This window comes from Halalkalibacter oceani (assembly GCF_023715705.1).
GTDB lineage: Bacteria > Bacillota > Bacilli > Bacillales > Bacillaceae_D > Halalkalibacter > Halalkalibacter oceani_A.
The window spans coordinates 56,312-103,099 of the sequence record NZ_JAMBOS010000012.1 but is presented as its reverse complement, the minus strand read 5'-3'; the positions used below and the strand labels follow the sequence as shown (position 1 = coordinate 103,099).

Below are 46,788 nucleotides of genomic sequence, written 5' to 3'. Positions count from 1 at the left end.
ACAGAACATAAAGAAGATTGCCAACCACCTCACCAGAGGGTGAGATGGCTGGCAATCTTCTTTTATGAGTAATTTCTTAAATCCTAGAGAAAAAAGCAAAGGCAAAATAGAAACCCCACTTTTCAGAAGTGGGGTTTCTCGACAATCTGAACGCCCATACCGAATCCGTTTCGGTATGGGCGTTTACATGTTTTATGCCCGGACGAAGGGAGAAGGAGCCTCACTGTTGCAGCTTCTGTTTTTAACAGAAAATGGCTTGTCTAATAGCAATAAATATGATACGTTGGGAAAGCGGTGCTTGCTTTGAGGCTGCTGGAAAATGTATATTGACACTAAGGTAAAGAAATGTTATTATCATTCTTGTCTTTAATCATTGAATGTCAACATCAGAGGAAGAGACAGGTACCACAAGCGTACAAAGAAACAACATCAAAGAATATTCCACAGTAGCGCAGTGACGAGCCTAAGCATCGATGAAAAGCAACGAGTTGTCTCGACGCAGCCGTCATCGGAGTGAAGCTGGTAAGAGGAAGAGACAGGTACTACAAGCGTACGAATGAATAACATCAAAGAATATTCCACAGTAGCGCAGTGACGAGCCTAAGCATCGATGAAAAGCAACGAGTTGTCTCGACGCAGCCGTCATCGGAGTGAAGCTGGTAAGAGGAAGAGACAGGTACCACAAGCGTACGAATGAATAACATCAAAGAATATTCCACAGTAGCGCAGTGACGAGCCTAAGCATCGATGAAAAGCAACGAGTTGTCTCGACGCAGCCGTCATCGGAGCGAAGCTGGTAAGAGGAAGAGACAGGTACCACAAGCGTACGAATGAATAACATCAAAGAATATTCCACAGTAGCTCAGTGGTAGAGCAATCGGCTGTTAACCGATCGGTCGTAGGTTCGAGTCCTACCTGTGGAGCCAACATGGCGGTGTAGCTCAGCTGGCTAGAGCGTACGGTTCATACCCGTGAGGTCGGGGGTTCGATTCCCTCCGCCGCTATCTTTTTTTACATATTCGTGGCAATCTTGTGGCGGTTGTGGCGAAGTGGTTAACGCATCGGATTGTGGTTCCGACATTCGTGGGTTCGATTCCCATCAGCCGCCCCATGTAAGGACCCTTAGCTCAGTTGGTCAGAGCAGTCGGCTCATAACCGATCGGTCGTAGGTTCGAGTCCTACAGGGTCCACCAATAACATTTGATGGAGGAATACCCAAGTCCGGCTGAAGGGATCGGTCTTGAAAACCGACAGGCGGGTTAAACCGCGCGGGGGTTCGAATCCCTCTTCCTCCGCCATATCACGAAATTTACACTACCAAGTCTGGTAGTGTTTTTTTGTGTTACAGTATAGGAGGAAAATAAAGGGATCGACAAGGATGACTGAGGGGGCAAAACATATGAAAAAAGGGTCCATCGGTGTTGTGATCGCATGTAGTCTGTTTCTGCTAATAGGGTGTATGTACGGTGATGGCGAGGGAGAAACACCGGAGGAGGCGATAGAAAATTTGCCGGAAGCCTCGATCTCTCGTATTTATGAGCCGGTTCTGAAGGAGGAAGCACACGCCTTGTATGTCGTTCGTGGCCAATTCGGAGAGGGACTGGAACCAGAAAGCTATCCTTTCTTCATCGCGTATCTTCAGCAGAAAGGAAAGAAATGGGCTGTCGTCGAAGCTGTTGGCCTGCAAGAGCCGTCAGCTGAGCGATTAAACGCCGCAACGGGTGGAAATTTACTGCTGGCCGGGTATAAGCGTGGAAATGAAACATATCCACAGCAACATGATGTCCGGTATGTATTTGAGCTTGACGATAGTGAATTTGAGATCTGGATTGAATTAAAAGAGGAGTCGTACGAGGTCGACCATTCTTAAAATCAAACGAAGGAGAAGCGTAATGAAACGAAGGATCTATATAGCCGCGGCTGTTTTTATTGCTCTCATTGCTGTGGTCATTATAGCAAACAAGCCTTGGGAACACAGTGCGGATAAGCTTGAGATCACCGAGGATGGCAGGCATCAGATTGACAGCTACCAAATGGATATAGCAACAGCGGTCACACTCGCTTTAGATGATTTTGCTCAGCTTTATCCATCCCAAAAGATTGAGGCATTATATGAATACAAGCCCATTCACAAAGAAAGAATGCTATTCCGGTCCCTGCTTAATAACCATTTATTCGGTACGAACCGCCCAATGGCCGACATAATCCAATCAACAAACGAACGGAAGCGGGAGATTGAAAAACTGGTAACGGAAGCACAGGATGAATATGACATAACCGTTACGGAAGAAGAGGTCACGGCTTATATTGAAGAGATGGTTGATCCGCACTATTTCGAAGAGCAAGAGGCATATGCGGCAGCATTGGGGATTGGCGTTGCCGAGTTAAATCATCAATTTGACCGGGACTTGTATTATTTCGATGTCTTAGCAGATAAACTGTTATTTGCCCGAGCCGCCGAAGGTCAATTCGATTGAAAGGCAAAAATGAGGTGGAGACAAAGTCGACAGGCTTATTTTGTTTCATCATCAAGGTTCGGCTCTTCGCCCTCGTTACCGGGATGGGGGCACGCCTTCCGCAGTCGATGCTTGTTTTTGCTGCCATGAATCTGAAAAAAACTGGCGACATCGCACTGGAGGAATAGCAACCCGGCAGGGACTCCTCCGAAAAACCATACGAAAATGCAAAAACGGCTTTGAGCGTCCTAGCGCAAAGCCGTTTGAAGTTAGCCGAATACTTTCGGCTAACTTATTTTGTCCGCCGCCATTTCAGCAATGACGCTTCAAGCAGACGGATCAGGAGAAAGAGCGCGATGCCGATCAGCGACAGCCAGACGATCGGGGCAAAGACCCCGGCGCCGTCAAATTGCGTCATCATTCTCCGGCTGAAATAGCCTAAGCCGGCCTGGGCGCCGAGCCATTCACCGATCGCCGCACCGATGACGCTGAGGGTAACAGCGACCTTCATTCCCGAGAGAAACGAAGGGAGAGCGGACGGCACCTCGACCTTGCAAAATAGCTGCCACTTGCTCGCTCCCATCGTTTTCATCAACTCAAGATAGTCTTTCTTCGTCGTGCGAAAGCCATCGAACGTGCTGACGGTAATCGGGAAGAAGGTAATCAACACAGTGACGACAACCTTGCTCGTCAGCCCGTAGCCGAACCAGAGGACGAACAACGGGGCAAGGGCGATAATCGGAATCGTTTGAGAAGCGATTAAAACGGGATAAAAAGCCCGTTCGACGAGCGGCAGCTTGTACATCGCCACCGCAAGCCCGACGCCGAGTACGAGGGAAATCGACAGGCCGGTTATAATGATTGCGAGAGTGGCTGGCAAATGGGTAAAGAGCAGAGTGTCATTTAATTCAATCATTTTTGACAGCACCTGAGTCGGCGCCGGAAAAAGAAACGGCTGACCAACAGCGAGAGCGCTTATTTGCCAGACAATCAACAACGTTAAAAGCAGCAGCCACGAATAGAACCAATTTGAAATCCACTTCACGATGTCGTCACCTCTTTTGTCAGATGACGAAGAATCTCTCTTTTTAAGGAAGCGCCCTCGGCTTCAAGAAGCTGCTCATGTGAACGCGGCCGGGAAAAAGGAACGGTAAAAAGGGTATAGTCCGATAAAGGCGAGTCCGAAAAGACGGCGATCCGGTCCGATAAATACAGCGCTTCATCGATGTCATGGCTAATAAAGAGCAGCGTCGGCCGCTCGGTCGCTTCTTCCCATTGCCTGAGCAGCCAGGTCTGCATCGACAGACGGGTCATCGCATCGAGCGAGCTGAATGGCTCATCAAGTAAAAGCAGTCGCTCACCGGAAAGCGTCGCCCGCAGGAAATTGGCGCGCTGCCTCATACCGCCCGAGAGCTGGTGAGGGTAAGAATGCTCTGTCCCGGCGAGGCCGAACGTCTTCATCCGTTCTTTGGCCCGCTCATATCGCTCTTTGCGCCCGATTCCTTGTAATTCGAGCGGGAGAGTTACATTATCCAAAATGGTGCGCCATTCAAATAAAAGATCCTGCTGCGGCATGTAGCCAATTTCGCGCCGGGCTGAGCTTTCCTGCTGAAGCAGTTCAATCGAGCCGGCGTTTGGCGCGGCCAGTCCAGTAATTAATTTGAAAAGCGTGCTTTTCCCTGTTCCACTCGGGGCCATAATGGTGAGGATTTCCCCGCTGTAAATCGATAAAGTCAAGTCTTTGATGACGGGAGCGGAATGAGCGGAATAGTGAAAGGTCAGCTGGTTTAAACGTAATAGTTCCTGTGGATCCTTGGTCATTTTCTTTGCCTCCGAAATCATGCACAACTAAAAACGCCACCATTCGACAGAAAGGTGGCGCCATGACAGATTGCGATCGATAATCATTTGTCAGAACAGCCACTTTCCTCCGCTAGCATTATCTAGGTCAGGTGCAATAAGGGTTGAGGTGGAACCTCTCTCAGCTAAAAAGCGCCCCTAGTGGTGTTTTCGATTCAATTGCTTTTGGTTTACGATAGCATACTCTCCAAGTAAGATCAATGATTTCCTAGGCAAGAAAAATCCATGAAAACAGGCCGAGACCAATGCAATAGCAGGCGAAGTATGTCAATTTACTGTTTTGCACCATCGCAATCAGCCATTTAATGCTGAGTAAAGCAAAAAAGAATGACGAGAGGAAAGCGATCAGCAGGGACGGCCATTGATTACTGTACGATCCCTGAGTCAGTTCCGGCAGCTTCAGGATGCTGATCCCGAGAATAATCGGAATCGAGAGCAGAAAGGAATAGCGGAGGGCGACTTCCTTGCTGAGTCCACACCAAAGAGCGGCAATTAATGTACTGCCTGAACGGGATATGCCGGGAATGACAGCGAGGGCCTGCCCAAGGCCGATCAGCACGCCATCGCGCCAGGTCAGCTCCTTTCGCTTTCCTCGGTCGACTCCGTGCTCAATCAACACGAGAAAAATCCCGGTAATGATTAAAGAAGCACCGATCAGGGCGACTGTCGTCAGCTGCTCACCCAGAATAGATTCGAGCCCTTTTCCCGCCACCATCGTGACAAAGGTCGTCAATAGTAACAAACAGCCAAAGCGGTAATGGTTGTAATGCTTCTCATGCTTATATAGGAGATAGAGCGTAAAATCCTTTACAATCCGCAGCAGCTCACGCGCAAAATAAAGAATAACCGCCAGCAGGGAGGCAGCATGTAAAAAAACTTCAAGCACGAGCTCACTGTCTGCCGGCGTATCAAAAGCAAAAATCTGCTTGGCAAGCAGCAGGTGAGCGGTACTGGAAATAGGCAAAAATTCAGAAATCCCCTGGATAAAGCCGATAAGCAACGCTTCCCACCAGTTCATGTTCTCCCTCCTTTGATAGTTTGTACATATGTATGGAAAAAAAGGAGCCAATATGCTGAAGATGAGGTTTGAATAGCGGGACGGTGGGGTACATTAAATTTTGGAGCCAACTTGAAAAAGAGCAAGCTTCTTTATTGCAACCTTGAGTAAATTTTGGTAATGTAGGTATTGGCGGACTTACTAAACATTTCTGTTGGTAAAGTCGTCTGCAATTCAAATTAGGAGGAGATTGAAGATGGCATACGAATTACCGCAATTACCTTACGCAGCGAACGCACTAGAACCTCATATTGACGAGCAAACAATGAATATTCACCATGGTAAACATCACAACACGTATGTGACAAAGCTGAATGCAGCTCTTGAAGGCCATGATGAGCTTGCAAGTAAGAGCATTGAAGATCTTGTTTCTAATTTAGACGCTGTTCCTGAGAACATTCGTGGCGCGGTTCGCAACAATGGTGGTGGACATGCTAACCACACATTGTTCTGGCAAATTCTTAGCCCAAATGGCGGCGGAACGCCAACGGGAGAATTAGCGGACAAGATTAACGAAGCATTTGGCAGCTTCGACAAGTTCCAGGAAGAGTTTGCAAATGCGGCAGCTAACCGTTTCGGTTCAGGCTGGGCTTGGCTTATCGTTGATGGCGGCAAGCTGGCAATCACAAGCACTCCAAATCAGGATACTCCTTTAATGGAAGGCAAGACGCCAATTCTTGGTCTTGATGTATGGGAGCATGCATATTACTTAAATTACCAAAATCGTCGCCCTGATTATATTAGCGCATTTTGGAATGTAGTTAATTGGGATGAAGTAGCAAAGCGTTACGATGCAGCAAAATAAGAACTGAGGAAAAGAGTGGCAAGAGGAGTCAGTATCCTTCGCCGCTCTTTTTTTGTTGTCTTCGGACAGCAAGCGGAGCTGTTCCTTTCTGCAAGTATGATCCGAATTAATTTGAATAACGATATTTTCAAGAGACACACTACTGATGAGGGTGGTGGAGTCGGTGAAAAAATCGCTTATTTCAAAAGTCATTGGAGATGTGGAATTAACAAGAGATTTGACAATCTTATTATTAATCGGCGGACTCTATGCATTGAGTGTCGCCTTATCAAATACATTTGTAAATGTTTACCTTTGGAAGCAATCAGGTCAATTTATTGATTTGGCTCTTTACAATTTGGCTGCGGTTATTTTGCAGCCAATTACTTTTATTCTCGCCGGGAGATGGGCGAAACGGATTGATCGCGTGATCGTGTTAAGGCTTGGGGTTATTTCTTTATCCAGCTTTTATTGCACGGTGCTGTTTTTGGGGGATAACGCGAACCGCTTTCTGCTTGTGCTCGGTGCCATATTGGGCATCGGCTTTGGATGCTACTGGCTGGCGTTTAATGTGCTGACCTTCGAAATCACAGAACCGGATACAAGAGACTTCTTTAACGGTTTTCTCGGATTGTTGACTTCATTTGCCGGCATGATCGGCCCAATCGTATCCGGACTGGTGATCACAAGGATGGAGAAGTTTGCCGGCTACACGGTCATGTTTTCAATTTCACTCTCGCTTTTTGTCGTCGCTGTGCTGCTGAGTTTTATGCTGCAACGGCGATCAGCCGAGGGGAGGTTCTACTTTCGCCGGATTCTCAAGGAACGAAAAAGCAATATTAATTGGCGGCGAATTCTACATGCCCATTTTTTTCAGGGGCTGCGTGAAGGGACGTTTGTTTTTGTGATCGTTGTTTGGGTATACATAGCAACAGGCAGTGAGCTGGCGATCGGAACATATGGACTTGTCGCTTCCGCTGTCCAGTTTGTCGGCTATTATACAGTGACACGATTGGTCAAATCCCATTTTCGTAAAACCTCGATTCTGATTGGCGGAACGATTTTGTATGCCGCGATTTTCTTGATTGTTTTCGATCTTTCGTTTGCCAAATTAATCATGTACGGAATTGTCATCTCAATCGCTTATCCGATGCTGCTCGTGCCATATGTCTCCCTGACCTATGATGTGATCGGGAAAAGCTGGCGGGCGGCCGAGATGCGAATTGAATATATCGTCGTCCGCGAATTGTTTCTAAATTGTGGCCGAGTGCTCTCGGTGCTGACCTTTATCTTCACGATTACCTTCTTTCCCGAAGATAAAGCGATTCCAATTCTTCTGATGCTGCTCGGCGGCGGTCACTTTCTGATTTACTTTTTCGTGAAGGGAATTCGCTTCCAGGAAGAAAAGGGAGGGGAAAGCTACAGCTTTGCCAGACAGGAAAAAGGTGAGGGAGACACAGGTGAGACATCCGTATAGGGAAAAAGGTCCGGCTTTGACAAAGATCGCTGATATGATATAATAAGTTTACAAATAAGCGAAGCTTTGCCTGCCGTGTTAGTCAGCTTCACCTTGTTTCGAACCTTGCATTTTTTCAGGGAGTTCTATATTGAATCTCTGCCAACATGCCAGCATTGTACTGGACGTTGAACGGGAGTCTGCGAACACCCACCTACGAGAGTAGGTTCATGAAACAATTGAAGCAACGGCATACGCGGGTTATGAATGCGAATGTTTCTAGGCACCTCTTGTAGGTGCCTATTCTAATGTGTTTTACATGTAAAAACGTAGATGAAAAGAGAGGGGGAGAGGCTGTGAGCAAAGTACGACCAAGGAAGAAGCATCATTTGCCGGCGCGGCTGAATGTGTTGTTTTTCGCAGTTTTCATTCTTTTTTCAGCCTTGATTTTAAGGCTCGGGATGGTGCAAATTGTCCAGGGGGAAGAATTTGTGAAGGAGCTTGAACGGACAAGCAACACGACGGCGCGAATTGACGCGCCGAGAGGATTGATGTATGACCGTTATGGAAATGTCGTCGTCGATAATGAGCTTGAATTATCCGTTACCTATACGAATCCGTCTAGGGCGACAAGCAGCGCCCACATGCTTGAAATTGCCACGGAGCTTGAAAAGTTAATTGATGTTGAGACGGACAGCATTACCGAACGTGATAAGCAGGACTATATTCTTCTGACAATGACGGAGGAAGAACGCTATGACATTATGTCAAAGGAAGAGCGTAGTCAGTTCGACGATCCTTCCGAGGAATACCGGGCCGAGGTGGAGCGCGTGCCGGAGTCGGCGATTAACAGCCTTTCTGAGCAGGATTTGCGAATTTTGGCGATTTATCGTGAAATGGCGCGTGGATATGCCAATTCTCCGCAGCGGATTAAGCGTGGTATCACCGATGAAGAGGCGCACCGCCTCAGTGAAAACCTTGACCGTCTTCCCGGGGTCGACATTTTACGTGACTCACGGCGGTCCTATGTCTACGGTGATTCGTTCCGCAGCCTTTTCGGCTCGACCGGTCCGATTCCGCGCGAGCGTTTGGACTATTATTTATCACGCGGATATGAGCGCTCCGATTATGTCGGCACGAGCTTTTTAGAAGCGCAATATGAGGATGTGCTCCGTGGACAAAAGGCGGTAATGGAAAGCATCACGACCTCACATGGCAGCCAGACTGTTGAGCGCTCGGTGAATGAGAAGCTTGGCCAGCGCGGAAATGACCTTGTGCTCGCGCTTGATATGGAACTCCAGCAAAAAGTCGAGGAAAGCATTGAAGAAGAAATGCGCCTTGCTGGTAACTCCTTTATTCGTGACCGTTCAGCCTATGCCGTCATGATGGATCCGCGCACGGGGGATATTCTGGCAATGGCCGGTTTTAATGATCCTGCCGGACAGGACAGCAGTAATTATTCCGACCATATCGGCAATGTCAATAAGGCTTTTCCGATGGGTTCAGCGGTTAAGGCGGCCTCGGTTTTAACCGGTTTTCAAACCGGTGTTACATGGCCGGGAAATTCGTTCTATGATCGACCGATCGATCTTCCAGGAACGCCGATTAAGAGATCATACGTCCCGGGCGGCTTCGGCTGGGTTGATGACAGAAAAGCGCTGGAGGTGTCCTCAAACGTTTATATGTTTGAAATCGCGATGCTGATGGCCGGCTGTCATTACCCGAATAATTGTAACTGGAACAGAAATTCGATCAACGCCGCGTATGATGAGGCCCGCTTTAATTTCAGCCAGTTCGGGCTAGGAACAGAGACAGGCATTGATCTGCCTTCGACCGCGCTCGGAGTGGACGGAGGCTATCAGGCGGGGGGGAACCTGCTTGACTTGATGATCGGTCAGTTTGACACGTATACGCCGTTGCAGCTTGCTCAATATATTTCGACGATTGCCAATGACGGCTACCGGATGAAGCCGAGACTCGTCCGAGAAATTCGCGAGCCTGTCTCCGATAAGGATGAACAGGGGGCGGTCGTGCAAAAATTTGAGCCAACTGTCCTGAACCGGATTGATATGAGCGATGCCCATATTCAGCGTGTCCAGCAGGGCTTGCGCGATGTCGTGACCGGAACGCGCGGCACGGCGCGTTCACGCTTTGTAGACCGGCCGTATCAGCTTGCTGCTAAGACAGGGACGGCTCAGGTCAAGGTGGGCGAGGTCGAGGGAAATAATCAGACGTTCGTTGGCTATGCCCCATATGACAATCCGGAGGTGGCGTTTGCCGTTGTCGTTCCTAACGTCAAGCTTGAGACACGTGGGGGAAGACAAGGTATGGCACAAAATATTGCCCAGCGGATGCTCGATGCTTATTTTGATATGAAGGAAGAGCGGAATGGGCCGGAAATGGTTGACAGCCCTGTACTCGAAGATCCGGATACGGAAGAAAACTAAGCATAGTGCGGATTGGTTTTAAAGGTGAGCGCAGAGGGATGTCTTTCTTCCTGCTTAACTCAATCCGCTTCAAGCAAAAGGCCTGTCTCCAGGAAAACGATCCTTGCGAGACAGGCCTTTTTATGCGGTTGAAATCAGCGGAGAAGCGACCGGCCGCATTATGTAATCACGGCGATGATTTCTTCCACTGTCATCTCACTTGTGATGAGAAATTGCCCGGTCCGAATCGATTGTGTCAAACCATTTGCTCGGAGATAGTCAAGAAAAGGTTCAACTTCGTCGATAATTTGCCCGGTTACGAGCTGATCGGCTACTTGATAGCTCGTCATTCCGGATGAAATCGTGAGCACCATTTGATAGATAATTTGCTGTTTTTCCTGCTCTCCCTCCTGCTGGCCGGAGGAGGCTTCGTCACGTACGGCTTCAAGTTCAGCCTCTGTCAGTACAGTATAGCCTGCCGCTGTTAGCCGGCTCATCATGTCTTCTGCCGACAGCTCGATCCTCTCCGGCTCCGCTTCCTCATTCATACTATGTGTATAGTAGTAGGTCCCACCGAGGATTGCCGTAGCTAAAAATAGCCCGCCCGCAAAGCTTTGAAGCCCTTTGTGGCTCATCGCTGTCCACCTTCCTTCTCCGCCTGCAAATAAGGGATAAGGAGCCGTTCGACTTCATCAGATGTCAGTCCGGTCGCTGTGGCGATTTCTTCACTCGACATTTCTTGTTCATAAAGAGCGACGACTTCCTGCATCAGCTGATGAGAGCGCGACTTCTGTTGGAACGGGGAGCGCTGCTGGCTGATCAGCAATTCGTCTTCAAGCACGCCAAGCCGTTTTTTGATCTGGTACATGTCCTGCAGATGGGTAAGCGATAACGTCTCAAGCTCCTGTTCAAGCTTCTTGGTGCTGTCTTTTCGAAAAAACGACAGTAAGAATAAAAGAATCGCCAGTGATAATAAAATGATAATCGCGGTCTCCATAACAACAACCTCTCTTTCGACAAAACTCATGCCATTCATTATACATCCACACCAGACTTCTTTACTAGACTTTTCAGCAATGAAGCTTCTGCGATTTAGATCTTCATCGTTCGACAGCATGTTACCGACAAGAAAGCTTAGCGAAAAAAGACGAACGATTTTTTTCACTGGATAACAGGAGCAGTGATGCATCTTTGACAAAAAGAGACAAAAACGTCTGCTTGTTCCAAATGTTGGCTGAATGTATGATAAAACCAAAGCAACAGCAGGGAGGGAATGTGAAGATGATGTCAGAGATCGTCAAGCTGCGACGGCACGGATATTCATTTCGTAGAATCGCGATGGAACTGAATACGACAGCCGAACACGTCCACTCGTGCTGCCAAAACGGGCTGGACCAGCATCCTGACCCAGCGTCTTCCCCTTTTCGTATTGATGAGGAGAGAGACGAAATTACGCTTCTTGCTGAAGGACCGCATGTGATCTATGCCTATTGGGAAATAAGTGAAGCGCTGCGAAACATGAGCGAACAGCATACCGGTCAACCGTGGTCAAAGCAACAGAAGCATTTGCGCGTATATGATTGTACCGACTTACTTTTTGATGGACATAACGCCCACTCTGAACAAACTGTTGCGCTGCCGGAAATGACGGATAACTGGTTTTTTCGCGGTATGAAAGAAAACCGTTCCTATGTTGTCGATTTTGCCATTCGGACGAGAGAGGGGACATTCTTCACCTTGCTTCGTTCCAATGCGATAAATACACCACGCTGTCAGCCGGTTGCTGCCGGGCAATCTTCGGAAGCTGTCGAGCGGTGGAAGAAGGGCAGCGACGAGTCACCGGGCTGGCTTGAACATTTTTGCACGTATTCTTATTACGAGGTTATCCGATAGGAGGGAGTTTGTGAAAGAAGGGTATTACGCACTCGTTTTACACGCCCACTTGCCTTATGTGCGCCACCGGGAGCCTGATCGTCTGGAAGAGCGCTGGCTATATGAAGCGATGACCGAATCGTACATTCCCCTGCTTTGGGAGCTTGAAGCGGCACAGGTTCCAGAGGCGCTGACCATTTCGATTTCTCCGCCGGTAATGGAAATGCTCGCCGATCCGTTGCTGCAAGCGCGCTATGAGCAGTACATAAAGCGAACAGAGCAGCTTCTGGCAATGGAAGCGCAGCGGAAATCTGCCACGAAGGAAGAACGGGATCTGACGGCTTTCTATCAGGAACGATTTCAGAAGATTACGAGTTTTTATCTCCGCTGGGATAAAAACCTTCTCCATGCTTTTCGTGCCTTACAGGATCAGGGGATCATCCGCTGTATCACGAGCGCGGCAACGCATGCCTTCCTGCCATATGTCAAAACAAAAGCTGCCATCCGCTCGCAAATTGTTGAGGCGCTCACCTGCTTTGAGCGCCACTTCGGCCATCGCCCTACCGGTTTCTGGCTGCCGGAATGCGCTTTTGCACCGGGGATTGACCGGATCCTTGTCGAGGAAGGTGTGCGCTATACATTCGTTGATGAGCATGCCCTGCTCTATGCTGATCCGAAGCCGGATAAAGGCAGCGGGGCACCGGTCTATTCGCCGCACGGACTTGTACTTTTTCCCCGTCATACGCGACTGTCGGGCAAAGTATGGAGCTCAACGCTTGGCTATCCCGGGGATGTTGATTACCGCGAATTTTACCGCGATATTGCTTATGAGCGGGACGAAAGCTATATTCTGCCCTACATTCATCCGGCGGGGATACGCGTCGATACAGGCATTAAGCACAGGCGGGTTACTGGAATGGAGGAAGAGAAGGCGACCTATGTCCGCGAATGGGCGGAAGGGAAGGTCCGCCGCCATGCAGCCGATTTTGTCGGGGAGATTCAGGCTGAGGTCGCCCGGCACGGCGGCCAGTCCTATCCTCCTTATATGATGGTAACGCCGTTTGATGCCGAGTTATTTGGTCACTGGTGGTTTGAAGGTCCGGAATGGCTCGGCGCGGTGCTGCGGACAGAACAGAACGGCTATAGATTACTGACCGCCGAAACGTATGTCCATCGCCATTATCGCGATTTGGAAACCGTTCATGTTGCTTTTTCAACCTGGGGGAGAGAAGGCTATGGCTCGGTCTGGTTAAATGAAAAAAATGAAATGCTGTATCGCACTCATCACCGAATGGAACGCGATCTTGCCTCGCTCAGCGCGATTTATCGAAAGCAGGACGCCCTTACAGAACGGGCGCGCAAACAGCTGGTGCGCGAATGGATGCTGGCGGTAAGCAGTGATTGGGCCTTTATCCTTGACGGTGAAACGGCTTCTCAATACGCCGAAGAGCGCTTCCTGACCCATTTGCGGCGCTTCGATGACATTAAGAGCCGGCTTCAGCAGCAAAATTTGGAGGAGTCATGGCTGACGGAGATCGAGGAGGATTTTCCATTTCTTGCTGATGTGAATGCTGATTTGTTCTATTCACCCCATGATGCCTACATTGAGAAGCAGTACGGGGAGCAACAGCCGCACCGGAAGCAGACGATCATGATGCTCAGCTGGGAATTCCCGCCACTGATTGTCGGCGGTCTTGCCAGGCATGTATTTGATCTTTCGAGAGTGCTGCATCAGGCGGGCAATGATGTTCATGTGATTACCGCTGATCTTCCCGGCTATCCTGCCTATGAGATCAATCAGGGTGTCCATGTCCACCGGGTGAAGGGGGCTCAGCCAAAGGCCGATAGCTTCTATGACTGGGTCGGCAGTTTAAATATCGCGATGTATGAGTACGCGCGAAAGCTCGCCCGCAGCCATTGCTTTACGCTCATCCATGCCCATGATTGGCTTGTCGGCATAAGTGCAACAGCGTTAAAAGACCGCCTCTCTCTACCACTGCTGGTGACAATTCATGCGACCGAGCATGGACGGAACAACGGCATTCACACTGAATTGCAGCAGCGGATTAACGAGCAGGAACGGGAGCTGACAGGCAGGGCCGATCGCGTAATCGTCTGCAGCGAGTATATGAAGCAGGAGCTTCAGATGATTTTCGAGCTGCCGGCAGACAAGTTGAGCGTGATTCCAAATGGAGTCGACCCGGCGCTGATCTGCACGGAAAGCGTCCAAGCCTCCACTGGCGACGGGCAGCCGTTTACGCTTTTCTCCATCGGGCGGATGGTGAAAGAGAAAGGATTTCTGACCTTGGTTGAAACGGCAGCGCTCGTAAAGGAACGGCAGCTTGCCATCCGGTTTGTGATCGCCGGGAAAGGCCCGCTGCTGCATGAGTATGAACAGCAGGTGCTGGCGAATAACCTGGAGGAGTATATCTGCTTTCTCGGCTTTATTAGCGATGACGAACGAAATGACTGGTTCCAGCGCTGTGATGCGGCCGTATTTCCAAGCTTGTATGAGCCTTTTGGCATCGTCGCTCTTGAGGCGATGGCGGCCGGCGTGGCAACGATTGTCGCGGAGACAGGAGGGCTTGCGACAATTGTTACCGATCAAAAGAACGGGCTGACGTTTTGCCCAGGAGACGCCAAAGGTCTGTTGACAAAAGTACTTGACCTCTACAGTCATCCGGATAAAAGAAAGAGGCTGGCCATGCAGGGCAGACAGGATGTGGAAACGAGATACAGCTGGCCGGCGATCGCCAGACAGACGGAAGAGGAATATGAGCGTTGTGTGAGAAAGAATGAGCGACTGATGATCGAAAGGGAGGCTTGATTGAATGAAGGCAGTGATTATGGCAGGAGGAAAAGGGACAAGGCTTTACCCTTTAACGGCGCAGCAGCCAAAAGCGATGGTTCCGCTGGCGGAAAAGCCGGCAATGCAATACAGCATTGAACTGCTGAAAAAGCACGGCATAACCGAGATCGCGGTGACGGTTCATTACATGGCGGAAAAAATTGAAGCTTATTTCGGTGATGGGAGCGATCTCGGTGTCAGTCTGACCTATTTTAAAGAAAGCAGCCCGCTTGGCACGGCTGGAAGTGTGAAACAGGCAGAAGCATTTTTAGATGAACCTTTTCTTGTCATGAGTGCCGATGTGCTGACCGATTTTGATTTGCAGAAAGGCATTGCTGCCCATAAAAAGATGGGCGGACTCGCGACGATTTTTGTAAAGGAGGTTGAGTCTCCGCTTGACTACGCCGTCGTGCAGACGAATTGTGCGGGGCGTGTTACGAACTTTCTCGAAAAACCGCAAGAAGAGGATGCCTATAGTCGAACGGTGAACAGCGGAATATATGTAATGGAGCCGGAGATCTTTGCTTATCTTGAAAAAGAAGCAGTCTCTGATTTTGGACATGACCTCTTTCCGCAGCTGCTTCGTCTCGGTGGGCAGCTCAACGGCTATCCGGCAAATGGCTACTGGACGGATATTGGCACACTGCCCCGTTATTATCAGGCCCAGCTTGATCTGCTGAACCGGGATGTGAAAGCTGAGATAAGCGGGGGAGAGGTCGCCCCGGGTATCTGGCTTGGGGAGGATGTCGTGATTGAAGCCGGTGTCAGCTTGAAAGCCCCTGTTGTGATCGGCGCCGGGGCGGTTGTACAGCGTGGCGCTTCGCTTGGACCTTGCGCGGTTATCGGCGCCGGCTCTACCGTGGCCGGTAAGGCGTCAGTCGAAAGCACGGTTGCCTGGCCGCAGACGGTGCTTAAGGAGGGAAGCGTGCTAAAAGGAGCGGTACTGGCAGATGGAGTCATTGTCAAAGAGCGGATGACTATTCAGGAGCAGCTTGTGATTGGCAGCGGGGCGGTGGTGGAAGAGACGGTTCCTCAACCAGGACAGCCGCCTGCGGCAGCCAAAACATTTGGACAACCAATTGATCACGGTCCTGCCTTAAAGGGCCATCGTGCTCGGCTTTCGACAGCCCTGGCGAAGGCGGAGGAGCAGACCGCCGCGCTCGCCGCGGCGTTTGGCAGCTTACTTCGGCCTCAGGAGATGGTTTATCTGTCCAGTGATCATCAGCCCCGCTCGGTCACCATGAAGAAAATCGCGCTTCAAAGTCTGCGGGCAACAGGTGTGAATGTTGTGGAAATCGAGTCAACCTTGCTGCCGGTTTTCCGCTACAGCCTGGAGGCGAATGACACGGCAGGCGGCTTATACTTTCGCCAGTCAGAGCGAAATGGCGAGAAAAAGCTGATCGTCGAGCTTTTTGATCAGGACGGGCTGCCGATTAATAGAGAGTGGCAGCAGCGGCTGCAACAGTTTCTTTCAACTCGCTGCCGGCGCTTTGTCCAGCGATCGCAGACCGGTGCGCACCGGATGAGGAACGATCTGGAATCGTCCTATCTTTCTGAGCTTCTTGCCCGGATTGATGTTGCGCTGATTCGTCAGCGGAAATGGAAGATTGCGCTTTACGACGAAACACAGGGGCAGTTTCCACTGCTTTCCTTCCTCTTTGATTATTTACAATGTGAATGGATGGAAGTTCGGGAGCTTCAGGATATTGAACAGATGGAAAGCTTTGTCCGCAGTCGGCAGGCCGACCTTGGCATCTTAATAGGAGAAAGCGGAGAATTTGTCAGCTGGATGACCGAAGAGGGCCTTCTTTTGTCAGATGAAGAGCAACTTCTGCAGACGGCGCAGGTGCAGCTGGCGTTAAAGCAAAAGCCGAGGCTCGCCGCCCCTTTATTCGGCGGTGCCCAGCTGGAGGAGCTTGCCGCCCGCTTTGGCGGGACGATTGTGCGGACGAAGCCGTCGACGCGGGCGATGATGGAAGCGGAAGCCACGGTCCAGGTTATGGCCTACGATGCCCCGTTCGCGATTCTTTCGACGCTGTATTATTTGAGCACATCCGGTTATTCTCTGACTGATTTGACGCGGACGCTTCAGGAGGAGCTCGATTTTCCGCTGACAGCCGGGAAATTCGTTATGTAGCTGAATCATAAAATAAGACAATCATGAAGGAGGCGTAATGCCAGTGTATTCAATCACCAATCAACAGCCTGGCAGTAAAGAAAAAGGGGAGCAGCGCACGTTAACCGAGCATGCATCCAAAAGACTTCAGAGCGAGCAGACAAAAGGCTTATTATTGGGCTTGCCGTATCGCTTTGCTATTTGGAGGGAGGGAGAGTGCATCTGGCTTCATGAAGAGGGATGGGAGGTGTTTATGTTACCGTGTGAAGCGCTGAAGTCCCTTCATATAATGGCGTATCATCCGCGTTGGGAATTGCAGATTACCTTGCTTTACTCCGAAGAGTCCGCTGCTTTCTCGACGATTTCCTTGAAAAATCAATCACATGAAATAAGGGAGCTGCGTTTTTTGATTCATCTGCCGGATCAGGCCGGAGCGGCACCCGAGCTCAGCTTCGTGTCTCCGTCCCAGCAAGTGGTTCTACAATATAGCAGGGAGGCTGTTCATTTAGTTGGGGCTCGCTTTTTTCAACAGGCGGCGCCGCAGGTTTCCGTCGGCATAAAGGATGATATTTGGGAAGGGGAAAGCGGGAAACTGGCGATTTCTCCGCTTTCGAAGACGAGTGGCGAATGCATGATTCTGATGCCGCTTGTCATGACAGGCTATGAGGAAGCATGCGGTCAGCTTTGGAACCTGGAAGCGGAGTCGGAAGAGGGTGTCTGGGCATCGTATCAGCAGCAAATTGTTGCTAATTCATACTGTAAAGAAAAAACACTTGATCACTGAGAGAAGATTTGCTATCATAATCAAGTATGAAGAAAGCACAGTTTGGAGGGATAACAAATGCGCGTACAAGTCACTCTTGCTTGCACTGAGACAGGCGACCGTAACTATATTACAACAAAAAACAAGCGCACAAATCCTGAGCGTATTGAATTAAAGAAATACAGCCCAAGATTGAAGCGTCACACGCTTCACCGCGAAACAAAGTAAGCAGATGGATTTTTTCCACTGCTTCTTTTTTCTTTGACAGATTGCCATGACACATCCGGGACGTTCAGGGAAGGGAGAGAGTGTTGTGAATCAGAAGAGCCTTATTCGAGCAAAGACGAAAGAAGCGCTGGAAGCGATGTCCGATCAGGACTATATTGACGATTCTCAGCAAATTGCCAAACAGCTTGTCAGCTCCGCGTTTTGGCAGGCTTCACATACAGTTGCCATCACGATTTCGCGCCATAGAGAGGTCGATACATATCAGATTATTGATCAGGCATGGAAGGAAAAGAAGAGAGTAGCCGTGCCACGGACGGATCTCAAAGAGAAATCAATGCAATTTTACGAGCTTAGCAGTTTTACACAACTTGAAAAAAGATACAGTGACTTGATGGAGCCGTTGCCTGAAGTGTGCACGCCGGTTGCCGAGGATCAGCTTGACTTGATTATCGTTCCTGGTCTGGCATTTGACGGGAGCGGATCGCGCCTCGGATTTGGCGGCGGCTTTTATGACAGGCTGCTGGCAAGGGTTGAAAAGAAATCTGTTGCCCTCGCTTTTTCGTGTCAGCTCTACCCCGGGCTGCCGACAGAAGCCCATGATCAGCCGGTTGACCATGTGATTACAGTGGACGGGTTCATCCGATGATCGCCGTGCTGTTACTAGGGGTATTGCTGATTGCTTTCTATGCGGTTAAGGCAAAGGCGCTGACGGTCTCAGGCGGGGTCGCAGCTGTCTTTGTCGGCGGCTTCATCGCGCTCGGCTTCGGTCTGCCGGGGCTTCTGCTTTTGTCGTTGTTCTTCTTCAGCTCGACATTACTAGGGAAATTCAAGCAAAAGCAGGGGCGTGAGGAAGAGCAAATTGTGGAAAAAGGCAACTGCCGTGACGCAATGCAGGTGATCGCCAACGGCGGGATTCCGGCGCTGCTGGCCGCGATCTACTTTTTCGTGCCAAGTGAACTGCTGATTTGCAGCTTTGTGGCGAGCATTGCGGCTGCGACAGCCGATACATGGGCGACGGAGATCGGCTCGCTCAGTAAGCAGCACCCGTTCCACGTCGTAAAATGGAATCGTGTCGCGCCCGGAACTTCTGGAGCGGTGACCTTGCTCGGATTGGCGGCAGCCTTTGCCGGAAGCTTCCTCATTGTTGTGCTGGCGATTTTCTTATGGTGGGGCAGCTACTATAACAGCCATCTGCTTCTTTTTGCCCTGATTGTTTCCGGCTTTGTCGGCAACTTTTTTGATACGTTAACGGGAGCGAGCTGTCAGGTCATTTACCATTGTCCGGTATGCGGCAGAGAAACAGAGCGGACGACCCATTGTGACAGGCCGACAGAGCATAAGTATGGCGTGAAATGGCTTAATAATGATAGTGTTAATATAATCTGTACCTTTACAGGGGCTCTTCTAGGTTTTATTTCCGGCTTGCTGCTTCTTTGAGCCGGAAATAAAAGGGGAGGATTAAAAAAGGTTTGAAGGTGGCTCAAGATGGAGAAACATTCTTTAGAACGCTATTCAAGACAAATGCGCTTCGCTCCAATCGGGGAGGAAGGGCAGAAGAGGCTGGCAAAAAAGGTCGTGCTTATTGTCGGGGTCGGGGCGCTTGGAACCGTGCTGGCCAACCACTTAGTGCGGGCTGGTGTCGGACGGGTAAAAATTGTTGATCGTGATTATGTCGAAATGAGCAATTTGCAAAGGCAGATGCTTTTTGATGAAAGCGATGTCAAAGAGAGCCTGCCGAAGGCGATCGCCGCCGAACGAAAGCTGCGGGCGATTAATTCTGCTGTCCAGGTCGAAGCGACAGTCGCCGATGTGACGGCTTCCACTTTGCCGGCCCTCATGGAAGATGTTGATATCGTTCTTGATGGAACCGATAATTTTCGCACCCGTTTTTTATTAAATGATATGTGTTTTCAAAAAGGAATTCCGTTTGCCTATGGCGGCGCGGTCAGTGCACGGGGGATGTCCGCGCTGTTTATTCCGGGAAAAACGCCATGTCTCCGTTGCTTAATTAACGAGGGGAGCGGCAGTGGGGAAACATGCGATACGGTTGGCGTGATCAGTCCAGTTGTCGATATTGTCGCCTCCTATCAGGTTGTCGAAGTCATCAAATATTTAGTCGGACAAACTGAGGCGTTGCGCGGCACATTGCGCAGCTTTGATCTGTGGGGCAATCATCAATTCGATTTGAAAATGGCAAAAGCGAAAGCCGATTGTCCAACTTGTCAACAGCGCCTTTTTCCGGCGTTAACAGCTGATGAGACGGAAGTGACGACGCTGTGCGGCCGGGAAACGGTGCAGATTAACCGGCAAAAGCCGTTTGATCTGGCGCTTTGGAAAAACAGACTGACCGGCAGCGCCAACGTGAAAGCGACGCCGTTTCTCTTACGAATTGAGCTTGAGGAAGGAGAACGGATCGTTTTGTTTCCTGATGGCAGAGCGCTCGTGCAGGGAACGGAAGACTTGACGAGAGCAAGGACGTTGTACAGCAAATATATCGGAGATTAATGTTCATTGAAGGGGAGGGCATGGATCTTTGTTTAGGGGAAAGAAGCGATTATACATTGGCTTGGCTTTCATAGTCATATTAGTAGCGCTGATTGGATTTCGAGAAATTCGAACACCCGAGCAAGGAATGATGGCAGCAGAGATGGAGAGGGAGACAAAAGAAGCTGTAGCCGTGCAGGAAGATCCCGTTGTCAATGACGGTCTGTCTGAGCAGGCTGTTGAAAGAGAGCTTCCGGATTTTGAAGAGATATTTGCAGAGGAATCGTTAAGTGAATTAAGAGAGAAAATGAAAGCGCGCATCGGGGAGCAGCGCACCTACCTGGAAACGATTGTGCAGCAGACGGACAGCGATCATTGGCTCGAATTATTGGAAACAAGCGAATGGCGCTTGTTTCAAAGGTCGGTCAATGAGCTTTTTTATAGAAAGCAGGTGCCATTTGAGCTGATGAATGATATGGAGAAAATTGTCGTTCTCAGCCGCATCACATACGTCTTTCAGGAAAAAACTGCGCTAACGTATTTATATCAACTCGTTCACGATTTGGATGTCCATGTGAACCGGCTGACGGATCCGCCCTATGGCGTCACGGAGGCCTATGGAAGCAAGCAGAAGTATATGGAGATCGATCAATACTTGCAAGTATTGGCAAGATCAGATTCTTTCGGATAAATTCTTCTCACTGACGTATAGTAAGAAAAAGGAGGGATACGATGTTACAGCGTTTCGTTACGATGGTATCGTTCGTTTTTTCTTGCTATTTGTTGTATAAGTACCGCTATCGAGTCATAAACGCTTTTTTAGGAAAGCGTTGGCTGAGAAAGGTTGCGATCAGTATGGCGATGCAGATTCCGACTGTCCGTGATAAAGTGTTGGGATCTGTGCTGTCAAACCGTCAACCACAGCACCAATAGCCACAGTAATGAGAGGAGTCTGACCAGGCCAAAAACAAGCTTGTTTTTACTGGTTCAGGCTTCTTTTTAAAAGATAAGAAAGTATAAAAATTTCGGGATGATTAGGGGCGGAGCGTTGGCTTCGACGTTACGCGGATGTCTGAAAGAACCCCGTTTTCAGCCATCTTTAAACGATGGTAACGGCTCCGCACGCCGCTTCTAAGAAAGGACGCTACGCGTTTTTTTATTGAATGAGAAACGCCGGCCGGAGGGAGGAGTATCGTGGAGGCGGAACAGCACGATGCATATTACTGGAAAGTGATCCACTATTTAATGATCAATCAAGGCTACCGTCTGCTGCAACAGGAGGGAAATGAAGCATGGCTCGAGGATGAGGAGTCTAAGCCGCGGCGGATTTTGCGAATTGTCAGAGCGGATGTCGATTGGGCGAACTGGTTAAAACGCGATATCGTCGACTCTGTAAGCCGGTTTGAACAACTGCGTCGTCAGCTCCGGCTACATGAGCTGATCGGCGAGAATCTCTATATTAGCGTTTATCCTCCGGTTGACTCCTGGGAGGAGCTGCAAAAGCCTCTGGCAGCGAATAAACAAAAGAAAACAACCGTTTATACCTCACTTGTCACAAGGGAGGCGGCTTCCGGTGGCGAGGTGTCCGTCCGCGGGCAGATGCTGCCGCAAGCGACGGATATGAATTCGGTTGAGGAAATCGAATTGACGACAAGGCGGCTGCAACGGGAGGTTGCCGAAAGGGCACAAAAGCGTGAGCGCGAGGAGCGGCAGCTATTTTTATTCGCGAAGCCGCGGATGATCTACGTGCTGCTCGCTTTGATCGCTGTCATGTACTGGACGCTGGAACAGAACGGGGGCAGTACATCCGTCTTGACATTAATTGAATTCGGAGCGAAATATAATCCGGCGATTATGCAAGGAGAATGGTGGCGCCTCGTCTCGGCGATGTTTCTCCATATTGGCTTCCTGCATCTTTTTATGAATTCACTAGCCTTGTTCTACTTAGGCGGGGCAGTAGAGCGGATGTATGGGACGGGGCGCTTTCTCGTGATCTACTTTATCGCCGGAGTGTTTGGCTCGGCCGCCAGCTTTGCGTTTAATGAACAGGTGGCGGCCGGGGCGTCTGGAGCGATTTTTGGCTGCTTTGGCGCGCTTCTCTATTTTGGTACCATTCACAAAAAACTATTTTTCCGGACAATGGGGAAAAGTTTGCTGTTCGTCCTCGGACTGAATTTAATTTTTGGTCTGACGGTGCCGATGATCGATAATGGCGCTCATGTCGGCGGGCTGATTGGCGGCTTTTTAGCTTCTGCCATCGTCCATTTGCCAAAGCATGCGAAATCGGCCAGACAGCTGGGGGCATTTGTGCTGACAGTCGTGAGTATCGGCGGATTGCTCGCGTATGGAATGATCAATGAGCAAAAGGCTCCGTCTGCCCTGCTATCGTTGCAAATCGGGCAGGAATATTTGCAGCAGGAGGAGGTTGAGAAAGCCTATCCTTTCTTGCAGCAGGCGGTCGAAAATGGAGCCGACATGCCGGAGGCTCCATTCCTGCTAGCCTATGCAGAAGCGATGTTCGGCAATTACGAGGAGGCGCGGCAGCTTCTGCTTGAGGTGATTCAACAGCGCTCCGATTTTCATCAGGCTCACTACAATCTGGCGCTCATCTACTTGGAGCTGGGCGAGACAGAGGAAGCGAGGGCATCGTTAGAACGCGCGATTCAATTAGAGCCGAACGAGCCGATGTACGAGGATTTGTACGAGCAAATTACCGATCCTCTGACATAATCGTCTGTAAAAGCTGAACGGGCTCGCCGTCCGCTGTGCGAAATAAGATAAAGAAATGATCACCGCTGTGCGGAATCAGGATGAGCGGAACCGTACTGCCGACCGGGGAAAGAGGCGCTCCGTCCTGACGGGTGATGCCCAGTACATAATGTTTATAAAGTCCTTCCCAGAGACCGCCGAGAAAACGGCTGGTCTCTCCTTCTGTCAAATGGGGCAGAGGCTGGTGCTCGTATTTGGCGAGATCTGTCAGCGCGATCAGGCTGTAGTTTTCTTTTGACAGCTGGTAATGCTTAAGCAGGGATTCCCATTCATATAGCTGCTGCTGCGACAAAATATAGTCAAGAATCCGTTTGCTTTCAGCGTCCTCATCAGTCGCCGGGATCGTAAACGAATGCAGCGGCCGAAGTGGTGAATCAATGACGTAAAGCTCATCAACACTTAATGTTTGTGCGCTTTTAATGACGTCATTTGGATAATGAATCTCGGCATGATGAAAGGTTATGACCTGGTAATGACCACTGTCATCAGAGCGAACATCTTTTTCAAGCTGTAACGTATCGGTATTTTCGCGCCAGGCCGAAAGAATATCTTTTAAATAACCGTCTTCAAATAACAACGAAACATCCTGGCGCAAGTAGGCCTGTTGATTTAAAATCGAGCTCACTGACCAGTTTAGTATGTATTCATCCTCATCCTCAATCTTTTGAAATTCGATATTTGAGCTGGCTTCAGAAAACGAGGCCGTCGGATCAAGTGGAAAAAAGATCAGCGCATCGCGAAATGGTTCAGGCTTAATTTGAAAAACGAGAAAAAGTCCAACACAAAACGAGCTGACGAGCAGGGCGAGCGCAAGCTTCCATGTTTTCATCCGTGATTCCCTCCTTTCCGTGGACAACCGTTGCTTGATCATATGCAGCCAAGCTCAATCTTATGCTTGGACAATGAATGGAAAGCGGGTCGCAGGCGAATACTTGAAAGGAATCAACGGATTGTGAAATGGAGGTCATTTCATGGAAGAGGAGTCAAGAAAGCACCCGGTCACGAGCGATTTTGAGAAGAACATCGCCTTTTTAAAAGACGAGCTTGGTGTCGATGCGAGCTTTGACCTGATTCATTTGGAACTAAAGCACGGCGGCCGGCGGATGGGGCTCTTTCTTGTTGACGGCTTTGGCAAGGATGCGGCGCTCACGCAAATTCAGCGTGAACTGAACCGGCTGCCTGAGGACGGGTTAAAAGAAAATCCGTTAGATACACTGATGCAGCATCAGATTCCTTATGTCGAGATTGCCAAGAGCGATGATCTGGATGAGGTAATTGATGAGGTGCTTGCCGGCCCGGCGGCATTGGTCGTAGAAGGACTTGATCAGGTCATCATCCTGGATACAAGGGAGTATCCGGTCCGGGGGCCGGAGGAGCCGGATACTGAACAAGTGATCAGAGGTTCAAAGGATGGCTTCGTCGAGACGCTTGTGATGAATGCGGCGCTGATCCGCCGGCGGGTCCGTGACCGCAGCATGCGGGTTGAGTATAGCAAGGTCGGGCGGCGGTCGAAATCGGACCTAGCGCTTGTTTATCTGGCCGATATTGCTGACCAGGAATATGTCGAGGCGATGAAGCAAGCCCTCGATCAAATTGATACGGACGGGCTGCCGATGGCCGATAAAAGCATTGAAGAGTTTATCTTCGGTCATCACTATCAGCCTTATCCGCTAATTCGGTACACGGAGCGTCCCGATGTTGCCGCGACCCATCTGTTTGAAGGGCATATTCTGCTGCTCGTCGACGGCTCACCAAGCGCGATGATAGTGCCGAGTACGTTCTGGCATCATCTTCAGCATGCCGAGGAATACAGGCAAAAGCCGGTCGTCGGCGCCAGTTTGCGGATCGTGCGCTTTGGTGCAGTCTGGGCTTCATTATTTTTAATGCCGCTTTGGTACTTGCTCGCGACGAATGAGCAGTTTGTCCCGGAGGTGCTGTCCTTCATCGGCGCGGAAAAAGAAGGGGCTGTACCGCTGTTCGCTCAGTTTCTCGTAGCCGAAGCGGGAATCGAAATGCTGAGGATGGCGGCGATCCATACGCCGAATCCGCTTGCGACGGCATTGGGACTGGTTTCTGCCCTGTTAATCGGCGAGGTGGCGATAAATGTTGGCCTGTTCTCGGCGGAGGTTGTTTTATACTTGGCGGTGGCGGTCGTCGGGACATTCGCGACGCCAAGCTATGAATTAAGTCTCGCCAACCGTCTGATTCGCGTCGCGCTTTTGCTGTCGACGGCGCTGTTCGGTCTTGGAGGCTTCGTCGTCGGGATTACGGTCTGGCTCCTGATGCTCATCCGGATTCAAGTGCTTGGAACGCCGTATATGTGGCCGTTTTTGCCCTTTAACGGTCGCGCTTTGCGGGATGTCATCTTCCGTGCCCCGATGCCACTGAAAAATCGCCGCCCGGTCGCGATTCATCCAAACGATCCGGACCGCTAACGGGGAAAGCTAAGCGGTTTTGTTTTCTTTTTGTCAGGCTTTCAAAGTGGGAGCTATTCCCGGCAATTAGTAAAGCAGTCAGGAAAGAGGGGTTCTTTCCTGACTGCTTTATGTCAAACGGGCTATCCTTACGGGAGGAAATCGGCGCCGCTTTCCTCCATATCGCGCTCAAACAGTTCATCTTTAATAAACAGCTGCTTCGTTTCGATGGGGTCGGCTTGATCGGCAACGATCAGACCGAAGGGGGTCAGCTTTTTTGGCGTTACAAAGGTGAAGCTGACGCCGTGCGTTCCAGCTTCTTTTATGTAGTTGGAAAAATGGCTGTAGCCAAGGTTGCCATTTAAATAAAGTTGAAGATTGCGCTTTGTTTTCATCAGCTCAATGACTTCATTGTACATCCCTTTGTTAATGACCTGTTTCTTAGTAAGGGCGAGGTGGATCCGTTCCAAGAGAGTGGAGAGAAACAGATTCCGCTCCTCAGGTTTAATTTCCGGAGCCCCGTACAAGGCCCGGTCAATCACTTCTTTCATTTTTTGTTCCATGTTCAGTCTCCTTTACTGATCATCCGTTGTTGATCCGGCTCTTCTTAATTTGTCCATTCGTACATATCATACCATAAAGAATCTGTTGACAAGGCTGAGACAGAAGAAATTAAAGTATAAAGAGAGGTGTGGAGATCAGCATGTGGTTTATTCTCACCATTTTGATCTTTATCGTGACGATAGGCGTTACGGTTGGTGGATTACTCGTTGCGCCGAAAGAACAGATCCGGCCGCTACAGCTCATTTTACTGACGGTTTGTTTTACTCTTCTATGCTATCTCGGTATGCTTACGGGGATGTTTTTAACGGGATGGATCAGTTTGCGGTTATTGGATTATCTCGTCGCTGTTGTCGCGCTGCTGTTTATTGTTGCCAGCATGAGGCGCTTCCATCCGACGCTCGGCTTCTTTCATCCGGATGACCGGATTGTGGTCTCGTTGCTCGCTTTTTTGTTTTTCCTGATGGGCGTCGAGTGGGGATTAATTGAATTGCGAACGTTTTTTACACTGTTTGTCAGCGTCCTGTTTGCGGCTGCTCTTATTCTCGGAGTTTTCATACAAATTCAAATTCGGCAGGTTCTTTGGCGTTATACGTATATTGCCTTCACTCCTTTAGTTTGGCTCCTTTTCGTAACCATTATGAAGCTGTTATAATAAGGGTGAGGTGAGGATCGTGAAAACAATGTTTGATGTTATGCAGCTCCTGAAAAAATACGGGACAATCATTTATACAAAAGATCGCGGGCTCGATCTTGAATTGATGGAGGGCGAGATTCGCGAGCTTTATGAGTGGAAGATGATTGATCAGACTGTGTTTCAACAAGCGTTGCTCATCTTACGGCAGGAAGCGTCAGGACGAAAGGAATAGAAGGTGACGATAATGAAAGAGTGGTATGTAGGTATCGACGTTGGTGGTACGACGATTAAAATGGCCTTTGTCACAGCAACGGGTGACATCGTCACAAAATGGGAGATACCTACAAACAAACAGGATGAAGGCAAGTATATTACAAGGGATATCGCGAATGAGATCGCGCAAAAATGGCAAAAACACAAACAACAGGATGTCAGGCTCGCCGGCCTCGGCCTCGGTGCCCCGTGTTTTTTTGAAATGGAGACCGGATTTGTCCATCAGGCGGTGAATATTGGCTGGCGTAATTTTCCACTGAAAGACGAGCTTGAACAAAAGACAGGCTTTCCCGTCGTGGTGGACAATGATGCCAATATGGCCGCGCTCGGTGAAATGTGGCGCGGAGCAGGGGAAGGAGCGGCAAACCTGCTCTGTGTCACTCTCGGTACCGGCGTGGGCGGCGGAATTATCTCCAATGGCCGCATTCTTCACGGCGTCAACGGGATGGCCGGTGAAATTGGTCATCTTACCGCTGTCGCTGAAGGGGGAGCGCCCTGCAACTGCGGGAAAACAGGCTGTCTTGAAACGATTGCTTCAGCGACCGGCATTGCCAGGCTGGCTGTTGAGCAAGCAACTGCCGCGCCTGACAGCGTGCTTCACCGCCATTTACAAAGAAACGGTGTACTTACTGCAAAAGAGGTGTTTGAGGCGTATGCTGAAGCGGATGAAACTGCTGAAAAGGTTGTTAAAGAAGTCGGCTTTCATCTGGGACTGGCGCTCGCCAATCTGGCAAATGCGCTCAATCCTGAAATCATCGTGATCGGCGGTGGCGTTTCAAGAGCAGGAGAGCCTTTGCTTGCGGTGATTGAGCACTATTTTTCCCGCTACGCGTTACAGCGGGTAAAAGAAGGGGTACGCTTTAAAATAGCAACGCTTGGCAATGATGCCGGAGTGATAGGCGGAGCCTGGCTGGCAAGCGAGAGCCGTCAACAGATATAATCCATTCACATAGTATAATGTAAGGACAATCATTGATTGATATAGATGAAGGAGCTAAGATGATGTCAACATATCGTACGGAACGAGATTTAATTGGTGAGAAAGAAGTACCGAAGGATGCCTATTACGGAATTCAGACGATGCGCGCGAGAGAGAATTTTCCAATCACGGGTTACCCTCCCCATCCTGAGCTGATTCGGGCATTTGGTTATGTCAAGAAGGCGGCGGCTATGGCTAACCGCGATGTCGGCGTGCTTCCGGCCAATATTGCGGATGCGATTATGGCCGCGGCTGATGAAATCATCGACGGGAAGCTGCAGGATCAATTCATTGTCGATGCGATTCAAGGTGGGGCCGGCACGTCTTTCAATATGAATGCCAACGAGGTCATTGCCAATCGGGCGATCGAAATACTCGGCGGGGAAAAAGGAGAGTACATGCGTGTCAGTCCTAATACGCATGTCAACATGGCGCAATCGACGAACGACGCTTTCCCGACGGCGATTCATATCGCCTGCCTTTCGCTGGCCAAAGGACTGCGCGAAGAACTCGAGCGTTTAATCGAGGCGATGAAGGATAAGGAAATCGAATTTGATGGTGTGTTAAAGATGGGACGCACTCATCTTCAGGACGCAGTGCCGATTCGGATGGGGCAGGAATTTGGCGCCTATCGCCGCGTGCTGAGCCGCGACCTGCGCCGGATCAGCCGCTCTGTTGATCATCTTTATGAGATCAACATGGGAGCGACGGCAGTTGGGACCGGTCTGAACGCGAAGCCGGAATACATTGAAAAAGTAGCGACGTACTTAGCCGATCTAACAGGGTATCCGTTTAAGACGGCGGAGGACTTAGTCGATGCGACGCAAAATACAGATGCCTATACGGAGGTTTCAAGTGCGTTAAAGATTATGGCAATCAACCTGTCAAAAATGGCGAATGACTTGCGTCTGATGAGCTCAGGACCGCGTACCGGATTAAATGAAATTAATTTGCCGGCGCGCCAGCCGGGTTCTTCGATCATGCCGGGAAAAGTCAACCCGGTCATGTGTGAGGTGGTCAACCAGATTTCCTTCCAGGTCATCGGTAACGACCATACGATCAGCATTGCGTCAGAGGCGGGGCAGCTTGAGCTGAATGTGATGGAGCCGGTACTTGTATTCAATCTGCTTCAGTCTTTATCGATTCTTAAAAACGGGATCGATGTTTTCCGGAAATACGCAATTGAAGGAATTACGGCCAATATCGAGCATTGCCGTCATGTTGTCGAGCACAGCGTCGGGATCATTACAGCGATTAATCCACATGTCGGCTATGAAGTCGCGACAAGAATTGCCAAAGAAGCGATTCAAACCGGACGCCCGGTTCGGGAAATTTGTCTGGAGCGAGGTATTTTATCAGAGGAAGAGCTGAACGAAATTCTCGATCCGAAGGAGATGACGAATCCAGGAATTGCCGGAGCGCGTTTTATTTACGGATAATGTTTTTTTTAGGGGTGAGTCAAAAGAAAATTAATCCTTTTGGCTCACCCCCTCTTCCTTAAGGATCAGTTCGCTGAAATTTTTTCTTGGAAAGTTGAAACATTTTCGCAGCTGGAACGTCTAATAAAGAGAGCGTTTATGACTATGAGTGGAAGGGGGAGAGCCGCTTGAGAAGATTGTTTTTGTGTTTTATTTTGCTTTTTGTCATGTCAGCCTGTACGTCCGGGCAGTTGGAAAGCCATCCATCGCCGGAGCTGCAGACAGACTTGCCGGAAAAACGTGACGTGCCTAATTCTTTCTTCACCGGCTCCCCCGTAGTGCCCCTTTCGGAGGCAGAAATAACAGAGGTAACAGGCTGGTATAGCGAAGAGGCGGTTTTTTACTTGACGGAAGATGGTGAGCATTCCAGCATACATACGTATCACCTGCTTACAGGGGAGACGGCTGATTTTTTTCAGGGGGAGGGCTGGGTGATCAATATCGCCCCCAACGTTGATTACACGCTTTTTGCGATTCAACTGATCACCCCGGAGCATGAGGCGGAGGTCGTGATCGTCGACACAGCAGGAGAGCAGCAGATGACGATAGAGGGTTTTGGCGATGATTACTCCGTTTTCTGGAATCCGTACCAGCAGGATCGTTTGCTTGCTGTCGCATTTTTGCCTGATTGGGAGTATGCCGGCTACCTTGTAGATGTAGGGACGAATGAAGTCAAGCCGGTTGAACTGGAACAGCCTTATATTCAATGGCTGTCGCAAACAGAAGTCGCCTACCTGCTATGGGATGAATTGGAGCCGAACTATCAGGCGCCTTTATACATTGCGAATTTGGAGAATGACAAAAAGAAGCTCTGGCGGGAAAACGTGATTTCTTTCATGAGCTTTCCGGGTCAGCTCTCGCTGATGGTCACCGTGGACAGCGTGTATGATCTGTATTCGAAGTACAGTTTCTTTCGGGAACGCGAGCAGGTGCAGCAGATTGAAATGCCGATCTTAAATACGTATTCGGAGCAATGGTGGATTCCATTTTACAGCTATGATCGAGCAAACGAAATTTTTTATTTTGCCCGGCCGAAGTACAGCGGTGATTTTTTAAGCTATGATGATGGCTTTGAATTAATCGCTTATCATGTCCGGACAAATGCCGAGGAAAAACTGGCTGAATTGGAAAACCATGAACGGATGCAGATTGCCCCGGACGGCAACTATTTGTTGCTTGGCAGCCGCTATGAATCGGTTTTTGACATTGAGGAAGAGGTACTTGTCCAGCTTTTTGAATAAGTAGCTATGCCATAAGGTCGATTTTTACCTTTTGGCATAGCTACTAAGCGATTACTCTTCTTCGAGTTTCTCACAACGGGCTTGTGGCGAGTGAAGCCATTGCAACTATATGTAAGGGTAAAAAATTTCCGGAGTAATTCAAGGAGTGGCACTGGCTCCACACAGTGCTTTTAAGAAAAACCGCTGAGGGCTTTTCTTATTGATTTTTTAAGTGGATCTGTCATAATGAAGGTAGTGAAAAGATAATCAGTATGTTTAGACTAGGGGTGTCTGCAGAAAGCAGGCTGAGAAAAAGGTGTTCCTTTTACCCTTGTACCTGATCTGGCTCATACCAGCGTAGGGAAGTCGATGCAATTCATTTTTCATATTGCAGCCGTATTCCACATTCGTTGGGATACGGCTTTTTTGCAGACTAAGCAAGGAAGAAAGGTGAGATTGAATGAAGGACTTTCAGCTATATGCGATTACAGGAGAGGCGTTTCACCCAGGCCGTGATCTTATTGAGGTCATGGAGGAAGCGATCCGGGGTGGCGTTGATATTGTCCAGCTTCGCGATAAAACGAGCAGCAAGCGTGATGTTTTGCAGAAAGCGCAGGCCCTGCGCGAACTGACGAAGAAATATGGAGTCCCTTTTATCGTCAATGATCATATCGATGTTGCGCTGGCGGTAGATGCTGATGGGATTCACCTCGGTCAGGATGATCTTCCACTCGCTGAAGCGCGTAACATTGTCGGACCGGATAAAATCATCGGTATTTCCACTCATCAGATTGAGGAGGCGCGCGCCGCGGAAGCGGAGGGGGCCGACTATATCGGCGTCGGTCCGATTTTTGAAACGAAAAGCAAGGCGGATGTCGTCGATCCGGTGACGACGGCCTACATTCAGCAGGTTGCCGCTGAAATTACGATTCCGTTTGTCGCGATCGGTGGGATTAAGCTCCACAACGTCGAGCAGGTGCTGGCGGCCGGAGCGCGCCGGATTTGCATGATTAGTGAAATCGTCGGCGCCACTGATGTGAAAGCTGTCTGCGAGCAGTTTACGGATATTCTTGAACGGCATAAGGAGGAAGCATGATGAAGCTGATCATTAATGGAGAACAACATGAGCTTGCCGCAGCGACGCTTGCCGATGTTGTTCAGCATTTCCAATTAGAGCCGCAGCTTGTCGTCACCGAGCTTGACGGTCAGATCATTGACCGGGCTGATTGGGCGGCGACTACGCTTGAAGCCGGAATGAAAATTGAGCTTGTACAATTTGTCGGAGGGGGATGAGAGGATGAAAGAGAGTCGATTAACGATTGCCGGCAAGGAGCTGTCCTCGCGTTTTTTTCTTGGGACGGGCCGCTACCCGAACCCATTTGTCCAAAATGAAGCGATTCGCGCTTCGGAGGCGGAAGTGCTGACTTTCGCGATTCGCCGCGTTAATTTGGAGGCGCCAAATGAGGATGCGATTTTGCAGCATCTTGACGGGATGAGCTTTACGTACCTGCCGAATACGTCAGGGGCGAAAACGGCTGAAGAGGCGATCCGGATTGCCCGTCTGGCGCGCGCCTCCGGCTTGAGTGACTGGATTAAGGTCGAAATCAGCGTCGACGAGAAAACGTTGCTGCCGGATCCGATTGAAACGTTAAAAGCAACAGAGGTGCTGGCTGCTGAAGGCTTTGTCGTCCTGCCTTATACGTCGGATGATCCGGTGCTTTGCAAAAAGCTTGAAAATGCCGGAGCGGCGGCTGTGATGCCGGGCGGGGCGCCGATCGGAACAGGGCTCGGCATTTTGAATCCGTACAATTTGCAGCTGATCGTCGAGCAGGCGACCGTCCCGATTATCGTCGATGCCGGGCTCGGCTCGGCGATGGACGTCACGCAGGCGATGGAGCTCGGAGCTGACGGGGTGCTGATGAATACCCCTGTCGCCAAGGCAAAGGATCCGGTGAAGATGGCGCTGGCGATGAAGCATGCGATCACTGCCGGAAGACTTTCCTATGAAGCTGGACGCATTCCGAAAAAGAAATATGCGACGGCAAGCAGCGGTTTGACATCCTTGATTTCAAACTAGCAAAGACAACGAGGGGGAATCGATGTGAAAGAGCAAATCCTCATTCTTGGAGGAGGGGTAATCGGGCTTGCGACAGCATTTGAGCTGAGTCGCCGTGATTATGACGTAACCGTAGTTGAGAAAGCTTCATGCGGTGGGCAAGCATCCGGAGCAGCGGCCGGAATGCTTGCTCCTTTTTCCGAAATTGGCGAGGACCCGGACGATTTCTTTCAGCTCTGCCTCGACAGCCTGCATCTCTACCCGCGCTGGCAGAGAGAAGTGAAGGAGGCAAGCGGGCTTGATTTTGAGTATTCGGAAAGCGGAAGTCTCCATGCGGTCTATCACGAGGCGGAGCTGCTCGGTCTGGAAACGCGCCAGGCGTGGCAGCGCCAGTTCGGCGTAGAAGCGGAAATCATTACAGGCGACCGGCTGCGCCAGCTTGAACCGGATTTATCGGAGCAGATAATCGCAGCGATGCATTACCCGGAGGAAAGCCATTTGTTTGCTCCCGATTATGTAAAGGCGCTTGAGGCGGCTTGTCGGCGCCACGGTGTGACGATTGCTGAGCAGCTTGAACAGGTCACGGTCGAACGCTGGCGGGAAGAGATCGTTCTTCGCTCTAAGTCCGGCCGGATCTTTCAGGGAGACAGGCTGATTGTCTGTTCGGGCGCATGGGCGCAGGAGCTTGAGGGTGTTTTCGATCTCCGGATTCCTGTTTATCCGATTCGCGGTCAAATCTGTGCCTATGATCTGGCGGTCGGCCGGATCAATCATATCGTCTACACGAGCCAGGGGTATGTCGTGCCTAAGGCCAATGGAACGCTCGTCAACGGCGCTTCGGAGGACATTGCCGGCTTTCAGACGGAGGTGACAAAAAAAGGGATTGACCGCCTGACAAATTGGAACAAAAACATCTTTCCCTTTTTGCAGGAAATGACGCCATTTCATACATGGGCCGGCTTGCGGCCGGCAACGCAGGATGGCTTTCCTTTACTGGGAGCGCTGCTTGAGGCGCCCCATGTTATCTTTGCGACCGGTCATTATCGCAACGGTATTCTGCTCAGCCCGGTGACGGCCAAAGCTGTTGCTGATATTCTGGATGGCAAACAGGACTATGCGCCGCTCGCTTCATGCAGGCCGGAACGCTTTAGTTACTAGGAAATGGAGGAATGTAAGATGACGCTTGCAAAAGCATTGACGATTGCCGGCTCGGATAGTGGGGGCGGAGCCGGCATTCAAGCTGATTTAAAAACATTTCAAGAACTTGATACATTCGGGACGAGCGTCATTACGGCGCTAACGGCCCAAAATACACTCGGTGTTCACGGCGTTTTTCCGCAAACGCTCGAAGCGGTCGAAGCGCAGCTCGATGCCGTTCTGTCCGATATTGGCACAGACGCCGCCAAGACAGGGATGCTGTTTTCAGCGGAGATTATTTCACTTGTCGCCCGGAAGCTGAAGCAGTATGAAGTGAAGCGTCTCGTTGTTGATCCGGTGATGATTGCCAAAGGTGGCGCTTCCCTTTTACAGGAGGAAGCGGTAAAGGCGCTGATTGAAGAACTGCTGCCACAGGCGATGGTCATCACCCCGAATTTGCCGGAGGCGGCCAAGATTCTCGGCTGCGAAGAGCCGCAGACGCTCGCCGAGATGAAGGAGGCGGCTGTCAAGCTCCATCAGCTCGGACCGGCCTACATTGTGCTGAAAGGCGGCCATTTGCCGGACGGACCGGCGATCGATCTCGTCTATGATGGCCATGAGCTTCACGAGCTGGAGACAGAACGGATTGCGACAAAGCATACTCACGGTACCGGTTGTACATTTGCCGCGGCGATTGCCGCCGAGCTTGCTAAAGGAGCTGCCCCGCTTGAAGCGATTCAAACGGCGAAGGCTTTTATTACAGCGGCGATTACTCATTCACTCGCGATAGGCGGCGGCATCGGACCGACGAATCATGCGGCCTACCGCCGGCTGACAGGGGAAGCGTAAAATAGTGAGCTTGAAACGAAACCGGCTTACAACGAGATCACTGAAAAACGTCCTTTTTCATAACTCGAAGAAGAGTAATCGCTCCGCGCATTGCGCGCCTTGCTACGAGAAACCCCACTCGTAGCAAGGCTTTCAAAAACAGGCTACGGCTACGTTCATTACTTAGAGGCGGGGATAAAGGTAAAAACAGCCTTTTATCCCCGCCTCTTCATTTTGTTCACGGGCTGATTCCTGTATAATAAAAAAACAGGAGCAAGAGCTAAAGGGGTGGCAACTTGGACATTCGATGGGAGAACGTCGGAAGCGACCGGGTGACGGATATGACCTTTTCAATTGAAGGGGGTCAGCTTGTTACGATCATCGGTCCTTCCGGGGCGGGAAAAAGCAGCCTGCTAAAGCTGATGAACCGTCTGGAAGAGCGAAAGAGCGGGATGATTTATTATCGGGACAAGCCTATCACCGACTTTGCGATTAAGGATTTGCGCAAACGGATCGGCATGGCGTTTCAAAGCCCGGCTTTGTTTGAAGGAACGGTCGAGGATAATATTTTATACGGACCGCGCTTACATAATCTTAATTGGTCTAAAGCCCGGCTGCTTGACTTGCTTGAAGCGGTTCACCTGACGGATGATTTTTTAGCAAAGCCGGTCGAGGAGCTTTCAGGCGGTGAACAGCAGCGGGTTTCTTTAGCCCGGACGCTCGCCAATGAGCCCGAGGTTCTCCTACTCGACGAGGTGACAAGCGCCTTGGACCTGCGGAATGCCGCTGTTGTCGAGGAACTGATCAAACATTTACAGAAGCAGGGGAAGACGATTTTGATGGTGACGCATGATCTCGAGCAGGCCGAGCGGCTTGGCGATCTGACATTTTTCATTGACAAAGGCCGTTTGGTGGAGCAAAAGGAGTCGGTTGCTTTTTTTGCCAATCCGGAGACGCTGGAAGCGCGGCGGTTTCTCTATCGGGATGAAGAAGGAGGGAGCGCCTGATGGCACCGGAGATTTCGAATACGTCGATGCTGTTTTTGATCGTTTTTGTCCTGATTCCACTTTCGCTCTCCTACCTCTATGCGTTAGGATTAGAAAAAAGCATCACCTGGTCGAGCGTCCGCGGTGTGATCCAGCTGTTTTTGATCGGGTATTTGCTGACCTTTCTTTTCGGCTTGCGGCCGATCGTTGGCATTCCGATTATGCTGATCGTCATGATTACGGTGGCCGGGATACATGCGGCAAAAAAAGGGAAGGGCATCCCGTCCGTCCTGGCGGTTGTCCTCCTGATTCTTTGTGCGGTGGAAGCCGTCGTCCTGACGATGTGGATCGGCTTCGACATGATTTCCTTCACTGCGGAGCAGGTCATTCCAATGAGCGGGATGATTATCGGCAACAGCATGGTCGCAATCGGGCTGGCGCTTGAGCGGATGAAGCAGGAGTTTAGGCAAAATCATGACCGGCTGCAGGCGGCGCTTGCCCTCGGTGCGACGCCGAAGGAGGCTTCGCAGCTTCTGATTCGCAAAATCGTCAAAGCTGCGATGATTCCGAATGTTGACGGATTAAAAACGATCGGTCTCGTTCAGTTGCCGGGGATGATGACCGGGCTGATTTTAGCCGGGGTATCGCCGCATGTGGCGATTCGCTATCAGATTGTGATTTCGCTTAGTATTTTTGTGGCGGTGTCCATCAGCGCGATGCTTGTGACCGTTTTTACATACCGGGCTTTTTATACTAAGCAGATGCAATTGATCCGGATGGAAACAGATTGATCGACAATAAAGGAGCGGCTGTACATGTTTCGAGGAAATAAACCGGTTTTAATATTGCCAGGAATTTTGATGGTTGTCATGATACTTGGCGGCTATCATTTCTTGCAGCAGGAAGAGATGATTACGAATGAACGGCTTCCGGAAGTGATGGAGATGGAAGTTGATAAGACCCCGACAGACGATGGGGTGCGGGTTGAAGCGAACTGGGATTGGACGACCATGCCGGAGGAAGGAATGTATGGTGAGGATTATATCGGGATAACCGTCACCGATCCAGCAACAGGCGAACCGCGCCATGACCTCAGCTTCGCAGAGGGACAGCTCGAACTGCGCTATGGCGATCAAGTGATTGAGGAGTCGGCGGGCGTGACCGTCGACAATGGCATTATTTTTGCTTTTTCGAACAAGGTTGAGGAAAATATGACCTATGGCAATCTCGGCTCTGTCTCAGTCGAAGTCGTAGGGGCGGAGATTGAGCTGGAGCAAATTGAGCTTCACTTTTTGCATACATGGGTGGAGCACAGCCCGCTCGTAAAAGAGGATGCTGCTTTTACAGAGCCTGTCTTTGATGGAGCAGCGAATGTGCCGCATTGGGTAATGAGCTACTAGCATAGAAAAGGAAGGGTGTCGCGATGAAGGTAAGAGGGCTGTCCTATCAAAAAGGAATCTTCTATATTGGCAGGCAGCACGTGGCCTGTGCCTATCATGAAAAGTCACGGCTGAAAAGCTGGCTGAAGCCTTTAAGCGCCAAAACACTGCTCCTTATGGGGAAACAGATTTTCTTTTCAATGCCGCTCTGGTTTAAGCTGCTCAGCCTGACTGTGCTTGGCAGTGTCTTTATTCCAAAGCTGCTACCCGCTTATTTTGCCGGATGGGAAGGACTCCCCTATTATGTGCTGCTTTACTTTATGTTTGGCACCCACTTTATCTTTCCGGCGCAATTGCGCCGCTATCATGGCGCCGAGCATAAAGTGTTCAGCACGAAAGGCGTCATTCGCCGCGCGGGGATGCCGGGGATCAAGCGGGCGGCGATCACAAACCGTTATTGTTCGACCAATACGGTGGTGATCTATTTTGGCAGCGTGCTCGTTTTAACCGTTCTTATTTCGTGCTTCAATGGTATCGGAGAACCTTCCTTGGCACTTGCCTCATATGGGGCGATCGCTGCGATTCCGGTCGTCGCGGCTTTGATGACGAAGAAAGGGTTCCGCTGGCTCGAAAACCTGATTTTGCGGATTTCCTATTGGCTCCAAATTCATATTACGACCGCTGAACCCGAGCATCAGCACCTGCTTGCTTCGATCGAGTCGTATCGCAAGCTGGCTGCAAAAGAGTTTCCGGAAAGGCTCGTCGTCAAGCGGCCGATCCGTATAAAGGAGGAGAAGCATATGGCGATTGTCGATGTAACGATCATTCCAATTGGCACAGAGGGTACGAGCGTCAGCTCACATGTCGCTGAGATTCATCACGTGCTAAAGCAATTTGAAGGAAAAATCACCTATCAGCTGACGCCGATGAGCACGCTGATCGAAGGAGAGCTGTCTGTTCTGTTCGAGGTGATTCAGGCGATCCATGAAGTTCCGTTCAAGCACGGTGTGAAGCGTGTCGCGACAAATATCCGGATTGACGACAGACGGGATAAAGTGTCGACGATGCACGGCAAGCTCGCCGCCGTGCAAGGCAAACTGGCGGAGAAAACCGAGCCGGCTGTCGTGAGCGAGAAGGAGATAGAAGAAAACGCTGCTCCCATCCAAAAATAAGAGCGGGAGCCCGGTGTACAGGATTCAAAACGTGAAGAGGATGTATACGACAAGGCAAAGGCTGGAGCAAAAGGTAAAAAAAACAACCTTTTGTCCCAGCCTCCTATAAATAGTTGCCGACATCCACTTCAAATGAAACCTTCATGGAAAGCATGAATAGAAGCCACGTTTATTTACTTCTCCTGAATCGAGATCCAGATCTGACTTTTTTGATCGTTACTAGCTAGTATTTCTGGACCTTCTGCCAATTCATAGGATGATGAAGGAAGCCACTCTGAATAGATCCGTTGCCAATGTTCTTCAACCTGCTCCCAGTCTCCATCTACTTCAAAAATTGCCCATAGTAAGGCAGGTACTTCTAAAGTGGAATACTTTTCTAACGGCTCTTGTGACGTGGCTGCCCCGATATATTGGTCAAAGCTTGCCTTCCCTTCATCATTTTCTGAGTAATTTACTGAAACATGAATGATACCGTGAGGCTCTTTATTTGCGATGGACTCCAGCTCTTTCATCTCGGTATCACTGATTGCAGCTATCATACTTTCGTAAGTCGGTGTTAGTAACTCATTCACCATCTCAACTTCATATTTAACCCCCACCACGGTAAATGGGTCTTTTTCAACAATACGATAATTCATCTCGGTTCCTCCTTGGATCGTTAATTGAAAGCTCATTCTTGGAAAGGCTTTTACGTTTTGCTCTGTATTTCTGGCAGCTGAAGGAGTAACGCCATGGTAGCTTTGAAATACGCGTGAAAAGGCATCCGGTGATTGATATCTATATTTGAGTGCTACATCGATCACTTTTACCCTTGGATCCTTCAAGTCCAATGCTGCCAATGTCAAACGTCTTCTCCGAATATATTCTGAGATGGTAATACCTGATAAAAGAGCAAAAAGACGTTTGAATTGATATTCGGAGCACAAGGCAACTTTAGCTACCTCCTTTAAATCAATGTGGTTACTCAAATTTTCTTCAATATAATTTAATGCCTCGTTCATTCCTTTAAACATCTCCATGAATGTACCTCCCTTCTCCTGTCATATCATAACAGGTGAACCGGCAGCCAACCCGACTTTTTATGCTTTTATCAGTCGGTTCTCATAATTACCATTTATTTTAAAATGAGTGCTTCGGCAGTCTGGTCGGATTGTTGAAAAGGTTATTATCTTTATTATCTCCGGACAAAATTTTTACAATCGGACAAGGGCTTCGCCTGTTTTCTCCTCTGTTGACTTCCTGAGCGGGCGGTCCTATAATTGAACTATTACATTAGTAAGTTTAAGGGTGGGTAAGAGATGAAAAAGTTACCGCAGATTTCTGAAGCAGAATTAGAGGTTATGAAGATCATCTGGCGGCATCCGCACAGTAATACGAAAGAGGTCATTGAAAAGCTGTCAAAAACGAGTTCATGGAGTCCGAAGACGATTCAGACGATGCTGCTACGCTTAATTAAAAAAGGGGCGCTGCACCATTATAAAGACGGGCGCGTATTTGTTTATGTGCCGAATGTGGAAGAGAGCGACTACATTGAAGTCGAGAGCCAAAGCTTTTTAAATCGTTTTTATAACGGGACGCTTAATTCAATGGTGTTGAACTTTTTAGAGAAGGATAAGCTGTCCGAAGACGAGATTAATGAACTATATGATATTTTAGAAGAACGTAAGAGAAAGAAGGAATAACATGGAACATTCTTTCTTTACTCTTTTTCTAATTAGCAATTTGCTTATTTCCCTCCTGCTCGTTGTCGTGATCTGCTTAAAAAAAGCGGTCAAGCATCATGTCACGGTCAACACGCTGTACCGGATCAGTGTGGTCTCTTTCCTGCTCCTGCTTGCGCCATTTTTTCCCGTTCATCTTTTGAATTTCAATTCGTTTGCTGAGTGGCTCAGCCGTTACCGCTCGCTCAGTCCCAATTTGGCCGGGGATCAAACTGCGGCCACTCAAACGGGGACAGAAGGGCAGAATGGAACCTGGCTGCAGGATTTTTCGGTCGCGGTGGAGCAGTCGTCTATTAGCCACGTCGATTCTGTTTTGTTGCTGATCTGGGTCGCCGGCATGGCGGTGATGCTTCTGCTGACGTTGCACAGTAACAGGCGTATTTTTAGCATTAAAAAAAGTCTGCAAGTCGTCGACGATCAGCAGCTGTCCAATCTTTTGGATGATTGTCAGCACAAAATCGGCTTTTCAAGAAAGGTCGTACTCGGTCATTCGGCGTTGATTACATCACCGCTTACCTTCGGTGTCGTTCGCCCGTATATTGTGTTACCGAAGGATATCTCTCATTTAACAAAGGATGATCTGAGATACATTTTGCTGCATGAGCTGTATCACAGTAAACGAAAGGATATGCTCGTCAATTATTTGCTCGGGCTGTTTCGGACGATTTACTGGTTTAATCCGTTCGTCTCGTATTTCTTAAAGGAAATGAAAACCGAGATGGAAGTATCCTGTGATTATGCCGTGCTAAAACAGGTCGACGAGGAAGAGCATCTTCATTATGCTGAGGTTATTTTAAAATTCGCTACGCTTTCCCAGCGAACGTCTCCACTCGTTGTCGCTTCTGAAATAAGCAGTTCATATAAAGAAGTAAAACGAAGAATTGTAACAATTGTCGACTTCAAACGGGAATCACCGCAGCTTAAGCTAAAAAGCTCATTTGTTTTTACGGCTATGTTAGCACTTGTGTTACTAAGTACGCCGACGCTTTCGGCGTTTGCGGTAAACGCCGATCACTATCATTTCTCGGGTGAACAGGCTGTTTATAAAGATTACAGCCATTTCTTTGACACTGTTTCAGGTGGTGCAGTGCTGTTTGACCCTGCTTCAGGCCAATATACTGTTTATAATCGGGAAGTAAGCACAAGACGGTACGCGCCGGCCTCGACCTATAAGGTATTCAACGCCTTATTGGCGCTCGAGGCGGGAGTGATTACGAGAGCCGATTCAAAAATGGCCTGGGACGGAACCACCTATCAATATGAGGAGTGGAATCGTGATCATGATCTGTTCACGGCGATGGCCAGCTCAGCTTCATGGTATTTTCAGCAGCTTGATCAGCAGTTGGGCAGAACGGACTTGCAGCGTTACTATGAGCAGCTTGATTACGGCAATGCGGAATTATCGGGCAGTCTGGAAAACTACTGGGCCGATGCCTCGCTTATGGTCTCCCCGGTAGAGCAGATCGAGATGCTGAGAAAGCTGTATGAGAATCAGCTCGGCTTCGCTCAGGAAAATATTGAAACGGTAAAAGACGCGATCCTGCTGGAGCAATCAGACGGTGCGCGCTTATATGGAAAAACCGGGACCCTAACGTTTAACGGAGAAGATCGTAGTGGCTGGTTTGTTGGATTTGTGGAAACGAACGAAGGACCGCACTATTTTGCCGTTCATATTGAAGGAGAGCGGCAGGCTGGGGGAAGGGTGGCCTCTGAAATCGCGCTTTCCATCTTAGAACAGGAAGGGATATACCAATCGGTTGAGCGGTAATTGAAACGTCCGAACATCGGGGCTGGGACAAAAGGTTGTTTTTTACCTTGTCCCAGCCCTTAAGCGATCTGTTAAAGCCTGTGGCGCGTGAAGTCACCTGTTCGTTTTAAAAAGGGAAAGACGGCCCTGTCGTTTTTCTTTGAATGTCTTGACTTTTAAGATTACACATGTAATATTAATTAATATTACATGTGTAATCTTTTTTGTTAGATGAGAAGTGTAAAAATTGGCGGGGCGCCGGCTTTTGCGCACCGCTATAAAGCAAAGACGCCAGAGGTGTTTTTCTTACTGAATGGAAGGGCAGGTTCAAAAAATGGATGCGAAAAAAATCATGCTTGGATGTGTATCAATCCTTCTTTGTCTCTCTATTTTCGCCTGCAGCAAGGAGGAGCAAACTCCAGAGGAAGCTTTTCACGACTTCGCCGGTTATTTGCAGCAAGGAAACTATGAAGAGATGTATGAATTATTGACAGACTCTGCAAAAGAAGCGATTTCGGCGAAAGCGTTTATTGAACGGTACGAAAAGATTTACCAGGGAATTGAGGCAAAAGAGCTGACGATCAACGTTGAGCAAATAGACGAGGAAACAAAGCGATCAAAAAATGAGCCATATCCGCTTTCCTTTACACAAAGGATGCTGACAAGAGCTGGAGAGGTAACAACCGCTGCCGTGGCGGAACTGGTTTTTCATGATGAGACGAAAACCTGGAAAATCGACTGGACGCCAGGGTTAATTTTTCCTGAGCTGGCGGAGGGAGATAAAGTACGGGTCGAAACGCTGCCTGCGAAGCGCGGAGAATTGTTTGATCGAAACCGTTCCGGCTTAGCTGTTAATGGAGTCATGTATGAAATCGGGCTCGTGCCGGAGCGGATCGAGTCAGAGCAGGAAACCGTTGAGCAGCTGGCACATGTTCTCGGTCTCTCGCAGCAGCAAATAAAAGAGGCGTTACAGCAGGAATGGATCAAGCCTGACATGTTTGTTCCACTGCTTTCCATTCCGGTGGAGCAGCAGGAAACCGTGGCGCAGATTCATGACATTGCCGGAGCGACTTACCGGGAGGTCGGCGCCAGAGTGTACCCGTTTAAACAGGCGACGGCTCATCTAACCGGCTACATAGGTCCGATCTCTGCTGAGGAATTAGAAAAATTGAACAGCGAGGGCTATCAAGCCCATGATCAGATTGGCAAAGCAGGGCTTGAAAAAATAGTAGAGCCCAAGCTGCGCGGCGAGGACGGCAGCGTCATTTACATTGTTGATCAACAGGGGAATCAAAAAGCCGAGATTGCCAGAAAGGAAGCGGTTGATGGGGAGGATATCCAATTAACGATTGACGCCGGTCAGCAGCAAATGATTTACGAGCAATTTTCCAATGAACCGGGCACGGCGGTTTCGTTGAATCCAAATACAGGAGAGGTGCTGTCACTGGTCAGCTCTCCTGCCTATGACCCGAACGAATTCATTCGCGGCTTAACGGCAGAAGCATGGCAGCGGCTCAATGAAAATGAAGCAAAACCTTTGTTGAACCGTTTCACCCAAAGATATGCGCCAGGTTCAATCATGAAGCCGGTGACAGCGGCGATCGGCCTTGCCCATAACTGGGATAGTGAAGAGGAGAAACAGATTAGCGGGAAACAGTGGCAAAAGGATTCCTCATGGGGAAATTACGCCATCACGAGAGTAAACGAAGTTAACCGTGTTGATTTAACCGCTGCCCTCGTCCACTCTGACAATATTTATTTTGCCCAGATGGCACTGGAGCTCGGAGCTGATGCGTTTCTGAGCGGGCTGAACTCCTTTGGATTTCACGAAGAGATTCCGTTTCCGTACGGAATGGCGATGTCCACCGTGGCGAATAACGGAATCAGCTCGGACATTCAACTGGCGGACACCGCGTATGGCCAAGGGGAGCTGCTCGTCACGCCTTTGCATCTCGCGCTGTTGTATGCTCCATTCATAACCGGAGAGATGCCTAAGCCGCTGCTTTACAAGGACGAACGACCTTCCGTTTGGAAGGCTGACGTCATAGAAACAGAGGATGCCGGAAAAATTGTCGCAGACCTGACGGCGGTTGCTGCGGAAGGGGTAGGAGGCGCAGGTACGCTCGCCGGAAAAACCGGAACGACGGAATATAAACAAACCCAGGGTGAAGCGGGAAAGGAAAATGGCGGATTTATCGCTTTTCATGCTGACAATCCGGAACAGCTGGTGCTGATGATGATTGAAAATGTCGAACATCGCGGAGGCAGCTCCTATGTCGTGCCGAAGGTCAGAGCGATTTTGGAGCAGCTGGCACAGGAATAGCGGTGTAAGGAAGAGGAGACGAAAATGGAAAAAAGGAAAGTGCATTATCAGCAGCGGCTGCAAATTCTGTTTGCGACGATTTTTCTCTTATTCACGTTGTTGGTTGTACGGCTTGGCTATGTTCAGATTTTACATGGAGAACAATTTGAAGCGCAATTAGCTTCAGCACAGGAGCGGCTGATTCAAACGGATGCCCCGAGGGGATTGATGCTCGATAGATATGGCAAGGTTGTCGTCGACAATGAAGTGGAACTCTCATTAACATATATGATGCCTTCAGCCAACACGAGTCCGACTGTGCTGTTAGACATCGCGCAAAAGCTGGCATCCTTTCTTGAGATTGATCCGTCAAATGTAACTGAACGGGATATGAAAGATTATCTTTTGCTGACGATGGATGAAAATGAGCGACGCCAGCTGCTCGGCTCTGACAAACAAAATAATGAGCTGAGCCATGCGAAGGTCTATCAATTAGAGCTGGACGCGATCACCGCGGAGCAGCTGGCGGCGTTAAGTAGGAAGGATTTGGCGATCATCGCCATTTACCGTGAAATGATTCAGGGAACGGCCATCGCACCGCAACGGATTAAACGCAATTTGACGGAGGAAGAAGCGCATTTGCTTATCGAACATTTAGCTGAACTGCCCGGAGTCGACATCCAGCTTGATTCCCGGCGGTCCTACCCATATGGAAGCTCGTTGCGCGGCATTTTTGGCAATGTCAATTTTATTCCGGGCGAGAAGCTCGACAGCTATGTCGCGCGAGGCTATCAACGGAATGAAGTCGTTGGGGTAAGCTATCTTGAGGCCCAATATGAGGAAGTGTTGAAGGGAGTCAAGGCGGTTCATACGCAAGGTGAAGCCGGCAAGGCACAACAGCACTCCGGCCTGAGAGGCAATGATTTGATTCTGACAATCGATATGGAACTCCAGCAAAAGCTTGAGACAATTATTGAAAATGAAATGAGCAATGCGGGCCGGCAGTCGTTTATCAAGGACCGCTCTGCCTATGCGGTGATCCTCAATCCGAAGTCCGGCGATGTGCTGGCGATGGCCGGCTTCCTTGATTCAGGAGACGGGACAAACAGCGCCGATCATTTAGGTGTGGTCAACAAAGGGTTTGAAATGGGCTCTTCGATTAAAGCGGCCTCGGTTTTAACCGGCTTTCATGAAGGGGTTGCCCAGCCCGGGACACAGTTTAACGACCGGACAATTTATTTGCCGTCGACCCCGCCAAAAAGCACCTGGAATAAAACCGGCTTTGGCTGGATTGATGATCTTTATGCGCTTGAGCAATCCTCAAATGTCTATATGTTTGAAATCGGAATGAGGCTTGCCAATTGCTATTACAGCGCGCCTCACACGCAATGCGGCTGGACTAGTGAGACGATCGCAGAAGCCTATCAAACTGTGCGCAACAGCTTCTCGCAATTCGGACTTGGCACGGAGACGGGAATCGATCTGCCAACTTATTTTAACGGGATGGAGGGAGCGAATACGAATGGCGGGAAGCTGCTTGATTTAATGATCGGACAGTATGATACGTATACGGCGCTCCAGCTCGCCCAGTACATCGCGACGATTGCCAATGACGGCTACCGGATGAAGCTTAATCTCGTGAGGGAAATCCGTGAGCCGACAACGGACAGAGAGGAGCCAGGCGTCGTCGTCCAGCAATTTGAGCCGACTGTCTTAAATCGCATTGAAATGAGCGACGCCCATCTCGAGCGGGTGAAGGCAGGACTGCGCCGTGTCGTCACGCACGGAAATGCCGCCACAAGATTTGCGGAGATCCCGCAGTATGAAGTGGCTGGGAAGACAGGCACTGCCCAAGTGAAGATCGCCGTTGGCGAAGAGCGGAAGACGGTCATCGACGGCGAGACGCAAACGTTTGTAGGATTTGCGCCATACAGCGACCCTGAAATCGCCTTTGCCGTTGTCGTCCCGCACGCCAAGCTTGACCGTCACGGTGCCAGGCAGGGAATGGCGCAGCATATTGCCAGGGAAATTGTTAAAGCTTATTTTGAGTGAGAGAGGGGACAAAGCTGAATGTTTAGTATGAGCGTGGCTCTGTCAGAACTGCTGTTGATTAGTCTATTAACAATAGTTGTAAAAATGGTTTTCAGACTTCTGTCAAAGCCGTCCTGCAAATAAAAAGCGAGCTGTCTCTTTGAGACAGCTTCTTCCGTTCCTTGCTTTAGTAACGGTGATAATCCTCTGCCGCGATCGCCTTCGTTCTGTGAGGGGGCTGTGGTAGCGCGTACATCGAATACAGTTTTAGTGGTCAGATATGTTTTTTACCTGCCGTAGTAGGAAGCGGAGTTGAAAGTGAATTACTTGGCAGGGGAACAAAAATCCAGGATAGATCTTAAAGTTTAAAGCCCGTTGTGAGTGGGTTTCTCACAACGGGCTTGTGGCGTGTGAAGCCATTGCCAGTAGATCCAAAGCTCGTTTTGTTCAAAGCGCAGTGATCGCGCCATTGAACCTTTAAAACACTTTCACCATCGTAACATGCGGGATCCCGGCATCAAGAAATTCGCCCGAGACCGTTTCGTAGCCGAGCTTTTCGTAAAAGCGTTCTGCCTGGCGCTGGGCGTTGAGCTTCATTTTCCCGGCCCCTTCGCCCCGTGCGGTTGCTTCGATTTTTTCCATCAGGAGGCGTCCGACTCCTTTGCTCCGCGCTGCTGCGGCAATGCAAATTCGTTCGACCTTGCCATATCCGTCCACAAAGCGCAGACGCCCGGCTCCGACGGGCTGC

44 protein-coding genes, 5 tRNA genes, 1 other RNA gene and 2 riboswitches (1 of these 52 running past the window's edge) are annotated in these 46,788 nt (G+C 49.7%); of the genes, 41 read left to right on the top strand and 9 right to left on the bottom strand.

The genetic code is table 11. The features are described from left to right. Window positions 1-851 precede the first annotated feature (851 nt). The 7 genes from M3212_RS12875 to M3212_RS12845 all read left to right on the top strand — a co-directional run bounded on the left by M3212_RS12875 (window position 852) and on the right by M3212_RS12845 (window position 2,477). Window positions 852-926: transfer RNA gene (locus M3212_RS12875), tRNA-Asn, on the top strand. Window positions 927-930: 4 nt separating this feature from the next. Then, window positions 931-1,004, top strand: a tRNA-Met gene (locus tag M3212_RS12870). 31 nt (window positions 1,005-1,035) lie between these two features. Beyond that, window positions 1,036-1,111 (top strand) — tRNA-His (locus tag M3212_RS12865). 5 nt (window positions 1,112-1,116) lie between these two features. Next, window positions 1,117-1,193: transfer RNA gene (locus M3212_RS12860), tRNA-Ile, on the top strand. Between the two features lie 12 nt (window positions 1,194-1,205). Next, window positions 1,206-1,298 (top strand) — tRNA-Ser (locus tag M3212_RS12855). Window positions 1,299-1,399: 101 nt separating this feature from the next. After that, on the top strand, window positions 1,400-1,870 hold the full coding sequence (locus M3212_RS12850; RefSeq protein ID WP_251194385.1) for a hypothetical protein: 471 nt from the start codon (window positions 1,400-1,402) through the stop codon (window positions 1,868-1,870). 22 nt (window positions 1,871-1,892) lie between these two features. Continuing rightward, window positions 1,893-2,477, top strand: coding sequence for a hypothetical protein (locus M3212_RS12845; protein WP_251194384.1), 585 nt, complete (start codon window positions 1,893-1,895; stop codon window positions 2,475-2,477). 271 nt (window positions 2,478-2,748) lie between these two features. Here the strand turns inward: M3212_RS12845 and M3212_RS12840 are convergent, their stop codons facing one another. The 3 genes from M3212_RS12840 to M3212_RS12830 all read right to left on the bottom strand — a co-directional run bounded on the left by M3212_RS12840 (window position 2,749) and on the right by M3212_RS12830 (window position 5,334). Next, the gene (locus tag M3212_RS12840; protein ID WP_434084049.1) at window positions 2,749-3,492 is read right to left on the bottom strand and encodes an ABC transporter permease; all 744 of its coding nucleotides are present in this window, start codon (window positions 3,490-3,492) and stop codon (window positions 2,749-2,751) included. 5 nt (window positions 3,493-3,497) lie between these two features. Next, complete coding sequence (locus tag M3212_RS12835; RefSeq protein ID WP_251194383.1) at window positions 3,498-4,277, bottom strand: ABC transporter ATP-binding protein; 780 nt, start codon at window positions 4,275-4,277, stop codon at window positions 3,498-3,500. An 87-nt stretch (window positions 4,278-4,364) separates the two neighbouring features. Continuing rightward, window positions 4,365-4,466: riboswitch (TPP riboswitch) on the bottom strand. Window positions 4,467-4,524: 58 nt separating this feature from the next. Beyond that, window positions 4,525-5,334 (bottom strand): undecaprenyl-diphosphate phosphatase, encoded by an 810-nt coding sequence (locus tag M3212_RS12830; RefSeq protein ID WP_251194382.1) that lies wholly within the window; start codon window positions 5,332-5,334, stop codon window positions 4,525-4,527. A gap of 235 nt (window positions 5,335-5,569) precedes the next feature. Here M3212_RS12830 and M3212_RS12825 point away from each other — a divergent pair, with 235 nt between their 5' ends. The 4 genes from M3212_RS12825 to M3212_RS12810 all read left to right on the top strand — a co-directional run bounded on the left by M3212_RS12825 (window position 5,570) and on the right by M3212_RS12810 (window position 10,060). Continuing rightward, window positions 5,570-6,178 (top strand): superoxide dismutase, encoded by a 609-nt coding sequence (locus M3212_RS12825; RefSeq protein WP_251194381.1) that lies wholly within the window; start codon window positions 5,570-5,572, stop codon window positions 6,176-6,178. A 163-nt stretch (window positions 6,179-6,341) separates the two neighbouring features. Further along, the gene (locus M3212_RS12820; RefSeq protein WP_251194380.1) at window positions 6,342-7,634 is read left to right on the top strand and encodes an MFS transporter; all 1,293 of its coding nucleotides are present in this window, start codon (window positions 6,342-6,344) and stop codon (window positions 7,632-7,634) included. A gap of 64 nt (window positions 7,635-7,698) precedes the next feature. Further along, a non-coding RNA gene (gene ssrS, locus M3212_RS12815) (6S RNA) lies at window positions 7,699-7,880 on the top strand. Window positions 7,881-7,969: 89 nt separating this feature from the next. Then, window positions 7,970-10,060: a peptidoglycan D,D-transpeptidase FtsI family protein gene (locus M3212_RS12810; RefSeq protein WP_251194379.1), complete on the top strand. Its 2,091-nt coding sequence runs from the start codon at window positions 7,970-7,972 to the stop codon at window positions 10,058-10,060. Window positions 10,061-10,218: 158 nt separating this feature from the next. Here M3212_RS12810 and M3212_RS12805 read toward each other — a convergent pair whose 3' ends face one another. Then, on the bottom strand, window positions 10,219-10,674 hold the full coding sequence (locus tag M3212_RS12805) for a hypothetical protein (RefSeq protein ID WP_251194378.1): 456 nt from the start codon (window positions 10,672-10,674) through the stop codon (window positions 10,219-10,221). Next, the gene (locus M3212_RS12800; protein ID WP_251194377.1) at window positions 10,671-11,075 is read right to left on the bottom strand and encodes a hypothetical protein; all 405 of its coding nucleotides are present in this window, start codon (window positions 11,073-11,075) and stop codon (window positions 10,671-10,673) included. The genes M3212_RS12805 and M3212_RS12800 overlap by 4 nt, the downstream gene beginning before the upstream one ends. Before the next feature lie 245 nt (window positions 11,076-11,320). Between M3212_RS12800 and M3212_RS12795 the strand changes: the two genes are divergently transcribed. From M3212_RS12795 to M3212_RS12745, 11 genes are all read left to right on the top strand, one after another. Further along, window positions 11,321-11,932, top strand: coding sequence for a DUF4912 domain-containing protein (locus M3212_RS12795; protein ID WP_251194376.1), 612 nt, complete (start codon window positions 11,321-11,323; stop codon window positions 11,930-11,932). Between the two features lie 10 nt (window positions 11,933-11,942). Then, window positions 11,943-14,738: a 1,4-alpha-glucan branching protein domain-containing protein gene (locus M3212_RS12790; RefSeq protein ID WP_251194375.1), complete on the top strand. Its 2,796-nt coding sequence runs from the start codon at window positions 11,943-11,945 to the stop codon at window positions 14,736-14,738. 4 nt (window positions 14,739-14,742) lie between these two features. After that, the gene (locus tag M3212_RS12785) at window positions 14,743-16,896 is read left to right on the top strand and encodes a sugar phosphate nucleotidyltransferase (RefSeq protein ID WP_251194374.1); all 2,154 of its coding nucleotides are present in this window, start codon (window positions 14,743-14,745) and stop codon (window positions 16,894-16,896) included. A 37-nt stretch (window positions 16,897-16,933) separates the two neighbouring features. Beyond that, window positions 16,934-17,659: a hypothetical protein gene (locus tag M3212_RS12780; RefSeq protein ID WP_251194373.1), complete on the top strand. Its 726-nt coding sequence runs from the start codon at window positions 16,934-16,936 to the stop codon at window positions 17,657-17,659. A 57-nt stretch (window positions 17,660-17,716) separates the two neighbouring features. Then, window positions 17,717-17,866: a 50S ribosomal protein L33 gene (gene rpmG, locus M3212_RS12775; protein WP_003323811.1), complete on the top strand. Its 150-nt coding sequence runs from the start codon at window positions 17,717-17,719 to the stop codon at window positions 17,864-17,866. 85 nt (window positions 17,867-17,951) lie between these two features. Then, a complete protein-coding gene (locus M3212_RS12770; RefSeq protein ID WP_251194372.1) occupies window positions 17,952-18,512 on the top strand; it encodes a 5-formyltetrahydrofolate cyclo-ligase in 561 nt (186 codons plus the stop codon). Further along, window positions 18,509-19,303 carry a DUF92 domain-containing protein gene (locus tag M3212_RS12765; RefSeq protein ID WP_251194371.1) on the top strand — a complete coding sequence of 265 codons (795 nt, stop codon included), beginning with the start codon at window positions 18,509-18,511 and terminating at the stop codon, window positions 19,301-19,303. Before M3212_RS12770 ends, M3212_RS12765 begins: the two co-directional genes overlap by 4 nt. A gap of 48 nt (window positions 19,304-19,351) precedes the next feature. Next, the gene (locus M3212_RS12760) at window positions 19,352-20,371 is read left to right on the top strand and encodes a ThiF family adenylyltransferase (protein ID WP_251194370.1); all 1,020 of its coding nucleotides are present in this window, start codon (window positions 19,352-19,354) and stop codon (window positions 20,369-20,371) included. A gap of 28 nt (window positions 20,372-20,399) precedes the next feature. Further along, entirely contained in the window at window positions 20,400-21,041 is a 642-nt protein-coding gene (locus tag M3212_RS12755; protein WP_251194369.1) for a hypothetical protein, read from the top strand. A 41-nt stretch (window positions 21,042-21,082) separates the two neighbouring features. Next, the gene (locus M3212_RS12750; protein WP_251194368.1) at window positions 21,083-21,283 is read left to right on the top strand and encodes a sodium:proton antiporter; all 201 of its coding nucleotides are present in this window, start codon (window positions 21,083-21,085) and stop codon (window positions 21,281-21,283) included. Window positions 21,284-21,544: 261 nt separating this feature from the next. Beyond that, complete coding sequence (locus M3212_RS12745; protein WP_251194367.1) at window positions 21,545-23,080, top strand: rhomboid family intramembrane serine protease; 1,536 nt, start codon at window positions 21,545-21,547, stop codon at window positions 23,078-23,080. On the opposite strand, the gene M3212_RS12740 is transcribed toward M3212_RS12745, so the two are convergent. Next, window positions 23,061-23,948, bottom strand: coding sequence for a hypothetical protein (locus tag M3212_RS12740; protein WP_251194366.1), 888 nt, complete (start codon window positions 23,946-23,948; stop codon window positions 23,061-23,063). The genes M3212_RS12745 and M3212_RS12740 overlap by 20 nt on opposite strands. Window positions 23,949-24,090: 142 nt before the next feature. Here M3212_RS12740 and M3212_RS12735 point away from each other — a divergent pair, with 142 nt between their 5' ends. Beyond that, the gene (locus tag M3212_RS12735) at window positions 24,091-25,554 is read left to right on the top strand and encodes a spore germination protein (protein WP_251194365.1); all 1,464 of its coding nucleotides are present in this window, start codon (window positions 24,091-24,093) and stop codon (window positions 25,552-25,554) included. Between the two features lie 128 nt (window positions 25,555-25,682). Here M3212_RS12735 and M3212_RS12730 read toward each other — a convergent pair whose 3' ends face one another. Beyond that, window positions 25,683-26,096, bottom strand: a complete 414-nt coding sequence (locus M3212_RS12730; RefSeq protein ID WP_251194364.1) for a YueI family protein — start codon at window positions 26,094-26,096, stop codon at window positions 25,683-25,685. A gap of 140 nt (window positions 26,097-26,236) precedes the next feature. Here M3212_RS12730 and M3212_RS12725 point away from each other — a divergent pair, with 140 nt between their 5' ends. The 14 genes from M3212_RS12725 (at window position 26,237) to M3212_RS12660 (ending at window position 38,239) form a co-directional block, all read left to right on the top strand. Further along, window positions 26,237-26,749 carry a hypothetical protein gene (locus M3212_RS12725; RefSeq protein ID WP_251194363.1) on the top strand — a complete coding sequence of 171 codons (513 nt, stop codon included), beginning with the start codon at window positions 26,237-26,239 and terminating at the stop codon, window positions 26,747-26,749. 19 nt (window positions 26,750-26,768) lie between these two features. Next, the gene (locus M3212_RS12720) at window positions 26,769-26,963 is read left to right on the top strand and encodes a YqgQ family protein (RefSeq protein ID WP_251194362.1); all 195 of its coding nucleotides are present in this window, start codon (window positions 26,769-26,771) and stop codon (window positions 26,961-26,963) included. 12 nt (window positions 26,964-26,975) lie between these two features. Further along, window positions 26,976-27,944: an ROK family glucokinase gene (locus M3212_RS12715; protein WP_251194361.1), complete on the top strand. Its 969-nt coding sequence runs from the start codon at window positions 26,976-26,978 to the stop codon at window positions 27,942-27,944. A 62-nt stretch (window positions 27,945-28,006) separates the two neighbouring features. Next, window positions 28,007-29,422 carry an aspartate ammonia-lyase gene (gene aspA / locus M3212_RS12710; protein WP_251194360.1) on the top strand — a complete coding sequence of 472 codons (1,416 nt, stop codon included), beginning with the start codon at window positions 28,007-28,009 and terminating at the stop codon, window positions 29,420-29,422. A gap of 167 nt (window positions 29,423-29,589) precedes the next feature. Then, complete coding sequence (locus M3212_RS12705; protein WP_251194359.1) at window positions 29,590-30,702, top strand: hypothetical protein; 1,113 nt, start codon at window positions 29,590-29,592, stop codon at window positions 30,700-30,702. A 252-nt stretch (window positions 30,703-30,954) separates the two neighbouring features. Continuing rightward, window positions 30,955-31,062, top strand: a riboswitch (TPP riboswitch). Between the two features lie 79 nt (window positions 31,063-31,141). Beyond that, window positions 31,142-31,777 (top strand): thiamine phosphate synthase, encoded by a 636-nt coding sequence (gene thiE / locus M3212_RS12700; RefSeq protein ID WP_251194358.1) that lies wholly within the window; start codon window positions 31,142-31,144, stop codon window positions 31,775-31,777. Continuing rightward, window positions 31,777-31,974 carry a sulfur carrier protein ThiS gene (gene thiS, locus M3212_RS12695; protein WP_251194357.1) on the top strand — a complete coding sequence of 66 codons (198 nt, stop codon included), beginning with the start codon at window positions 31,777-31,779 and terminating at the stop codon, window positions 31,972-31,974. Before thiE ends, thiS begins: the two co-directional genes overlap by 1 nt. 4 nt (window positions 31,975-31,978) lie before the next feature. Then, complete coding sequence (locus tag M3212_RS12690; protein WP_251194356.1) at window positions 31,979-32,758, top strand: thiazole synthase; 780 nt, start codon at window positions 31,979-31,981, stop codon at window positions 32,756-32,758. Between the two features lie 24 nt (window positions 32,759-32,782). After that, a complete protein-coding gene (thiO, locus tag M3212_RS12685) occupies window positions 32,783-33,895 on the top strand; it encodes a glycine oxidase ThiO (protein WP_251194355.1) in 1,113 nt (370 codons plus the stop codon). A gap of 18 nt (window positions 33,896-33,913) precedes the next feature. Next, window positions 33,914-34,723 (top strand): bifunctional hydroxymethylpyrimidine kinase/phosphomethylpyrimidine kinase, encoded by an 810-nt coding sequence (gene thiD, locus M3212_RS12680; protein ID WP_251194354.1) that lies wholly within the window; start codon window positions 33,914-33,916, stop codon window positions 34,721-34,723. A gap of 275 nt (window positions 34,724-34,998) precedes the next feature. Further along, complete coding sequence (locus M3212_RS12675) at window positions 34,999-35,709, top strand: ABC transporter ATP-binding protein (protein ID WP_251194353.1); 711 nt, start codon at window positions 34,999-35,001, stop codon at window positions 35,707-35,709. Continuing rightward, on the top strand, window positions 35,709-36,479 hold the full coding sequence (locus M3212_RS12670; protein ID WP_251194352.1) for an ABC transporter permease: 771 nt from the start codon (window positions 35,709-35,711) through the stop codon (window positions 36,477-36,479). The genes M3212_RS12675 and M3212_RS12670 overlap by 1 nt, the downstream gene beginning before the upstream one ends. A gap of 24 nt (window positions 36,480-36,503) precedes the next feature. Then, the gene (locus tag M3212_RS12665) at window positions 36,504-37,088 is read left to right on the top strand and encodes a hypothetical protein (RefSeq protein ID WP_251194351.1); all 585 of its coding nucleotides are present in this window, start codon (window positions 36,504-36,506) and stop codon (window positions 37,086-37,088) included. A gap of 23 nt (window positions 37,089-37,111) precedes the next feature. After that, a complete protein-coding gene (locus tag M3212_RS12660; protein ID WP_251194350.1) occupies window positions 37,112-38,239 on the top strand; it encodes an MTH1187 family thiamine-binding protein in 1,128 nt (375 codons plus the stop codon). A 173-nt stretch (window positions 38,240-38,412) separates the two neighbouring features. Here the strand turns inward: M3212_RS12660 and M3212_RS12655 are convergent, their stop codons facing one another. After that, complete coding sequence (locus M3212_RS12655; protein WP_251194349.1) at window positions 38,413-39,258, bottom strand: AraC family transcriptional regulator; 846 nt, start codon at window positions 39,256-39,258, stop codon at window positions 38,413-38,415. Window positions 39,259-39,537: 279 nt separating this feature from the next. Here M3212_RS12655 and M3212_RS12650 point away from each other — a divergent pair, with 279 nt between their 5' ends. The 4 genes from M3212_RS12650 (at window position 39,538) to M3212_RS12635 (ending at window position 46,061) form a co-directional block, all read left to right on the top strand. Next, on the top strand, window positions 39,538-39,921 hold the full coding sequence (locus tag M3212_RS12650; RefSeq protein WP_251194348.1) for a BlaI/MecI/CopY family transcriptional regulator: 384 nt from the start codon (window positions 39,538-39,540) through the stop codon (window positions 39,919-39,921). A 1-nt stretch (window position 39,922) separates the two neighbouring features. Further along, window positions 39,923-41,728 carry a BlaR1 family beta-lactam sensor/signal transducer gene (locus tag M3212_RS12645; RefSeq protein WP_251194347.1) on the top strand — a complete coding sequence of 602 codons (1,806 nt, stop codon included), beginning with the start codon at window positions 39,923-39,925 and terminating at the stop codon, window positions 41,726-41,728. A gap of 313 nt (window positions 41,729-42,041) precedes the next feature. After that, complete coding sequence (locus M3212_RS12640; protein WP_251194346.1) at window positions 42,042-44,030, top strand: penicillin-binding transpeptidase domain-containing protein; 1,989 nt, start codon at window positions 42,042-42,044, stop codon at window positions 44,028-44,030. Window positions 44,031-44,054: 24 nt separating this feature from the next. Next, a complete protein-coding gene (locus tag M3212_RS12635; RefSeq protein ID WP_251194345.1) occupies window positions 44,055-46,061 on the top strand; it encodes a peptidoglycan D,D-transpeptidase FtsI family protein in 2,007 nt (668 codons plus the stop codon). Between the two features lie 456 nt (window positions 46,062-46,517). Here the strand turns inward: M3212_RS12635 and M3212_RS12630 are convergent, their stop codons facing one another. Then, a protein-coding gene (locus M3212_RS12630) for a GNAT family N-acetyltransferase (protein ID WP_251194344.1) crosses the window boundary here: on the bottom strand, window positions 46,518-46,788 show its 3' portion. The gene runs 155 nt beyond the window's last position; 271 of the gene's 426 nt are visible here — the last part of the coding sequence; the start codon falls outside the window, past its right edge; the stop codon is at window positions 46,518-46,520.

Coding starts and splice junctions, on each gene's coding strand:
- M3212_RS12850 (WP_251194385.1), top strand. CDS start 1,400: ATGAAAAAAGGGTCCATCGGTGTTGTGATCGCATGTAGTCTGTTTCTG.
- M3212_RS12845 (WP_251194384.1), top strand. CDS start 1,893: ATGAAACGAAGGATCTATATAGCCGCGGCTGTTTTTATTGCTCTCATT.
- M3212_RS12835 (WP_251194383.1), bottom strand. CDS start 4,277: ATGACCAAGGATCCACAGGAACTATTACGTTTAAACCAGCTGACCTTT.
- M3212_RS12830 (WP_251194382.1), bottom strand. CDS start 5,334: ATGAACTGGTGGGAAGCGTTGCTTATCGGCTTTATCCAGGGGATTTCT.
- M3212_RS12825 (WP_251194381.1), top strand. CDS start 5,570: ATGGCATACGAATTACCGCAATTACCTTACGCAGCGAACGCACTAGAA.
- M3212_RS12805 (WP_251194378.1), bottom strand. CDS start 10,674: ATGAGCCACAAAGGGCTTCAAAGCTTTGCGGGCGGGCTATTTTTAGCT.
- M3212_RS12800 (WP_251194377.1), bottom strand. CDS start 11,075: ATGAATGGCATGAGTTTTGTCGAAAGAGAGGTTGTTGTTATGGAGACC.
- M3212_RS12795 (WP_251194376.1), top strand. CDS start 11,321: ATGATGTCAGAGATCGTCAAGCTGCGACGGCACGGATATTCATTTCGT.
- M3212_RS12785 (WP_251194374.1), top strand. CDS start 14,743: ATGAAGGCAGTGATTATGGCAGGAGGAAAAGGGACAAGGCTTTACCCT.
- M3212_RS12780 (WP_251194373.1), top strand. CDS start 16,934: ATGCCAGTGTATTCAATCACCAATCAACAGCCTGGCAGTAAAGAAAAA.
- rpmG (WP_003323811.1), top strand. CDS start 17,717: ATGCGCGTACAAGTCACTCTTGCTTGCACTGAGACAGGCGACCGTAAC.
- M3212_RS12765 (WP_251194371.1), top strand. CDS start 18,509: ATGATCGCCGTGCTGTTACTAGGGGTATTGCTGATTGCTTTCTATGCG.
- M3212_RS12760 (WP_251194370.1), top strand. CDS start 19,352: ATGGAGAAACATTCTTTAGAACGCTATTCAAGACAAATGCGCTTCGCT.
- M3212_RS12750 (WP_251194368.1), top strand. CDS start 21,083: ATGTTACAGCGTTTCGTTACGATGGTATCGTTCGTTTTTTCTTGCTAT.
- M3212_RS12740 (WP_251194366.1), bottom strand. CDS start 23,948: ATGAAAACATGGAAGCTTGCGCTCGCCCTGCTCGTCAGCTCGTTTTGT.
- M3212_RS12735 (WP_251194365.1), top strand. CDS start 24,091: ATGGAAGAGGAGTCAAGAAAGCACCCGGTCACGAGCGATTTTGAGAAG.
- M3212_RS12730 (WP_251194364.1), bottom strand. CDS start 26,096: ATGGAACAAAAAATGAAAGAAGTGATTGACCGGGCCTTGTACGGGGCT.
- M3212_RS12725 (WP_251194363.1), top strand. CDS start 26,237: ATGTGGTTTATTCTCACCATTTTGATCTTTATCGTGACGATAGGCGTT.
- M3212_RS12715 (WP_251194361.1), top strand. CDS start 26,976: ATGAAAGAGTGGTATGTAGGTATCGACGTTGGTGGTACGACGATTAAA.
- aspA (WP_251194360.1), top strand. CDS start 28,007: ATGTCAACATATCGTACGGAACGAGATTTAATTGGTGAGAAAGAAGTA.
- thiE (WP_251194358.1), top strand. CDS start 31,142: ATGAAGGACTTTCAGCTATATGCGATTACAGGAGAGGCGTTTCACCCA.
- thiS (WP_251194357.1), top strand. CDS start 31,777: ATGAAGCTGATCATTAATGGAGAACAACATGAGCTTGCCGCAGCGACG.
- M3212_RS12690 (WP_251194356.1), top strand. CDS start 31,979: ATGAAAGAGAGTCGATTAACGATTGCCGGCAAGGAGCTGTCCTCGCGT.
- thiD (WP_251194354.1), top strand. CDS start 33,914: ATGACGCTTGCAAAAGCATTGACGATTGCCGGCTCGGATAGTGGGGGC.
- M3212_RS12670 (WP_251194352.1), top strand. CDS start 35,709: ATGGCACCGGAGATTTCGAATACGTCGATGCTGTTTTTGATCGTTTTT.
- M3212_RS12665 (WP_251194351.1), top strand. CDS start 36,504: ATGTTTCGAGGAAATAAACCGGTTTTAATATTGCCAGGAATTTTGATG.
- M3212_RS12660 (WP_251194350.1), top strand. CDS start 37,112: ATGAAGGTAAGAGGGCTGTCCTATCAAAAAGGAATCTTCTATATTGGC.
- M3212_RS12655 (WP_251194349.1), bottom strand. CDS start 39,258: ATGGAGATGTTTAAAGGAATGAACGAGGCATTAAATTATATTGAAGAA.
- M3212_RS12650 (WP_251194348.1), top strand. CDS start 39,538: ATGAAAAAGTTACCGCAGATTTCTGAAGCAGAATTAGAGGTTATGAAG.
- M3212_RS12645 (WP_251194347.1), top strand. CDS start 39,923: ATGGAACATTCTTTCTTTACTCTTTTTCTAATTAGCAATTTGCTTATT.
- M3212_RS12640 (WP_251194346.1), top strand. CDS start 42,042: ATGGATGCGAAAAAAATCATGCTTGGATGTGTATCAATCCTTCTTTGT.
- M3212_RS12635 (WP_251194345.1), top strand. CDS start 44,055: ATGGAAAAAAGGAAAGTGCATTATCAGCAGCGGCTGCAAATTCTGTTT.